The organism is Stenotrophomonas sp. STEN009 (assembly GCF_056760395.1).
Map to the genome: position 1 here is coordinate 1 of NZ_JBRRES010000030.1, position 54,737 is coordinate 54,737.

Genomic DNA, 54,737 nt, shown 5'->3' on the forward strand with positions numbered 1-54,737 from the left:
GCGGTCTCCCTGCTGGGGGGCTGCGCGGTGTGGGCCCCCCCCTCTCCCCCCCCCCCCCCCGCGGGCGGCGGGCCCCCCCCCCCGCTACGGGGGGGGGGGGCAGCGCCCCGCCTTCCCTTACTTCCGCTGCCCCGCGCTTTCGTCACGCACGGCGCGGAACGACTCGTCCTTGCTCCAGTTCGGCCAGCTGCGCGAGTTCGCCAGCTGGTTGCCCAGGGTGTACAGCACCTCCAGGTCGCGGGCGGCGCCGGCGAACACCCAGTCCGGCTGCCACTCGTCGCCCTGCTGGTGGTAGCGCTTGGCGGTGTAGTCCTCCGACGCCTTCCTGCCAGCAGCCACGCCCCCGTCCACCCAGTCCTGTCCGGCCGACCAGGACAGCGCCGGCACGCCGCGCTTGGCGAACGGGAAATGGTCAGAGCGGAAGAACAGGCCCGCTTCCGGCTTCGGATCGGGCGTATAGCGGATGTCCCAGCCCTTGGCCACCTCTTTCAGCTGGTCCAGCAGCTCGAAGCGCGCGGCACCGTAGATGCCGAAGTCGCGCGAGGGGCCGAACGGCGCCATGCCATCCATGTTGATCACCGCCACGGTCTTCTCCAGCGGATACAACGGATGGGTCGCGTAGTACTCCGAACCCAGCAGGCCCTTTTCTTCGGCGGTGACCGCCAGGAACAGCAGCGAGCGCTGCGGCTGCTTGCCCTTGGCGAAGCCACGGGCCAGTTCGATCAGCGAAGCGGTGCCACTGGCATTGTCCAGCGCACCGTTGAAGATGCGGTCGCCGCGGGCATCGGGCTCGCCCACGCCGATGTGGTCCCAGTGGGCGCTGTAGATCACGGTCTCGTCCGGGTGGCTGCTGCCTTCCAGCCGCGCCGCCACGTTGTGCGAGGTGATCACCTCGGTCTTCACCGCATACTTCGCGTCCAGGCTGGCGCCGGTCAGCGTGACCGGCGTGAAGTCGCGCTGCTGCGCCTTCTTCTTCAGTGCCTCGAAATCCTGGCCGGCCGCGCGGAACAGGTCCACGGCCAGGTCGCGCTGGATCCAGCCTTCCAGCAGGGGGTGACTGTCGGCCGGGTTGTCGCGCACCACATCGAACATGGTGTTGGTGTTGGAGCCGGCCACCGTTGCCCAGCCGTACGAGGCCGGTGCGGTCTCATGCACGATCAGCACGCCCAGCGCGCCCTGGCGTGCGCCTTCCTCGTACTTGTAGGGCCAGCGGCCGTACCAGGTCATGCCCTTGCCGTCGAAGTCGCCCTTGCCGGTCTCGAAGTCCGGGTCGTTGATCAGCACGACCGCGATCTTGCCCTTCAGGTCCACGCCCTTGAAGTCGTCCCAGTTGCGCTCCGGGGCCTTCACGCCGTAGCCGAGGAAGACCAGCGGCGCCTTGCTGATGTCCACCGTGCTGGCGCCGTTCATGGCCGCGCGCACGGCGATCTGCTTGCCCTGCTCCAGCGCGATGGTCCTGTCACCCTGATGCAGGGCCAGCTGCGGCGTCCCGACGATGTCGCCCTTGCGCAGCGGCACGGCCTGGGTCCACAGGCGTCTGCCATCCTTCAGGTCGCCGCCCGGCTGCAGCCCGGCGTCTGCAAACTGCTTGCTCAGGTAGGCGATGGTCTTCGCTTCGCCCGCCGTGGCCGGCGAACGGCCCTCATAGGCGTCCGAGGCCAGTTCCTTCACGTCGGCGGAAATCCGCGCGCCATCGAATTTCGGCGTGGCCGCCATCAGCGCGCCCGACACCGACAGGGCCAGCACGCCCAGTGCTACTCGCTTCATTGCTCTCTCCAGCAGGGAAATCCCAGCCGAGTGTACAAAAGGGGCCCGAGGGATTTAAGGCGCTTTTGGCACTGTCGGATGGGCCCGCGCCAGCAGGTGATCGCGTTCGCGCACGTTGTCGGTGAGCGCGGCAGCGGCCTGGAACGCCTGCCGGGCGTCTTCGACCCGACCCAGGTGCTGCAGCACTTCACCACGGACGACCTGCAACGGTGCGTAGTCACGCAGACGGTCGTCGGAGAGCAGCGGCTGCAGATGCGCCCAGGCAGCGAACGCGCCCTCACTGCGCAGGATGGCCACCACCCGGTTCAACGCCACCACAGGCGAAGGCTGGATCTGCAGCAGCCGCGAATACAGCCCGGCGATGCGTGCCCAATCGGTCTGGTCGGCCTGGCGCGCCGTTGCATGGCACTCGGCAATGCAGGCCTGCAGCACGTAGGGATCGTCGCTACCGCCGGCCGACAGCGCGCGCGCCAGCGCCTGCCGCCCGCGTTCGATCTGCAGCCAGTCCCAGCGTGCGCGGTTCTGCTGGTCCAGCAGCACCGGCCGGCCCTGCGCATCCACCCGCGCCGCGGCGCGCGACGCCTGCAGTTCCATCAGTGCCAGCAGTCCCAGCACGGCGGCGGCCGGCATGCGGTGGGCGAGAATGCGCGCCAGGCGAAGCGCCTCCTCGCACAGCGCTGGTCGCATCCAGTCATCGCCGGCACTGGCGGCGTAGCCTTCGTTGAACACCAGGTAGATCGCTTCCAGCACGGAGGCCAGGCGCGCGGGCAACGCTTCGGCACGCGGCACTTCATAGGGCACCTGCTTCTGCGCGAGCGTGCGCTTGGCGCGCAGCACGCGCTGGGCGATGGTCGGTTCCGGCTGCAGGAACGCGCGCGCGATCTCGCTCGTGGTCAGCCCGCCGAGCAGGCGCAGGGTCAGCGCCACGCGCGCGTCCGCGGGCAGTACCGGATGGCACGCCACGAACATCAGGCGCAGCAGATCGTCGCCAAGATCGTCTTCCAGCGCGGTGCTGTCGTCCGGTGCCGGCAGCGCGGCCGGATGCAGTGCCTCGCCCCACTGCGCATGCTGCTGCGCCACCCGCTGGTGCTGGCGCAGTACATCGATGGCCCGGTTGCGCGCAGTGGTCATCAGCCAGGCTCCAGGATTGTCCGGGATGCCCTGCTCCGGCCAACGCTCCAGCGCGGCCAGCCAGGTGTCCTGGGCCAGTTCCTCGGCACGGCCGACATCACCGCCGAGCAGCCGCGCCAGGCGCGCGATCAACACTGGCGATTCCATCCGCCAGAGAGTCTCCAGGCGCTGGGTCAGGGCGGGCTCGTGCATGCGCCGATCACAGCATGCACGCCCCCGCCGCACAAGCACCGACAGTCACGCTTCGACGATGGGCCTGAAGCCGCCCCAGAACATCCGCCGGGTATCGAACGGCATGTCCTTCGGGCCGATGCCGGCCAGGCGCGGATCGGCCATCACCTTCGCGTTGATGCGGTCACGTGCAGCACGCGACCGGAACACCACGAAGGCCACGATCACGGTCTCGCCCGGCTTGGCCTTCACCGCACGCGGGAACGAGGTCGACGTGCCGGGTTCCACGTCGTCGGCCACGCATTCCATGTACTGAAGCGCACCGTGATCCTTCCACACCGCACCGGCCTTGCGGGCAAGGCGGCGGTAGGCCGCGACCTTGTCCTCGGGGCACGGCAGCACATAGGCATCGACGTAAGCCATGAGCGTTCTCCTGTCGTCGGGCGTGGCCGCTCAGCCCGGCTCGCCGTCCATGTGGGCGATTTCCCAGAGATGTCCGTCCAGGTCCTGGAAGCCACGCTGGTACATGAAACCATAGTCGCGCGCCGGCTGCGGTTCAGTGGCACCGGCGGCAAGTGCCTTGTCCACCATCACGTCCACTGCGTTGCGGCTGTCGGCGGACAGGCAGGTGATCACCTCGGTCTGCGCCTGCGCGTCGGCGATCGCCTTGGTGGTGAACTGCTGGAAGAACGGCTTGACCAGCAGCATCACGAAGATGCTGTCGCTGACCACCATGCAGGCCGCGTTCTCATCGGTGAACGCCGGGTTGAAGTGGTAGCCCAGTGCGGCGAAAAAGGCCTTGGACTTGTCCAGATCCTGCACGGGCAGGTTGACGAAGATCATCTGCGGTTGCGGTGTGCTCATTGCTCAGGTTCCCTGGGAAATGGAAAGAAGGCGGGCGATCAGGGCTGCTTCATGCAGTTGACCATCCACGGCTTGCCGTAGCGATCGGTCAACATGCCCCAGCGGTGCGCCCAGAACGTCTCGGCGATCGGCATCTGCACCTGGCCCCCATCGGCCAGCGCGGCGAACACGCGCTCGGCCTCCTCGATGCTGTCGACATCGACATTGATGGTGGTCGAGCCACCGTCGCCGGCACCGGGGCCGTCGGCGGCCATCAGGATGGCACTGCCGATTTCCAGCTGGCTGTGGGCCACGTGGTCAAGGGTGTCGGCCGGCATCTCGTTGCATCCCGGCGAGCCGTCGGAGGGGGGCATGTCGCGGTACTTCATTTCCGAGGTGACCTGGCCACCCAGGGCCTTGGCGTAGAAGGCCATCGCCTCGTGGGCCTGGCCGCTGAAGCCAAGGAAGGGAATCAGTTTCATCGGGGTGCTCCGTTCGGTTGAAGATGTCGAGTGTTCGCGGCGCGGCGGGGCTCAGCCTTCGAGCTGCTCGCGCAGACGCTGTTCCTGCTGCTGTAATTCGGGGGTGAAGGCTTCGCCGAAGTCTTCGGCGGAGATCAGCGGGCGCACCTCGAGCGTGCCACCACTGCCAAAGGGGGCGCGGCTGGCCCATTCCACAGCCTCGTCGAGCGAGCGGACATTCCACAGCCAGAAGCCTGCGATCTGGTCGGCGACGGGCGCGAACGGGCCGCTCTCGACCTGCGGTCCAGCGCCGCCGAAGTGAATGCGGCGGCCACGCGCGGTGGCATGCAGGCCTTCACCGGCCAGCATGATGCCGGCGGCAACCAGCTGTTCGTTGTAGGCGCCCATGGCCGTCAGCTCCTGCTCGCTGGGCAGGCGTCCGGCTTCGGAATCGGCGTTGGCTTTGACGATCACCATGACTTTCATGTGGGTCTCCCGTGGGGCGCAGGTGCGCGCCCTTCACTGTTACAACGAACGAGGGGACGGGGAATCGACAAATTCTGAAAGTTTTTTTTTGGGGGGGGCATCGGGCACCGGTCTCCCGCGCTGCAACATGCCCCGGCGCAAACCTGCGCGATCATGCAGGTCCGCCCCCGCCCCGCCAGGATCGCGCCATGCAGCAGTACCTGCTTCTGATCTACATCGAACCTGCCTTGCTGCAGGCCCTGCCGACCGAGGCGTTCAACACCTTGATGCGCGACTGCCTGGCCCACGCCGACAGGCTGCAGGCCGAAGGCACGCTGCTGCTGGCGCAGAAGCTTCAGCCGGTGGATACCGCGCAGACCCTGCGCGTCCGCGATGGCCACAGCCGGGTGCTGGATGGCCCGTTCGCCGAAACCCGCGAGCTGCTGGCCGGCTTCAATCTCATTGTCGCGCGCGACCGTGACGAGGCGATGCGCATCGCGCGCGAGTTCCCGTGGGCACGGTTCGGCAGCATCGAAGTGCGCCCGCTGGAGGACATGGACGCCGAGCGTGAGCGCTGCGGCGCCCCGCCCGCTATGGCAGCAGCCGTACTCTGACCTCGCGCTTGCCGATGCCCTCGTTGCCGCTGTAGTCGCGCACGCTGGCACGCACGATGTAGTCCCCCGGCGGCAGGGCTGCCGGCTGCCAGCGACCGGTCTCCATCAGGCCATCGCGCACGGTGTTGGTGACCAGGTAGCGGAAACGGGTGACGGCGCTGCCGTGCACCGTGATGCCGCTGTCCGGTGCGTAGGCAACCTTTACGGCGGCATTCTGCGGCGGCATGCGGTTGAACACGATGTTCCAGCGCGGCTGCTCGTAGCCCTGCAGCGGCCGACCGGCCGCATCCAGGATCTGGTAGCCCACCTGGTACGCGCCCAGCCTGCGCCGGGCCAGGTTGTTGTCGACCTGGTCCCAGGCCTCGACCACGATCTGCACGCCCCGTCCCTGCCGCGCGACCATCACGCTGCCGTCGCTCCCCGCCGTCATCGGTTGGTCGTTGGCGTCCAGCAGCGCCACATCGGTAATGCGCGGCGCGAAGTGATCGGCGAAGTTGCGGAACCCCAGCGCGACCGCGTTGGTTTCAAAGCCGCTGGTGCCCACCGCCAGATGCACGTGCGCCTGGCTGTTGATGCTGCCCAGGCGATCGCCCACGTGGATGCGCGTGCCCCGGCGCACGCGGATGCGTTCCAGCGCGCCCTGGTCGTCATACAGCGCCTGCCAGCGCGCGTCGAACGGTTCCCCGCGCGGCGTGCGGCCCACCCGCATGTGGATGTACTTCAGCCGGTCCACCGCCAGCCCTTCGCCCTGCCCGCCCAGGCTCCAGCTGGCCACCGGGCTGCTGATCTTGCCCTCGGCAATGGCCAGCACGGTCTGGCCGACATCGCCGCGCACATCGAAGCCGCCGTGCAGATGGTGCCGGCTCTCACCCCTGAAATTACCCCGCACCTCACCCAGCGTGCCGACCACTTCGTGCCAGCCCTCCTGCGGTGCCAACGGCCAGCGCCCGGCCGTGTCCGGCAGCGCTGCATCAGCGGCGGGTCCAACCAGCGCAGGGGCCGGAAGCTCGCCCACCGGCAGCGGCCGCAGCCGATGCAGCCGGTATCCGGCCGCGTCGGCCACCAGCAGGCTGCCATCCGCATCCAGCGCCAGGCCGCTGGGGCGCGCCAGCCGCGGCAGTCGGTCATTACCGACCAGTGCGATCTGGTGGCCCTGTGCGGTGACCTGTACCACGCGTCCCTCAAGGTCGCCCACGTACAGCACGCCATCATGGGTCGCGGTCAGCGACAGCGGCCCGTTGATGACCCCGCCACTGCCGACCCACGTGCTGACCGTGCCATCGGCACCGACACGACGCACCGCGTTGTTGAACAGATCCGCCACCAGCAGGACCCCGTGCGCGTCGAAGGCCAACGCCACCGGTGTATCGAACCGCGCCTCGCCTCCTGCCGCGTCGATGAAGCCGGGCCGATCGCCCCCGGCGAGGGTGCGCACACTGCCGTCGGTGCCGATCACCCGGATCCGGTCGTTCCAGGTATCGGCCACGTAGATCTGCCCCTGCGCATCCAAGGCGATACCCATCGGCGCATCGAAACGTGCCTGCGCGCCGGGACCGTCGGCGTATCCCTGCTCGCCGCCGGCCACCGTGGTCACCTGGCCATCGACGCCAATGCGGCGGATCGCATGGTTGCCGGTGTCGGCCACGTACAGATTGCCCTGTGCATCGGCGGCGATGCCGGACGGCGTGTGGAAGCGTGCCTGCAGTGCCGGGCCATCGACGCGACCTTCGCCCTGCCCGGCCACGGTCTCGACGCGGCCATCGGGCAGGCGGCGGCGGATGCGGTTGTTGTCGCCGCCATCGGTGAAGTAGACGCTGCCATCGGCCAGCCGCAGCAGCGCGTAGGGATCGGCGAAGCGCGCCTGCGCGGAGGCGCCATCCCGATCGCCCGGATGGCCATCACCGGCCAGCAGTTCGATCTGCGCGGTCCATGCCAGCGGCGTCGGCGCCGGTCCCGCAGGTGTCTCGGGGTGGGGTTCGTCCGGCAGCCAGAAGGTCGCCGCCAATGCACCGGCGGTTGCCACCGCAACCGCCGCCATCCAGTATCGCCGCGCCATCGTGTTCCATCATTCAACGGGGAGCGACGAACTTAGCCAGTAGTTCCACCAATGCCAACCCGCATCGGCCTCAGCCGCACGCTCGGGTGCTGTTGCAGCGCGCACTTTGATTTCGTCAGGCCAGGCATCGCTGTGCTTCAGCGGCCCTACCCTGCGCTCGCACAGCGCAGCCTGGTTGGCCGGCTCCAGCGCGGTGTCGAGCAGCAGCGCGTCCGCGAACAGCTTCCAGTCGCCATCCTGCATGTAGGACGCTACCGCATGGGGATGCGATCTCAGCGCGGGCTGCGGAAACGCGACGGCCCACACCTGCTTTCGCCCGTGCGATTCGCTGCTGCGCAGGTCGCGCCGTACCGCTGCGCAGGAATAGCGGATGTGGGTGGCCATGCAGGTGTTGCCCGCCATCCTGCACGACCCCAGCCGGCGGCCCTTGCCGGTGGCGAAATCGTGCCGGCTCAGGCCCAGGATCAACCGGTCGGGGATCGTGCCGAATGTCTGCTCCAGGCGCGGATGATGGTAGTTGGCCATCGCCGTCGGCGGCTGCGCCGGCACCAGCATGGCCATGCGCAGGTTGCGCAGCGGCGGGAATCCATAGCCATCCAGACCGGCAGCGCGACGGTAGTAAGCGTCCTGCATGCCGCGAAGCGGCGAAGAGCCGTTGCCCAGTGCGTTGTTCATCACGTACGCACCCGAGCTGTGGGTGAACACCCGCAACGGCATGTCCCTGTTGTCCACACCCGCCAGCACCCTGCGCAGCTCCAGCCCCACGTAGGGCCCGTTGAGCTGGGCGGCGCCCCAGATCCGGAACGCATTGCCATGCAGGCCATCCCAGTACACGCGTACGAGTGACAACGTCTGCCCGCTGGCCGCCCCGCGCTCGCGGAAATCACGCTCCACCCGTTCGTACCAGGCGGCTGCCTCGCGGTAGTCGTTGTTGTAGCCGTGCACGAGCAGCACCACCACACGGCCGTCCTCCGCCGCACGATCCAGCTGCTGCGAGGCGCGCGCACGCAGCACCTGCTGGATCTGCTGCCAGGTGTCGGTGAAGGCGGCGTCGGGCGTCACCCCGGTATCGGCAAGCAGGCTGCGCCACGCCGCCGCTGAGGCCGCACCTGGCACCGCCGACTGCTGGTAGAGATGCCGGAGCGTCGCGAACTCCGCCGACGACGGGCGTGCCCCTTCCAGCATCTGCTGCACCGGCACCGCCACGCTGGCTGCGGGGTAGAGACTTCCTTCACGGTCCAGGAACAGCGCGGTTGCGTCCTGTCGTCGTTCGGCATCGCGATACAACACGTTCTTGCTGGCACAGCCATTGCATGCGATCGCGAACAGCAATGCCGCGACCACGCTCCCGATAGGCTTCATGCACATCCCCCTGTGGATTCGATGCTGCAGGCCGGATCGTCCCTCGACGCCCGGGCCGGCGCTCCCCCGCCCACCCGTGCAGCGCCATCCTGCCGCGGCCGAGGGGCGCCCACAATCACCGTCCGACGAGTGGCTACTTTGCCGGCACCTCGATGCGGATGCCCATCGCCTCGCGATAGCGCGTGTACAACGCCATCACCTTGTCCACGTAGGCCAGCGTTTCCGCGTAGGGCGGTACGCCCTTGTAGCGGGTCACCGCGCCGATGCCGGCGTTGTACGCGGCCGCGGCAAGCGTGCGGTCGCCGTTGTAGCGGCGCAGCAGCGCGCGCATGTAGCGCGCGCCACCGTCGATTGACTGCTGTGGCGAGAACGGGTCGCTCACCCCGTACTCCAGTGCGGTCTCGGGCATCAGCTGCATCACGCCCTGGGCGCCCTTGCTGGACACCGCCAGCGCGTCGAAGTTGCTTTCGGCGTGGGCGATGGCACGCAGCCAGGCATCATCAACACCGGTTGCCTTCGCTGCCGCCCTGAACTGCCGCGCGTGCGGTGCCAGCTGCGGCTTGCCGACCCGGCCCAGGCCCTCATGCGCAGGCTCGCCCGGCGGCGTGGTCACGGTGAATTTCAGGAACACCCGCGAGCCCGGCAGATTGCGGGTGGAATAGACCAGCCGGCCGTCCTGCTCACGTTCGTACAGCACGCCGCTGAACACACCCATGTTGCCCCACAGGTTCGGGGTCTGGATGGCGTTGTCGTCGATATCGCGCGCGGTGCAGCGCGAACCGGGTTCCGGCGCGGTGGCCAGGCTGACGGTGTTGCCCTGCACGCAGCGGTACACCGTGCGCGCAGCCGCCGTCCCGGCCCACAGGAGGGACAGCAGCATCAGCGCAGCGAGGACGGGGCGGCGGGTCATGGCGGCCGGATCATCCGGCCGCCCCCGCTAACGATGGGTGAATGCGGTGGCGGCCGCGCCCCTAGCGGGCCATCCGGCCGCGCAGCGCGTAGCCCACGCCCAGCAGCACGAACCACGCCGGGCTGGCGATCAGGGCCTGGCGGGTATCGGCCTGCAGGCTCAACAGGACCAGCACGCCCGCGAAGAACACCAGGCATGCCCAGCACATCGCCACGCCACCGGGCATCTTGAAGATCGAGGCCTCGTGGCGCTGCGGGTAACGGCGGCGGTAGACCATGTAAGCCACCAGGATCAGCGACCAGACGAAGATGAAGAGCACCGTCGCCAGCGTCGTCACCAGGGTGAAGGCGGTCACCAGATTCGGGATCAGGTAGATCAGCAGCGTGCCGCCCAGCAGGCACAGGCAGGAGAACAGCAGCCCGCGGGCCGGCACCGCCGCGCGCGACAGTTTCGACAGGCCGCGCGGCGCGTGGCCTTCTTCCGCCAGGCCATACAGCATGCGGCTGGTGGAGAAGATGCCGCTGTTGGCCGAGGACGTTGCCGAGGTCAGCACCACGAAATTGATCAGGCTGGCGGCGGCAGGGATCCCGGCCAATACGAACAGCTGCACGAACGGGCTCTTGTCCGGCACCACCTGCCGCCACGGCGTCACTGCCATGATCGCCACCAGCGCAAGCACGTAGAAGATGATGATGCGCACCGGGATCGAGTTGATCGCCTTGGGCAGGTTGCGCTCCGGGTCGGCGGTTTCAGCGGCGGTGGTTCCCACCAGCTCGATGCCGACGAAGGCGAACACCGCGATCTGGAAACCGGCGAAGAAGCCGACCAGTCCCATCGGGAACATGCCACCGTCGTTCCACAGGTTGGCCAGCGAGGCGGTGTGCCCGCTGGGCGAGGTGAAGCCCCACGCCACCAGGCCGGCGCCGGTGATGATCAGCGCACAGATCGCCACGATCTTGATCAGCGCGAACCAGAACTCCATCTCACCGAACAGCTTCACTGTCACCAGATTCAGCCCCAGCAGCAACAGCACGCACATCAGTGCCGGAATCCACGCATCCAGGCCGGGGAACCAGAACTGTGCGTACGCAGCGATGGCGATGACATCGGCGATGGCGGTGACGATCCAGCAGAACCAGTAGGTCCATCCACAGAAGAAGCCGGCCCAGGGCCCGAGCAGATCGGTGGAAAAATCGATGAAGGATTTGTACTGCAGGTTGGACAGCAGCAGTTCGCCCATCGCGCGCATGACGAAGAACAGCATCGCGCCGATGATCAGGTAGACGAACACGATGGACGGGCCGGCCAGGCTGATGGTCTTGCCCGATCCCATGAACAGACCGGTGCCGATGGCACCGCCGATGGCAATCAGCTGAAGGTGGCGGTTGGACAGGCTGCGGCGCAGATGCTCGGGGGGCTGGGCAGGGTCGGTCATGGCGCGGAATCGGCGGGCGAAGCGTCCGACGGTAGTCCTCCCGGGCCGGTTGCGCCAGCTGGGGACGGGCTGAATCCGGCAAAGTTGGCCGCTTTCACCACAATGTGACCGAATACCTGATTCGTCCCATTCCGCCCGGCGCGGCGGCATGCTCAGATAGCCGCATCTGCCCAAGGATCGGCCCGACCATGCGCCCTGCCCTGCCTGCCTTGCTGGAGCCCCGGACGTGAGCCGACTGCGGATCATCATCGGGGGAACCGCGCTGGCGCTGCTGGCGGCGGCCATTCCCATCGCCGTCATGGCCTACGCCACGTGGGACCGCGCCGTGAGCGTGGAGCAGCAGCGCCTGCATGACATCGCCGAACGCACCCTGCGGCGTGCGGACCTGTCCTACCAGGAAGCACTGGCCGCACTGAAATCCGCCGAGGCCACCGCACTCCCCGCCTGCAGCCCGGAGCACATCCGGCGCATGCAGACGCTGGTGATGACCACCCCTTCGGCCGATCAGCTGGGCTATTTCGAAGGCGGCAAACTGCGGTGCACCTCATGGGGGCCGTTCCTGTCCGACGTGAACCAGCCCAGGCCGGACCACGTCACCAGCGACGGCGCCGGAATCGCGGTCGATGTGCGTCCCGAGACCAGCGGCCGCCGCAAGGTGCTGTCGATCCTGTATGGCTCCTACGACGTACTGGTCGATCCCCGCCGCTTCGTCGATGTCATCGTTGATCCGAACGTGCGGCTGGCCCTGGCCAGCCCCGACGGCCGCCTGCTGGCCCGGCAGAACGACATGGATCCGGCGCTGCTGCAGAGCCTGCTGCGCGATCCCGGCATTGGTCTGGACCAGAACACGCTGTACGCCACCGCTCGCAATGAAGAATGGCTGGCCATCGCCACCACTCCGCGGACCGCGCTCACCGCCAGCTTCCGCCAGCAGGCGTGGCTGTTCGTGCCGCTGGGCGTGCTGCTGGCCGCCGCCGGTGCCGGCCTGGTGATCTGGTTGTCGCGCCGCCGGCTGTCGCTGCGGGGTGAACTGGCCACCGCCATCCGCCGTCGCGAGCTGTACCTGCATTACCAGCCGATCATCGAACTGGACACCGGCATCTGCGTGGGCGCCGAAGCGCTGGTGCGCTGGCAGCGTCCGGACGGCACCCAGGTGCGTCCGGACCTGTTCATTCCGCTGGCCGAAGAGGCCGGCATGATCGGCGATGTCACCGATCTGGTGATCGAGAACGTGGTGCGCGACCTGCGCGAACTGCTGGTCGGCGATCGCAGCGCGCACGTGGCGATCAACCTGGCGGCCGAAGACATCAGCAGCGGCCGCGCGTTGAAGATGATCGCCAAGCACATGACCGGCAGCGGCATCCTGCCGCAGCAGATCTGGATGGAGGCCACCGAGCGCGGCTTCCTCGACCTGGACCGCGCCCGCACGATGCTGGCCGCGGCACGCCGCGCCGGGCACAGCGTCGCCATCGACGATTTCGGCGTGGGCTATTCCAGCCTGCAGTACCTGGCACAGCTGCCACTGGATGCGCTGAAGATCGACAAGTCCTTCGTCGATGCGATCGGCACCGACAGTGCCACCAGCCCGGTCACCCCGCACATCATCGGCATGGCGCGCGAGCTGGGCCTGTGGGTCGTGGCCGAAGGCGTGGAGACAGAAGCGCAGCTGGCCTATCTGCACGGTCAGAAGGTGCAGTTCGGGCAGGGCTGGCTGTTCTCCCGGCCGCTGCCACGTGACGAATTCGTGGCGTTCCACCACAAGCGGCAGCAGCGCTACGGCGCAGCGCGCGAACAGATGCAGAACCCGCGCAGCGTACCGATCGAACAGGAGCCACTGCCGTAAGCGTTACGCCCAGGCCTTCGGGCGTGCGATCAGCCACGCCGCAGTTGCCGCCAGCAACAGCAGCGGCAGCCAGCCCAGATGGCGCGCGTCGCCGGACTGCAGCACCAGGCCGCCGGCCACGCCGCCGGCCGCAATGGCCAGGTTCCAGCCGGTTACCAGCATCGACTGCGCAAGGTCGGCCGCCGCGCCGGCGCGCCGCGCCAATGCCGTCTGGAACAGGGTCGGCACCGCACCGAACGCCATACCCCACACGATCGTCGCCAGCAGCAGTGCGGTCGCGCTCACCGGCCACAACAGCAGCGCCATGACGGCGGCGATGAAGCCCAGCACCGTGCTCCAGACCAGCGCATGCAGGTGGCGGTCCACACCCCAGCCAGCGATCGCGATACCGACAAGGGCCGCCATGCCGAACGCCAGCAGCAGGCGGTCCAGCCAGGCCCCCGCACCGGCCTGCAAGGCCAGAGGCTCGATGTAGGTGTACAGCACGTTGTGCGCGAGTACGTACAGCGCCATCACCAGCAAGGTGCTGCGCACGCCCGGCATGCGCCATACCGCAGCCAGCGACACACGCCGTCCGGAGCCGGCTGCGGGCAGGGCCGGCAGGGCCCAGCGCGCATAGACCAGCAGCAGCACCGCCAGCACGCTCATCAGGGCGAACGCCCAGCGCCACCCGATCTGCTGGCCCAGCAGGGTACCGGCTGGCACGCCCAGTGACAGGGCCAACGGCGATCCGATCATCGCCACCGCGATGGCGCGTCCCTGCAGCTCAGGCACCACCATGCGCGCGGCGTAACCTGCCACCAGCGACCACAGCAGGCCGCCACTGACGCCGGCCAGGAAGCGCGCCGCCAGAATCAGCGCGTAGCTGCTGCTCAACGCGGTCAGCGTATTGACCAGCACGAAGCCGGCGATCGCGGCCAGCAACAGGGGACGACGCGGCAAACGCTGGGTCAGCGCGGTCATCGGCAGTGCCGCCAGTACCGAACCCAGCGCGTACACGCTGACCAGCTGACCCACCGCCGCATCGCTCACACCCAGGCTGGCGCCCATCGGACGCAGCACCCCGGCCGGCAGTGTTTCCGTCAGCAGGGTGATGAAGGCACCGCCGGCCAGCGCCAGCAGGCCGGCCCAGGGCAGGCGCGAGGCCGCACCCGCGGGTGCGGCCGCATCGATCGCGTGGCCACTCATCGTGCAGCCTCCAGATCGGCGTAGATCGCATCGCGCAGTTCATCCACGAATGCACCGTCCATGCCCTCGTACAGCGTATTGGTCAGCGCCACCACGCTCAGGCCCCGTGCCGGGTCGACGAACCAGCTGTGGCCGTAGGCACCGCCCCAGCGCCAGCTGCCTGGCGCCTGCGGCGTTGCGCCGGCAACCGCATCGCGCAGCACGGCAAATCCCAGGCCGAAGCCCCAGCCTGCCGGCTCCGGCGGCCCCGCCTCACCCACCTGCGGCGTGCCCATCTGCGCCAGCAGCGGGGCCGGCAGCAGCGCAGGCGCCTGCCCGTCGCGCAGCGCCTCGAGCACGGTCATCAGGTCGTCGGCCGTGCCGACCAGGCCCGCGCCGGCCGACGGGTAGCGGCTGGCATCGGTGGCCCGGGCCAGGCTGTACTCGATACCGACCGTTTCCGGGAACACCGGCACGACCTCGCCCTCGCGCAGGCGGTGCGGCAGCGGGTCGTCGCTGACATAGGGCGTGGCCAGGCGGCTCGCGTCGCCAGTTGCGAAGGCGGTGTCGCGCAGGCCGAGCGGCGTCGCCAGCAGGCGCTCGAACAACGCCTGCAGGGTCTCGCCCGTTGCGGCTTCGGCCACCGCCCCGGCCACGTCCACGCCCAGCGAGTACATCCACTGGCTGCCCGGCGGGAACAGCAGGGGCACCTGTGCGATACGCCGCACGTTGTCGGCCAGCGACAGCGGATTGGCATCCATGCCATCACTGACGCCGGCGCGCGCGTAGGGGCCGTGCGCATCGGCTTCCAGGAAGCGGTAGCCCAGGCCGCTGCTGTGACTGAGCAGCTGGCGCAGGCTGATGGCCGGGGTGCTGCCGTCGGCGAGCGCCGGCCGGAAATCGGGCAGCCAGCGCTGCACGGGCGCATCCAGATCAAGCACACCCTCGGCGACCAGGCGCAGGATCACCACCGTCAGCAGAGGCTTGCTCACCGATGCCAGGCGGAACAGATGGTCACGGCGCATCGGTTCCCCGCGTTCACGGTCGGCCAGGCCGGTGGCGCTGGCGTGGCGCAGCACCCCGTGCACACGCACCTGCACGACCGCACCGACCAGCCGATGAGGGTGCACCTGCTGCAGCAGGCGCTGCACCGACGGCAGGGCGGGTTCAGTCACTGGGGAAAGAGCGGCATTCATGGCGGCAGTCCGTGGGAGGAGAGGCCGCCACCTTAGGCAGCCTGGACGCCGGCAAAAAGCCGGTTGCCGCTCCGCGCATCATGGACCGGGGAGTCCGCAATGGGCATGATGCCCGGAACCGGAAGGCCATCATCGCGCGTCAACGCGCTGCATCACGGTGTTGCATTCCCCCCGCCGCTCCCCTGCCTGCCACGCCCATGTCCGTTCTCGACAATCTCGCCAACCTGCAGACCTTCGTGCATGCAGCCGACACCCGCAGCTTCGTCGAAACCGGCCGCCTGCAGGGCATTTCCGCCTCCGCGGCGGGCAAATGCGTGGCGCGGCTGGAACAGGCCCTGGGCGTACGCCTGTTCCACCGCAGTACGCGCAGCATCACCCTCACCGCAGAGGGCCAGCTGTTCCTGGCCCGTTGCCGGCGCATCCTCGACGAGCGCGATGCCGCGCGTACCGAACTGGCGCAACCGCATGCCACGCCCAGTGGCACCCTGCGCATCAGCCTGCCGCTGGTCGGCGACCTCACCCTGCCGCTGATGGCCGAATTCATGGCGGCGTATCCGGACATCCGCCTCGACCTGGACTTCAGTGACCGCCTGGTGGACGTGATCGAAGAAGGCTTCGACGCAGTGCTGCGCGTGGGTGAGCCCAGCGATTCGCGCATGAACGCGCGTCGGATGGGGGTGTTTCCCCGGCGTGTCGTTGCCTCGCCTGCCTATCTGCAGCGGCGTGGTACGCCCCGCACCCCTGCCGACCTGCTGCAGCACACGCTGCTGCACTACCGCTTCCCCAGCAGCGGCAAGCTGGAACCATGGCCGATCCACTGGCCCGAAGGCGAACCCGTGCAGGAACTGCCCGTGCACATGGTCGCCAACACCATCGAAGCCCGCGTGGCCCTGGCCCTGCGCGATGTCGGCCTGGCCTTCGTACCCGTGCATTCAGTGCGCGATACGCTGGCCGACGGGCGCCTGGTTACAGTGCTGGACGAGTACGTGCACTCCTGCGGCACCTTCCACCTGTTGTGGCCCTCGGGGCGCCACGTACTGCCGAAGCTGCGCGTGTTCATCGACTTCGTCGGCGCGCGCCTGGACACCGTGCCGTAGCCACGCCGCGGCGCGACCGTTCAGCCACCGGCGCTATACTGGCCGCTCATTCCTCCTTGAGGCTCGCGACCGATGCGCCATTGATGCCGCCGTCTTCGAACTAGACGGCCCGACGCTTCCCGCCCCTGTGCGCAGGGGAGAACACGGCATCCATGGAGGTCGCATGACCGCACATTTCCTCACGCTCGATCGCGTGTCGTATCGACTGGCCGATGGCCGGTCGCTGTTTTCAGACCTGTCGTTTTCCTTTGAACCGGTCGCCACCGGCCTGGTCGGCGCCAACGGTGCCGGCAAGAGCGTGCTGGCGCGCCTGCTGGCGGGGCAGATCACGCCGGACAGCGGCGACGTGCACCGCAGCGGCAACGTGTTCCTGCTGCCCACGCCCGGCCACCCACCCCGTGGCAGCGTCGGCGAACTGGCCGGCGTCGGCCCGCAGCTGGCCGCACTGGCGCGGATCGAGGCTGGGAGCATCGACGAGGCCGACTTCGCCTGCATTGGCGAGCATTGGGATCTGCGCGAGCGGCTGGCACAGCACTGGCAGGCGCAACAGCTACCGGACGATCTCGATCCTGCGCAGCCGGCGGCCCGCCTCAGCGGTGGCCAGGCGATGCAGGTGGCGCTGTCCGGCGCCTGGGCCAGTGGCGCCGACTGGCTGATTCTGGACGAGCCCAGCAATCACCTCGACGCCCGCCATCGGCAGCAGCTCTACGCGCAGCTGCAGCAGTGGACCGGCGGTCTGCTGGTGATCAGCCACGACCGCGAGCTGCTGTCGCACATGCAGCAGATCGTCGAGCTGGACGCGCACGGCCTGCGTCGCTACGGCGGACCCTGGCAGCACTATGCCGAGGCACGCGCCGCCGAGCGGGACGCAGCGGACGCACAGCTTGACCACGCACGTGCGCAGCACCGGCGGCAGCAACGCAGCGCGCGCGAGCAGCACGAACGCCAACAGCAGCGGCAGGCACGCGGCACACGCGAGGCGAAGCAGGCCAACCAGGCACCGATCCTGCTCGGCCGGCAGAAGCAGCGCGCAGAAGCCAGCCACGGGCGTGCGCAGCAGATCCAGAACGAGCGCCTGCAGGCCAGTGCCGCGCAGCTGCGCGCCGCTTCATCGGCCGTGCAGGCCACACCCGAGCTGGCCCTGTTTGCAGGCGAGGGCGAACGTGGCAGTACGCGCCTGCTGCAGGCGACTGATCTCGTACTGCCGTACGGTTGCAGCCTGCCGTTGCAGCTGGAGATCCGTCGCCGGCAACGCATCGCCGTGATCGGCGATAACGGCAGTGGCAAATCGACCCTGCTGCGTGTGCTGGCCGATCACCTGCCCGCCCGCAGTGGCGCCGTGCAGCGCCTGGCGCCGCTGGCCCTGCTGGACCAGCAGCTGCTGGGGTTGTGCGGTACGCGCAGCATTCTGGACAGCGTGCAGGCCGCCAACCCCGCCGCCGATCCTGGCGAGCTGCGCACGCGCCTGGCGTTGCTGGGGCTGGATGCGCAGCGCATCCAGCGTCCCGCCAGCAGCCTCAGCGACGGCGAACGGGTGAAGGGCGCACTGGCCAGCGTGCTGTATGCCGACCCGGCACCCCAGCTGCTGCTGCTCGACGAGCCCGGCAATGCCCTGGACCTGGGGGCACTGCAGGCGCTGGAACAGCTGCTGGATGCATGGCCGGGTGCGTTGATGATGGTCAGCCACGACCGTCACCTGCTGCAGGCCTTGCGGCCCACGCAGGTACTGCAGGTAACAGCAGACGGTTGGCAATGGCACGACCCACGCCCTTGAACCCCTCCCGTCAGCGCTTCCACACCGGGAACGACTGAGGCAACTGCTGCCACAGCAGCGGGCCGGCGCGGAGCTCCTGGTCATCCAGCAGGCACGCGTCCAGTTCCGCGCGCACCGCGCGTTCATCCATGTGCACGCCGATCACCACCAGCTCCTGCCGACGGTCCCCCCATAGCGGATGCCACAGCCGCGCCATCGCGGCATGCGCGGCGCGATCCGGGAAGTCCTCCACGCCCGGCAGCGGAGCGCTCCAGCAGTTGGCCTGCTGGCGCGCCCAGCCCACATCGCTGTACGGCAGGGGCGTCGGCGGCAGCAGCGGCGTGGTGTCTTCCAGGCCTGCACGTACGCGATCACGCGCGGCGTACCAGAACCCTGCGGCCTGCGTGCGCGTTGCCGCGCCAACCGCGTTCAACTCGCCCACCCAGTCCATGCGGTTGGCCAGCCAGAACCAGCCCTTGCTGCGGATCACGCCGGGCATGCCACTGCGCAACGCGCGCGCGAAACGGGCCGGATGGAACGGCCGCCGTGAACGGTAGACGAAACTGGCAATGCCGTACTCTTCGCTTTCCGGCGTGTGCTCGCCACGCAGCTCCTTCACCCAGCCCGGTGCGCGCTGCGCCCGCTCGAAGTCGAAGCGGCCGGTATCGAGCAGTTCCGTCAGCGGTACATCACCGAAGCTGGACAGCAGCAGCTTCGCATCGCGGTTGAGGCCGCGCAGCACGGCCAGCGTGTCCTGCACCACCTCCTCCTCCACCTGGTCGATCTTGCTGACCACGATCACGTCAGCGAACTCGACCTGCTCGCAGAGCAGGTCGACCACCCCGCGGTCGTCGTCCGGTCCCGCCTGCTGGCCACGCTCGGCCAGGCGCAGGGTCGATCCGAAGTCGGCCAGGAAGGCACTGCCGTCGACCACGGTGACCATCGTGTCCAGCCGGGCGATGTCGCTCAGGCTGAAGCCCTGCTCATCGCGCACCGCGAAGGTCGCGGCCACCGGCATCGGTTCGCCGATACCGGTGGATTCGATCAGCAGGTAGTCGTAGCGGCCGCTGTCAGCCAGCCGCCGCACTTCCTGCAGCAGGTCCTCGCGCAGCGTGCAGCAGATGCAGCCGTTGCTGAATTCCACCAGCGTCTCTTCGGTGCGGCGCAGTTCGGCGCCACCGTCGCGCACCAGCTGCGCATCGATGTTGACCTCGCTCATGTCGTTGACGATGACCGCCACGCGCAGGCCCTCGCGGTTGCGCAGGATCTGGTTGAGCAGGGTGGTCTTGCCGGCCCCCAGAAAGCCGGACAGCACGGTGACGGGCAGGCGGCGGTCGGCGCGGGAAACAGTGTTCATGTCGGAGCGGTCTGGCTGCGGGAAAGAAATGTTACTGTATAACAATTGTTACGCAAGGAACCTCCCCATGAAGTCCCCTTCCCCCGCACTGCTCGATGCCGGAGCCCTCGCCCTGTCGAGCCTGTGCCTGCTGCACTGCCTGGCGCTGCCCCTGCTTGCCGCCGCGTTGCCACTGTTCGGCGCCTGGGCCCAGGCCGAATGGGTGCATCTGCTGTTCGTGGCGATCGCCCTGCCGCTGACCGGCTACGCCCTGTGGCGGGCCGACCGCCGCCATCGCCTGCCCGTCATGGCCTGGACCGCGGCCGGTCTCGGCCTGGGCCTGCTGCTGGCCGGCGCGCTCGAGCTGCCTTCGCATGCCTGGGAAACGCCGCTGACCGTCACCGGCAGCCTGCTGCTGGCCGCCACCCACATCTGGAACGCGCGGCGCCGGCACCGCCACTGCTGAGCATCGCCGACGGCCCGCTCGGCGTTACTTCCCGTAACGCCGCAACAGTTCGACCAGCACCTCGGCCTCCGCCGCCCGCTGCTGCGCGTCTTCAGCCCCGACCACATGCTCCTGCAGGTGCTCGTGCAGCAACTCCATCAACAGGCTGTGGGCCGCACCACGCACCGCCGCAACCTGCACCAGCACGTCCGCACAGTCGCCCGCTTCACCCTCGGGCCTGTCCAGCGCCTGCTCCAATGCCGCCACCTGGCCGCCAATGCGGCGCACCCGGGTCAGCAGCTGTTTTCGATTTCTGTGTACATGTGCCATGGGTGGATCGTATACCCTATGGGGGTATCAACTCCACCCGCCGGTCACTCCATGCATCTGGACACGCTCGCCGCTGCCCGTCGCCACGACCATCGCTTCGACGATGGCAATCCCCTTGCCGAACGCAATACCCGCCGCGCCCTGTGGCTGACCGTCGGCATGATGCTGGTGGAGATCGTCGGCGGCTGGTGGTTCAACTCCATGGCCGTGCTGGCCGACGGCTGGCACATGAGCTCGCACGCACTGGCGCTAGGCCTTTCGGTGTTCGCCTACCGCTGTGCACGGCGCTACGCGCACGACCCGCGGTTCGCCTTCGGCACCTGGAAGATCGAGATCCTGGCGGGCTATACCAGCGCCATTGCCCTGCTGGGTGTCGCCGCGCTGATGGCCGCGCAGTCCGTGCAGCGGCTGTGGGTTCCCGCGCCGATCCATTACGACGAAGCCATCGCCATCGCCGTGTTCGGCCTGGGCGTGAATCTGCTCTGTGCGTGGTGGCTGCACGACAGCCCCGGCCACGCGCATCATGCGCATGGGCACGACCACGCGCATCATCACGGGCATCACCACGATCACGTTCATGCCCCTTCGCATGGCCACGACCTCAATCTGCGCTCGGCCTACCTGCACGTGCTGGCCGACGCGGCCACCTCGGTGCTGGCCATCGTCGCACTGCTCGGCGGCAAGCTGCTGGGCCTCACCTGGCTGGACCCCGTGATGGGTCTGGTCGGCGCCGTGCTGGTCACGGTGTGGGCGGTCGGCCTGCTGCGTGACAGTGGCCGCATCCTGCTCGACGCGCAGATGGACGCACCGGTGGTGGCCGAGGTCCGCGAGGTGATCGAGCAGGGCCCATGGCCGGCACGCCTGGCCGACCTGCACGTCTGGCAAGTGGGCCGGGGCAAGTACGCGGTCAGCGCCAGCGTGGTGACCAGCGACGCCCGCCTTGATGCCGATACCGTGCGCCAGGCGCTGGCGATCCACGAGGAGCTGGTGCACGTGACGGTCGAGATCCATCACAGCCCGTCCTGATAGCGCCGAGCATCGCTCGTCCCGGCTTCAGAGCTTCAGCATCATCCGCAGCAGGTACATCAGCAACGGCAGCGCACTCAGCACCGCGCCCACGATACCGATCCAGGGCCAACGCTCGCCCCGCACCCGCGATGCCACCGCCAGCCCGCATCCCACCAGTGCCGAGCCCAGCACGCCCACCCCAAGGCCCGCGGCGATGCCATTGCCTCCCGCGGCCACCGCCGCCTGTGCCGCAAGCGTGCCTGCAGCCCACCCCACGACCAGGCCCAATCCACTGGCCACTCCGCACCACGGTGCCTTGCCCTGTGCCATTGCACGCGTCCTCTTGCCGAATTTCTGTACGGGCCACGCCCGGCTGCTGCCTACACTAGCCGCACCTGCCTCGTCGGGACATCCCATGCGCGCGCTTCGCCTGCTGCTGCCCGGTGCCCTGCTGCTGTTCACCGCCTGTGGTGGCGATGCACGGCTGCCGTTCTCTTCTGATGCCCTGCAAGGCTGCTTCGCCACCAGCCCGCGCAAGACCGCCGATTTCCGCATCGAGCGCGAAGGCAGCCAGTACTTCGTTTCCTTCAACCGCGATGGCCAATGGCAGCGCGACCCGAACGGGCTGCACAAGGCCACCTCCAGCGAGATCAGCCGCTACTTCCGCGACGATGCGGCTCAGATCGACAGCGCCTTGATCCGCATGGCCGGCGGCTTCGGCCTCTTCCACTTCAACAGCGGCGCCACGCTGAAGGGCAAGGCCAGTGACAGCGACTACATGGCGCTGATGCTGATCGGTGCCGGGCCGGTGTATGCGGTGAAGTGCGATTGATCGAAGTGCAGGGATTCAAGCGGATGAGGAAAGTTTCAAATTCGATCAGGCACAACTTCGGTCACAATCAAGATGCCGGATATTGTTGAGCCTACTGTCTCCGCCACCATGAAACGGAGACTCACACATGAGCAGACGCGCGCTGATCCTATGTTTAGCGACGGCCATGGCTGTACCTGCGTTCGCAGAAACACCCTTGAGTGTCGACAGAACCGAGTTGGACTCCAAGGGCGAGATCATCATCGTTCGTCGTACAACGTGGCCAGACTTCGACGGAGCACACATCCAGGTTGATCAGCATCTCAAGCCAGATGGATTTGGACGCCTGATCTATCGATACAGTGACCAGTCGGAAGCCACCAAGCTCTATCATCAGGCCTTCTGCGCCTCCATGGATATGGAACCGTCTGAGGGGGAAGGGACGATTGAAGGGCCGGCAGCAGGCTGGGTATGCACTCGTGAAAATGCCCCCGGCAGTTGCGTTGGGATCCAACACCGCTCTTTCTATCCTTCATGACAGCTGCGGTACCATGCCCTCCCCCGAACCGCCCGATGCCTGCCGTGCCCCATTACACCGGCCCCCTGCTGACCCGCGACAGCGCCGACACCCTGCGTCGCGCCCACGACAAGGGTGCACCCGAGTGGCAGGGCTCGCTTGACCTGGGGCGCAGCCAGGACAGCGTGGGGCTGGACGCGGAAGGCTTCCATTTCCGCGGCCAGCACTACCCGTGGCCGGGCAAGCTGAAGGACCGCACGCTGTACTACTGGGAGGGCGAAGACTTCGCTCCCATCTCACGCTACAGCGGTTCACTGATCAAACTGGTGCCTACCGAGTGGGGTGCGCCGACCTTCGAGATCGACGGCATCAAGATGCTGCCCACCTCGAAGCTGTCGCCGTTCGAAGACGCGCGCCGCAAGGTCGAGCTGGTTGCACCGGCGGGCAAGGCGCTGCTTGATACCTGTGGTGGGCTCGGCTACTTCGCCGCCTGCGCGCTGGAGGCCTGCGTCGACCAGATCCGCTCGTTCGAGAAGAACGCCGACGTGATGTGGCTGCGCACGCTCAACCCGTGGTCGCCCGATCCCGACTCGGCCGCTGCCGGCGGTCGCCTGCACTTCAGCCAGGGCGACGTCTCGCAGCAGATCGAGCAGATCGCCAGCAACAGCGTCGATGCGATCCTGCATGACCCGCCGCGCTTCGGCATCGCAGGCGAACTGTATTCGCAGGTGTTCTACGACCATCTCGCCCGCGTCCTGCGCAAGGGCGGCCGCCTGTTCCACTACACCGGCGCGCCCAACAAGCTCACCAGCGGCCGCGATGTGCCGCGCGAAGTGGCCAAGCGCCTGGAAAAGGCCGGATTCAAGGCCGAGCTCGCGCTGGACGGCGTGCTGGCGGTCAAGCGCTGAGCGCTACTCCGAATCCACCTTCGCCAGCGTCATCACCCACGCCGGCACCACCGGTTCGCCGGCATAGAAGTCCTTCGGCTTGCCCTCGGCCATCGCCCAGCGATGCAGCCAGCTCGGGCCGTAGCGGCCGTTGTAGCCTTCCGCACCGCGCGCATAGGCGGGGTCACGCATGGCTTCTTCCAGCGTGATGAAGCGGTAGCCGCGCCGCCGGGTGGCCGCCACCAGTTCGGCGAACGTGGCCGCGTTCAGTTCATTGGCATGCATCAGCCAGACCTGCGGCAAGGCATAGCCCAGCAGCGCCTGCGACTGCCGCTCGTAGTAGTCCAGCTTGTTGAGCATGTACGGCACATAGCCCTTGCGCAGCTGCGCCAGCGTAGCCTCGCGGGCTGCGGACGGCGGCTGTTCATTCATCACGTTGGCGTAGGCGAAGGCCCAGACCCATTCGCCGTTGTCCACCGTCACCGGCGCCACGCGGTACCCGTGGTCGCGGAAGAATCCGTCCATTGCCGCGCGGTCCTCGGCCGTCCGGCCCGCACGCAGATACGGATGGCGCATCCACTGTGGCCGCTGGCCGCGCTCGGCCAGCAGTGGCCGCAGCACCTGTTCGCCACGCAGGAAATCCTGCTGGAAGGCAGCCACGCCCTGCGCGTTGAGGTCCATGTGCGAATAGGTGTGGTTGCCCAGCCCATAACCCGCGTCGAGCCAATCGCGCAGCATCTGCACCCGCGCCGGCTGCACCTGGCCATCAACCTCCAGCTTGTTCTCGTTGACGAAGCCCACCACCGGCACATCGGCCTGGCGCAGCTGCGCCATCAACGCCGCATGGCGCGTCTGCAGATCCGCAGGCAGGATGGTGTCCACGCGCGCCCACGGCAGATCATCAATGGTCACCGCGATGCGCCGGTCCACCTCCGCGGCGTGCACCGCCAGCGACAACAGCAGCAACGGCAGGGCACACAGCCACGTACGCATGGACCATCCTTGTGTCGGCAGGAACGCCGACTGTAGCCCAGCGCGCGAGCGCCGTCAGCGCCCCTCTTCCGCAGCCGCGGCCCGCCACAGCGCAACACCGCCCACCATCGCGGCCGTCAGCAGCGCCACCAGCACCAGGGCCAGGTCATCCGGATTGCGCTGCAGCGGCGCGTGCGCGCGGGTGAAAATATGGAAGACCACTTCCTGGGCCTGCTCCAGCGGCATGCGTCCCTGCTGGGTCAGATCGACCAGACACGCCGTCGGAGACAGCCTGACCACGCTGTTCCACGCGTCTTCGTACAGATGCAGGGTCCACGCCGCCAGCGCCATGGCGCTGGCATGCAGAGCCATCAGCCCCAACGCGGTGGTGCGCAGGGGCCGCCGTACCCGGTGCCACCAATGCACGCAGATGGCCATCGCACCCAGCAGTGCGAGCACCATGCCCGCTACCGGCAACCACCGCAGTGGCTGCCAATCATCCAGCGCGCCGGCACGCGCCATCAACACTTCGGCCATCCGCAGTCGCGCCGCGGGGTCCGGGCCACCGCAGGCAGCCGTCACCGGCTCCAGCAACAGATCCACACGGTGATGGAAATGGCCTGCGGCCAGGCCAAGGCCCAGCACGGCGACCACCTGCAGCAGAAGCAACATCAGTCCCGGGGCGCGCGTGCGGCCCTGAGGGAACGGAGTGGATGTCATCGTTACACTCGTGTCGGCGGTCTGTCATCCTAACCAAGCCGATCACGGCTGTCGGCTGGCGGATGCGACAACACGTGTGCTCGGCGGTACGATGTCCACCGAGGAAGAACCGCTGCATGGAGTGCGCTGGATGCTGACGCTGTACCTGCTGGTGCATTACGGCACCGGCCTGTTGATGATCGCAGGGGCGGCCTACGCCGTGTCGCGTGTCATCCAGACCCAGCGCGCCAAGCTGCCACCAGTCACGCAATCCCTGCTGCCTACGGCCACACCACCGCGCCGTCGCGAACGCAAGGCACTACGGCGCCTGCAACGTCGTCATCCGCAGTGGAGCTACCACGTTGCCGCACCGGTTCCCCGCGCGTGGTACTTCATCGGCTGCATACCGATCTTCGCCACGGCAGCGGTATGGGCCGTCGTCATGCCGGACGGCGCACGCTTCCAGGTCATGGTTGAAAGCACCGTCGGCTACCCGGCGAGCATCGCCCAGGTGCGCCTGCCCGCATCCCGGCACGCCGCGCTGTTGCAGGCGTGGCAGCCTGTCATCGCACAGGGCGCACGCACGGTCGAGATGGACTACACCATCGGCCGCCCACCGCTGGCAATCCAGTCGCGCGATGTCCTGCCGGTACAGGTACGGCAGCAGGGTGACCTGCTGCAGGTCGCGTTCGCACAGCCGATGCAGACACACCGGCTGCAGGCCGCACTGACAGCGCGGGGCGCTCTGGCCGCCGGTGCGGTGCAGGTCCACCCACGCACGTTCGCACCTTGGCGCGAACGCGGTTGGACGCCCCTGCTCGCCCCTGCACCAGCGGGCCGCCCAACGCCGCGCTAACCGCGCGGCAGCTTGGCCGCCCACATGTTGTCGACCAGGTTCGGATAGGGTCGCCCGTTCTCCTCCGCGCGCTGCCGCGCCGCCTCCTTCTGTGCAGGCGACAACGGCTGCGACTTCTGGCCCTTCGGGTTGGGCTTCTTCCACGGTGGCGTGCGGGTCTGGCGCATGCGACGAGTGTAGAGGCCGGTTACTGCTTGAGGAAGTTCAGCAGCGCCAGATTGAAGTCGTCGGTGTGGCTGGTGTTGCAGCCATGCGGCGCGTTATGCAGCACCACCAGCTCGCTGCCCCGTATGGCACGCTGGGTGCGCTTGCCCGAGCCCTCCAGTGGCACGGTGGCATCACTGTCGCCGTGCAGCACCAGGGTGGGAACGCTCACCTTCTGCAGGTCGCGACGGAAGTCGGTAGTGGCAAACGCCTTCATGCAACCCAGCGCCGCCGCCTGGTCGGACTGGTGGCACAGCGCAATCGCCGCCTGGCGCTCGGCCTCGGTGACCATCAGCTTGCCGTTGGCGCTGAAGAAATCGCGGGTGAAGCCATCGAAGAAGGCTTCGCGGTCCTGTTCCAGGCCGGCGCGCATCTCGTCCGCCTTGTCCTGGGTCAGCGGGCCCTCCGGGTTATCGTCGGTGCGCAGCAGGTAAGGGGGCACCGCAGCCGCGAACACCACACTGTGCAGGCGCGACTCGCCGTGATTGGCGATGTAGCGCGCCACCTCGCCGCCGCCCATCGAGAAACCGACCAGCGTGACCTCCTTCAGATCGCGTTGCTCGATGATGCCGGCCAGATCGGCCGCCAGCGTGTCGTAGTCATAGCCGTCGGCTGGCTTCTCGGAGCGACCGAAGCCACGCCGGTCATAGCTGATCACGCGGTAGCCCGCATCCCGCAGGATCGGCACCTGATCCTTCCACGCCTCGGCCGAGAGCGGCCAGCCATGGATGAGGATGACCGGGCGGCCCTCGCCGCCGGTGTCTTCGATGTGCAGCCGGATGGGGGAAGCAGGCATGGGAACTCCTGGTGAAAGGATGGCACCAGCCTAGGCAGCGCCGCCTGTGGCGACCGTGAGGGAATCCGCCCGCGCCATGACATGCCCTACACGCCTGGCGCCCGACACCCGCACCCGGAATCCGGGCGTTCGTACCTGGCAGACGGGACTTCGTCGCACCCGTGCGCTGACCGCCCCCGCAGCGTGCCACTGTGCGCCCGACATCCACGGAGACGCGCCATGCTGTTCGCCCTGCCCCTGCTCGCCGCCGGCCTTGCCGCCAGCCCTGCCCCATCCGATACCCTGCGCGAGCAGATCCGCCAGGCCGATACCCAGCTGTTCGCGGTGGCGTTCGAGGCCTGCGATGCCGATCGGGCCGCGGCGATGACCACCGAGGACATGGAGTTCTTCCACGACAAGGACGGCAAATCGGCCAGCAGCCGCGAGGACTTCCGGCGCAGCGTGGCCCGCATGTGCGACAGCGCGCGCGAGGGCGGCTGGCGCCTGCGCCGCGAATTGATGGACCGTTCGCTTCAGGTGTTCCCGCTGCACGACGAGCGTGCATTGGAGATGGGCGACCATCGCTTCTACGAACGCGGCAAGGACGGTGTGGAGCGTTGGGTGGGGCAGGCGCGCTTCGTGCAGGTGTGGCGACGCGTGGACGGCACTTGGCAGGTGGAGCGGGTGATCAGCTATGACCACCGCGGCGTGGATTGAGGTTGGGGGGACATGCAGCGGAGGGCAACTCTGTCCCTCTGCTGCTTTCACAGCCCAAGGTCTTTCGCGTGCTTCACAACATCCACCATGACCCGGCGTTCACCCAGCTGGGCCAGGAACAACAGGTGCTCGGCGGCCTTGACCTTCTGCAGGTGATCCAGGCGGCACGGCCCACCGAGTGCGAGCGCCGGGACAAAGCCATACATTTCGTCGTGAGCCAGGGGGCCGAGCTGTTTCACTGCGCGATCAAAGAGGGGGTCGTCGTTGTCGTCGGCTTGCTCAAGCCCACGTTTGTCCTTGAAGGCCAGCCAGGTTGAAATCAGAAAGTCTCTCCTCCCTTCATTCATCCAGCTGGATTCATCAGATGGAAAGATTGTTGCCCATGGGCAGTTGATGGTCAGGCTACGGCCGGTCCTTTCTCCCCACAGATCCAGTTTGCCGAACGCACTACGGCCGATGACGTGGTAGCGATCAGCTGTATAGAACTCGGTTCCGTAGAGCCAGGCATTGAGGGCTTCCGCGTAGTCATCTGGATCGGTCACCCAGAACAGACCGCGCCCGTAGCCTGCAAAGCCGTACGCCTGCCAGTACTCCAGCAGCTTGTCGGGAACCTTACCCCGGTACTGCTGCAGCTTTGCCGGGGCAGCTGGCCGAGCGTCAACGGCCGGTCCAAAACCCTTATCCGAGTAGAAGTACTCGAATTCCTCATCGACCATCTTGATCATCTGCAGCGCTCCAATCCACCGTTCATCTTTGTGGCACGTCGCTCACCTGCCGGAACCTGCATTGCCGCGGCATCCAGGTCCTGAATGCGTGTGGTCTGCCCCTTCTTAGCATGATTCCATTGACGACCGATGGTGTGGTTGACCTCACCGTCGCCGAAGTCGGCGATGGTGTCCTTGCCACCTGCTACGAGATCGGGATTATGCAGGGCATTCAAGTTTCTCATCGTTTCCTCGGCATACGCATCGGCCAGTCGATCTGCCTCTTTCGCGGAGCCGACTGACGGCATGAGCTCTTTTGCTTTTCTAGCTTTTATCTCGCCTCTGAAGTCCTCTCTTGCCTGTTTGGCAGCCCTTCTATCCCGGTTCTTCGGATCAAACGCCTCACGCGCATTGAGGTAGTCCTCCACGCTCATGTCATTGAGCCCCTGCTCCTGCCCCTTCAACTGCCTGTCCATTTCGGGGTACTTGGACGCCGGAAGCTTCTGGGGGCTGAAGCAGGGTAGCGTTTTACGCGGCATGCGCCTGGGCAGCCGTGTGGTTTCCACGGTGCGGTTGCCATCCGGACGTCGGTTGCTGTCCGCCTGCCTCCGCTTGCGGTGCTTCAGCGCCCGACCCAGATCCTTGAAGGCCTCTTCTACCTCCTCCATCAAGTGCAGGATCTGCTTGCCCACGCGCGCCGTCGTCCTGCCTGCCTTCGCTGCGGCGTAGCCGAACCCACCCGCGCCACCGAGCTGCACCGTGACCGCGGCGAGCAGGATCGAGACCACCACGTCCAAGACGATCTGCGCACCGAAGCGCGACTCGACACGTACCTGCTCATCCGGTGGCAGTGCATTCCACCAGTCGCGCGCGAACGCGGGTAGCTGCTCGGTGATCGCCGGGTCTTCGATCAACAGGTTGAACATCGCCTTGGCCTCGCTGGCGGCGGCCATTACGGTGCCGCCGGCCGCGCGCAGCGTTGCGATGCGCTGGTCCAGCGCGTCGCGGTCGCCCATCAGCAGAAGGCGCGTCCATTCGCATATCTCGCGGTCGGTCGTGTAGATCAACACGGCCATGTCCACGACTGTTTCCACCGTGCCAACGACGTAGTCCCATGCGCCCTGCGCGCTGCCCAGCGCCTGGTTACCCTGCAACAGGCCCCAGCGCTTGAGCGTTCCCGCCTGCTCCCATTGCTGCCATTCGGGCGCGAGATCAGCATGGGTGCGCTGGACGATGGCATCCAGTGCCCGCTTCAGGCGCTGGCGCGCGGCCAGGATAGGCGAGTCGTCATCGTCGCCCTGCTCCGGCTGGAACAGCAGCTGTACCTGTTGCATCGCGCCGACCGTCACCTGCGGGATGCGTGCACGACCATTCTCGTCCAGCGTGCCGGTGTGCACGCTATCGTCGGCCAGTGTCAGCTGGAAGCCAACGCCACGCACCGGCGTGCGATCGAGGTCGCGTAGTGGTAGTGGAGCTCGATGTCCTGCCTGTGCGGCGTGGCCGCTGGGTGGGCTGTCGTGCCGGGCGCCACAAACCCCGCTGGCGCCATCGCGCCCTGCGGCGCGGGTGACGACGTCGCCGCCGACCGCGCGGGGCCACCGCCACTTTGCAGATGCACCGTGCTCTGCCGGGTCGCCAGCAGCCGGCAACCACAGGCCAGCGAATCGCCCTCGCGTGCCAGGGGTTGGCCTTCGTCGAGGAACGTCACATCGCCCGTGACGATGGCAAAGCATCCACCGTGCTTCGGACAACTCGCCCTGTCGCCCACGCGGGCGACGGCCATTCCATTGATGTCGGTGAAGGGTGAGCCCGTCAGCACCTCGCCACCGCCGGTCGTCCTGTCGCCGACGACGATTACTCTCCGTGACATGCATCCTCCGTCGCCTGTTGCTGCGACAGGACGCTAGCAAGCAGTGACGGATGCAACGCGGGATACGCGTCTATTTGCGAATAGTTGCAGGAAACTGGGCTGAAAGAGGTTGATTGCGACGCACATCTTCTTCCGCAATCCTCCACAGCAGTGCCGATTGCGACTCATCGAAAATGGAGTATCAGCCGGCTCTTCTGCTAATGATTCTCACGCGTGAGCCGATGTAGATAGCGAGCCAACTACACGATGATGGCTCGCCTCCTATTCTGATCCGGAGAGAATGTTCAGTGACTGCCGAGCCCGAAAACAAGCCCGTACCTAGTAAGGACGCCGTCTCCCGCCTTTGGCTTCAGCAGCTCTCGCTTGCACTCTCCTGGAGCGAAAGGCATCCGGCAAAGCTCGCCGCAGCCGCCATTGTGCTGCCTAGTCTCAGCCTGACCTATTACCTGCAGGCAGAGCGCATTCCCCTGAGCATTCTTTCGTCCGACGTGATCTCCGGACTGCCCTCGCTTTTGGTCATCATCTCTGCCATCACGGTGGCACTGTTCGCGCTAGCTCTTACGCCGCTGATGGTCATGTTCGAAGGAGCAGTCACCGAAGAGGATGGAAGCATCAGGGTGAGCGCGCTTTCCACCAAACAGAGAGTGCGGAATACCAAGCGCTGGCTGATCGCGTTGATTCTTCCTGGCGCGATTCTCGCTGCCGCGCTCGTGCTTTCGGCCCGATATCCAGGTCATGACAAGTGGGCCATTCCGCTCAGCATCGCGCTTGGAGCCGCGGCGTTCGTAGCGGCGTCCTTCCTGCTTGGCCGAAAGGAGAAGAAGCGTCACTGGTTCGAGCGAGCCTGGTATGCAGCGGCATCCGGCTACGTTCAGATGCTCCTGGCGCTGCTTGTCATACAGCGGGTGGTTACATGGTTTCCCGATATAGAAAGCTTCTGGTTGATGTTCATCCTCCTGTTCGTGTCCATGGTGGCCGTCGGTGCTGCGCAGCTTTGCGCCGTTCTTCTCATTGAAAATATCAGCAAGGACGGCATGATCGCAGCGCGAGCCTTCTATGCGAGCCTGGCCATCATCGTTGCGATATGCGTCGTACCAGTCACCGGGGGTTGGCTGGCCGGCCATGTGGTCTCAAGCAGCGGCTCCGGTGGAATGAAGTGCTTTCGATTGGCCATTACTGGCGACAAATCTGACTTCTCCAAAGTCATTGACTGGAGCGACAGAGGGCAGAAGATTACCAAGCCGTTGAGAATGCGCGCGGCCACGTCCTCCATGTACTACGTAAGGCTGAAGGACGAAGTCGGCGAAATATCAACCATACCAACGGATCGTGTTGCCGGCTTCTTGGAGTGTCCTGCTGTAAACAAGGCCGCGGCAAAAGCTGCCACCCCTGACAGAAGCTGATGCGTCCCTTCATGGCGCACTCCTCCTTGTCTGCACCGATGAGGGCTACGCGACCGACGCGTAGCCCTACCGCACCTTCAACCTGGATGGAAGACTGACGCTACCCGTCTGCGCAGAGCCCACTCAGCGCAGATCGGCTGCGATTGATGCAGAATGCTAGATGCGGCCCGCTTACGACACCAGTTGTCCAGCCCGCCCCCATTTCGATACGAATTGCTAATCGACTGCCCAACATGCATTAATTGCGCCTATCACAACGAGCGCAGGGGGCGTGGTGAGCATCAGGGAAGGATTGCAGGCAGTCATGGCGCTGCAGCCTCAGTACAGTCCAATGCCGACAGAGGCCATGCAGCAGCGCGGTCAGCTCATCAAGCATGATTTGCCTGCATTGCTAAAGGAGGAGGCCGAGCAACTCCGCTCCGCGGCAGGCATTGCGCAGGGCGACTTCCTGCTTGTCGGCCGGGATGGCATCGGCCGAAAGTCGCAGGTCCCATGGATTCGATTCGCCTCTGCCACTCACTCCCCCACGGCTACCGAAGGCTGGTACGTGGTCTGGCTGTTTCGAGAGGATGGCTCTGGCGTCTACCTTGCGCTTTCCCATGCATCCACAGAGAAGGTCGATGGTGACTTTATCAAGCGATCTTCGGATGAAACTCAGCGCCTAACGAAGTGGGCACGGGAGATTCTCGGAGGCAACTTGGTGAGGGATCCGCGCCTGTTGAACACCATGTCATTGGGCAACGGCTCGCTGGCAAAGGCCTACGAGAGCACAACAGCCGTCGCCTACTTCTACTCCAGAGATCAGCTTCCGTCCGACGCGCAGTTGCGTGCGGACATGGTGGCCATGGCAAAGATGCTGAAGGACATTTATCGAGGAGAACCTGCTCAGAAGCGCAGTGGTCAGACGTCCCAAGATGTCATCGGCGTGGTGGAGGCGATAGAGCAAGCGGCATCCGGCCGAAAGATGGCAGGTCAAGGTTTTGGGCTTACGCAACCTGAGCGTCGTGCGGTGGAGCTACGGGCCATGGCTATGGCCATGGATTACTTCAGCGGCCCTGGTGTTGAGGTTGAGGATACTAGTGCCAACGCCCCCTAGGATCTGATGATCCTCAAGAATGGAGAGACGCACTACGTTGAGGTGAAGGGCACCACGGGTGGACTGGGGGATATTGTGCTCACGAGGAATGAGGTTGAGCACCACCTGAAATGTCACCCCAACAATGGGCTCTTTGTGGTTTATGGCATCCAGCTTCAGACGCAGGGGGGCATACCAGTAGGCCTGGGTGGTACGGCCTTCGTCCAAGCACCTTGGAAAATTTCCAGTGAGAAGCTACAGCCGCTTGCGTACCGATATCGCATTGCGTAGCTACTAATAGGTGGCCGCGCCTTCCCAGCGCGGCCACCTCCAGCCGTTACAACTGGATGCGCGCCACGCTCTCGTTCGCGTCCTTGGCATCCTTCTCGCCGTTCTTGATGCTCACGTACAGCACGTTGTTCTTGGCATCCAGCGCCAAGCTGTTCGGGTGGGTCGGCACCGGGTAGGTGGCCACCTTCTGGTAGCTGTCACTGTCGTACGCGGTCACCGTGCCGCCATCGCGGTTGGTTACGTACAGGCGCTTGCGCGGTGCGTCCAGCAGGATGCCCAGCGGGCCGGCGTCGGTCGGGATGCTGGCCAGTTCCTTGCCGGTGGTGCGGTCGAGCACCAGCACGCGCTGTCCCGGGTGCTTGCTGGTGAAGCCCGCGCTGCTCTTGGTCATGTAGCTGCGGATCATCTCCGAGCCCTGGTCGGTCACGAACAGGCGCTTGCCGTCCGGGTGCAGTGCGATGTTCATCGGCTGCTCGGCGCTGATCTTGTGCTGGGCCACCACCTTGTTGGCGTCGGTGCCGACCACTACCAGGTCGGCCAGCAGGTTGCTGGTATACACGCGCTTGTTGGCGGCATCCAACGCCAGGCCCGGCGCCTTGGCGTTGCCGAGGCCCGGAATGGTGTTGATCACTTTCAGCGTGGTGGTATCGACCACGAACAGCACGCTGCCCTCGCTGGAATGGCCGGTGACGTACAGACGGTTGGCCGGGCTGTCGACCACCAGTTCGCGCAGGTCGTGGGTGTAGGCCGCCTTGCCGTCCTTGCCGACCTTCTTCTCCATCAGCTGCACGATGCCGATGGCCTTGTTCTGGGCGGTATCGACCACGGTTACCGAGGTATCGACGGTGTTGCCGACGTACAGGCGGTTGTGGGCGTCATCCCGCACCACGCCGAATGCCTTGCGCTCCAGGGGGATGCGGGTTTCCACGGCCAGCGTGGCCGGGTTCAGGCGCAGCACCTGCGACGGGCCGGCGTCATCGCCGAAGCCACCGGATGAGGCGACGAACACGGCGTTCTGGGTGGGGCTGTACGCCAGTTCGTACAGGCCCTTGGCGATGGCCTGACGCTGCACCGCAGTGGTGGTGCTGGCGGCGGGCGCGTTATCGGCGAAGGCCGCCGGGGCGCCGACGCTGAGCGAAATGGCAAGGGCCAGGGCGGCCGAGCGGAAAGCGGAATGACGGAACATGCGAGCATCCTTGAAAGGGCACGGAAGGGTGTCCTGGCTCGCTGGGCCGTACGGCGACGGCCCGCCCCGGGTGTGTCTGCGCGGGGTGGGCTGGCTGGGTTGCGGGGGAATGGTAGCAGGCTGGGGAGAGGCGTGGCGCCGAGGACGACGGCCCGAAGTGTCGTTTTTGGCTCGCCTTTTCGGCTGCGTGGCGGTGAAGAGGGCCCGATTCCGGCGTGGACGGCGGATTTCGGAAGGCCCTGCGCGATCGGCAGGCGGTTGCGTTCTGTGCGGGCGCACAGGCTGATTACGATCTTTCCTGTCGCAAAAACCTTCCTTGAAGTTCGATTGCGGAGATTGTCGTCGCATACGGCACGCCGGCCATCTGCGACAATAGTTCCGCTCTGTGGAACTGCGTGTTTCCTCCGCAAATTCCAATTGGATTTCAGGGCGCAGGCGTGAGCAGATTGGCGCGCCACCGACAACGGGTGGCCGGGCGTCGAAAACCCGAGATGATGTACGCGTCAGTTGTTTACGCTTGCCAGTCGGCACCTCGTTTGGGGTGCCGGCTGGCAATCCGTCGGCCTTCATGGCGGGCGGTGCGTGGGAGTCTCAGGACTCGCCGGTTCAATGACGCTACATCATCCCGGTTTTCGAGCCACGCACCGTCCCGCCACCTCCAGGGGTGGCGTTGCTGTCTGTCCTGTACGGAGCATTGCCATGAACGAATCGGATTTCCGTTCCCTGCACGCGCAGTACGATCCGGCCAATACCGAGCCCGAGCGCGACGCATCCCCCGATCCCAACGGATTTGTCTCCACCCTGCGTCGCATCGGAAAGGGTGCGGCCGCGGATGGCCAGCCGTGGCCCGAACGGCATTAACTGCCTGGGCGTTGTCTTCAGCTGGCGGATGCGGATTGCGCGCTGGCGGGATTGCGCGTGGTGGCAGAGCTGATGCTGGCTGCGGAGCGCACGCGGCAGAATGGCGCGCCCGAAGAGTACGTGGGGGATCGGGTGATGGAGGGGTTGAAGATGGCTTGTGTGGCATTGACTGCGCAGGTTACTGAAAGGTTGCAGGTGAGGGAGTAGAGCGCGAGGCTTGAACTTAATGCAATAGGCTGCGGGCTGTCGTCGAGCCCCCCATTCCCCCTCCCCCCTGAACTGCAGGACTTCCAATGAAGTCTCTGACATACACCATTGTGTTCGTGGGAGCATTTATAAATGCTGTGCTCGCCAACCTCCGTGTGCCCCAAGGACAGCTGAAGCTAAAGACCTGCCCCAAGGTCGCTGCCGCTGAGTTCACAATAATGCGCAAGGAGACTCTGCATCTGGAAGCTGAAGATGCAGCGTTGGGCGCTGGACACTTTACGATAGATACTTCGAGCTCAGCTATCGTGATGAGCTCGCCTGCTGGTTGATAACTCCTCGCCACGGCTACTCAGAACTGATTGCTGCGGTTGAGGCCTATCGTGAGATTGAAGCGCTTCTGGCGAGCGAGTCTGAACTAGAGAAGGCCAAAGCCTATCGGGAGCTGGCAGCTCGGTATGCACGCTCTGCCAAGGCGTGGGAGTATCGCACGCAGAACATTTCCTGTGTACTGAGTCAGGCTGGCGCTTCTTGGCTCGCCCGGACTTCGCTCGGCGGCAAACGTCGGGGCGAAGATTGAGCAACAGTTGGCCAGATTTCTTGCACTTCCTAGCACGGTGCCTAGATCGGTTGCCGGACCTACAAGGAAATTGTTGAAGTGGCAGGCAATGGCGGCAGAAGTGTCCAGCGGATTCTCCCAACAGACCAGGTAGATGAGCGGCACCGTGTGATGGCGGCTGTCGTTCGGCGCCCGCAGGCAACCGGCCTTTCGAAGGCACTGTTGGACGCGCATGGGGGGGCTGCGCGATGACGGGATGCGATGTCCCGGATGGGCTTGAGGCGGCCCACATTCACGATTTCTAGAAAACACCAGTAACAGTATAAATAGCAGGCCGTTGCTCCGCGCAGACATTCACACCATTTTTGATTTACATCTAATAGCCATCAATCCCGAATCGTTGCTAATTTTCCTGACACCAGCTCTACAAGGAATCAGCTATAGCGACCTCTAGGAAAAACCCAAAGGAACCCTATTCAATTGCGTTCTCGGCCAGCCGGCAGTCTCTCGTGTGGCACTTATCTCATTGCACCCAGCGATGTCCGCGCGTGACGCCCAGGTTGCATCAGGGACGGCTCAATATTATTAAGGCCAGTCATCTCACCGTAGGCTCACACCAAATTTCACCATGCCATGTGGCCAAATAAATTCCATTTCCGAAAAAAGGCAACCCCATAATGGAAACGCACTAGCCATGTCCAACATCAATTGACGAACAATTCACAAACGAGCTCGAATCAGGATTCTCATTTGCCATAACTAAATCCCTCAATATCCAGCCTGAAGTGCTATTCCAAATTTTATACACTTGCTCCAGCCCAGCACCCGAGAAACAAACATCCCCCAATCCTTGAAGACGCCTACACAGCTCAATGTATCCCGGAGAAACGTAATATTCCAAGCCATACAAAGAACGAGCTCCTATACTCCGGGAGCTTTCAATCAACCGCCCAATCAAGTACACCATACATTCGATATTTTCACCCCCCTGCTCGTCCATAGGCAAAGCAAAGTCCGGTGCGCAATTGTACTTGGCATGAACATCTATATGGCAGCAGCTACAGAGGGAGATCCCATTCCCTGGCTCATAGCGGGCATCTTCAAAAAAACACCTTCTCAGTATGTGATGCGCAGATACACGACGCGAAGAGCCGCAAACGACGCAGACGTTGCCGTCCCTGAGCCTAATGAGTCGACTCCAAAGACGATGGCAATGCGAAACACTTCGCTGCTTGCCGAGGGCATTAAGCAAACGTAGTGCAGCCAAGTCGACACCATCACTACGCATGAGTCACCATCTTAGATAAGATTGCGCCTTTTCAGTTCTGCGATCATCAATCTTACTCTGTCACGCATACTCGCTTGATCATTCTGGGATCGCGAAAGCGTGTAGTAGGTTCCATAAATTCCACCACTCCCTCCCCCTCCCGATCCTGCCGCAGCACGCTCAGTTCGCATGGCCTCCAGCACCCGCGCTTCAAAATCTAAAACGAAATCCCTGAAGTTATCAACAACCCCCGGATGGTCACGCAGAACGAGATAGTAAATTGGAATTCTCCCGGACGCTCCAAGCAGCGGATCATTATCCTCAAACGCCTCCGCTAAACGTTCGAGAACCTCAACCACCCGCTCAGCCACCGCTTCATACCGCTCCAGGGCCATTGAATTTTCAACTGACATCTCCTCAAACTGCGGAGGAACAGTTTCTGCCGCAGCAGCTTTAACAAACGAGTCCATGTCCTTCGCCTTTGTATCAGCGGGACCGCCCCGGTACTCAAGCAATAGCAATTTTGCAGCAAGCTGATAATCAGCCATTCGCTTCTTTGTAAAAGAAATTCTATTACGAAAGAACGCATGGTCGACTAACTCTCGAACCAATCCGGGGATAGGGCCAGGTTGAGCATTTCTACGCTCCGCACTGTTCGCGGCCTCACCACTATTCAGTCGCACGAACATTTCAGAGATCTTGTCACGTTCATCAGTGACGATACTCATGACGACCGGCTTAAACGAAAGAATCTTCTTAGCCAGATCAGGATACTCCCTGACGAGCTGGCTAAATTTCATTCCCTTAATGGAAAGAGACGGCTCTAGTTCAAACTTTGTTGACTTATTAAGCGAGATCTCATCCCTAAGAAACGAAAATATAGACCCAAATCGCTGCTTCCCATCAACGACAGCATAGGGTTTATGTGCAGAATTTAGGCTCGAGCGAGCGAGCGTAAAATCCGCCACGTAGAATTTAGGAAGATCATATCCATTGATAATCGAATCAATGAGATGCGCTTGCTTGTAACGAGACCAGAGATTCGAACGCCGCTGAAAATCAGGCTCAAGATCCAGGCGATTCGCCTTCAGCTGCTCAAACCACCATTCAGTCGTTCTGGCCTCATGCTGAGTAACATGAAACATAGTCATGCACCAAATCCGTGAGAACGCTTAATTTCCATTGCAAGCCCCTGAAGGTCTGGATAGGCAACAGAGTCGGTATAACCGACCGAGGTCAGCACAGAAAGCAGCGGATCAATATCGTTGGCTGAGACCTCCAGTTTGACCAGCGAGTCAACCGGAAAGCCTGTGTCGTACAGCTCCTCCATTGGACGGACGTCGTCACTGAAGATCGTGAAATTCCCTCTTTGCGCCATCATCCTTGCCGTATTTGTGGTGCCTGATATTGCAATTGGAAACGGATAGCGACTCATAGGCTGAGACCAATCGATCTCCCTAGGAAGGTAAGACTTGATCTGTTCATCTTCTGTATACGCAGGTCCCTTCTGGTCCCAGCTCAGCTCCTGTAATGCATAGGAGTTCCACTTATAGGGATCAAGGACCCAAACGGCTGCGGACTCTGCGCACGAGCCATCCTCATCACGTTTCACACCCGAGAGCGCGAAATACAGCGCAATAAATGGGTTGCTTGACCAGTCAAGAAGGCGGGTGGGCACCCCGTGATGCTGCATGTAGAAGAGTAGCTGCATCCTATCGGCTGGCTCATCAGAGGCCGCCTGATAGCTGTGAAGAAGGCTCTGACGCTTGAATTCGCGCATCATCTTCGCCTCCAGCTTCATCAGCTCCTTTGGATCTTTAACCTCCTTGTGTCGATAAAGATATGGCTGCAGCTTGTAAGAAGTAGACGAACTATGGCCTCTGTACCAGTTCAGGGCCGATGGAACAGCCGGACTGTTCTTTTTCGTCTTCTTGAGAAGCGTCTCAACATGCCTGGAGAAAACCGACAGACTATTTACAAAATGTACCTTAGGTGCCATCAGAAAGGACCTCTTCCTGGAGGATTCCCTCGCTAATCAGATAACTTTGAAGAGCTTGGGCAACTTGATGAGCAAGAACGGGTGGCACTGCGTTGCCGATGAGCCTCATATTAGAGGTTGCGGCGAATGGAAAACTAAATGTATCTGGAAATGATTGCAGACGAGCTGACTCTCGAACGGTTAGCCGGCGCGGCCGGGAGTAGTGAAACTGCACCCGAGATTTTGCATTTGCACGAACAGTATACCCAGGGCCATCTGCTGGCGTCCGCTCATCCCCCTGCCCATGCCCACGACCAGCCTTCTTCGCCCGAAAAAACTGATCTTGATTTGGCATTTTCCTCATGTGGGGAGCCAAAAGATCCTGCAAGGCCATCCTTGCAGTAATTCGAGTTTCGGACTGCTGTGGCTTTTTCAGACTTCCACTATTGATATCCGATCTTACAAATATCAAAAATATCCTATGCCTTGCCTGAGGAACTCGATACTCTTCCGCGTGAAATTCCCAAACATGTGGAACGTAACCAATCCGCTCGAAATCCGCGCAAATGGTCTGGAGCGCCCGCCCCTCGTCCCTATACATGAGTCCGGCGACATTCTCACCAACTATCAATAGCGGCTGGTGCTTGGATGCATAGTCGACCATGGAAAGATAGAGCCTTCCCCTTTCGGAATCCAATCCTCGCCGGGGACCACATTGTGAAAATTCTTGGCAAGGAAAACCGCCCAGCAATACATCAGCCGAAGGCATACGCTCCATTTGCAGGGACGACAAATCTTCCACATAGGCATGTGGACCAATATTAGATCGGTAGGTTTTCACCGCCTCGGCGTCCGCATCGTACGCCCCCAGTACATCGAAACGATTTCTTCCGAAGAACTCGCCGAGAAATGAGAAGCCGCCCAGGAACCCTAGATCAAGCCCTCCGCACCCTGCAAAGAATGACACCACGGACAGCCTTTGACGCAGGATGCGACCCCCAGCCGATTTCGCATATCCCTGGACCGCACCGTCCGCCATTCTGGAGCCCCGTTTGATCAGAGCACCAGTATGCCTTGGCTACAGAAAGCTCTCAACGCTCAGAACGACAATGACGATTTAAGCAATCTGGCCGCATTGCGTCGACAATACTCCATGCTCGACGCCATCAGATGGACCTGTTGCGCTGCGCCGCAGCTCCATTGCAGGAATGAGAATCGGACGCTAATTGCTGGGACGAGGCAGCCTACCAAGGGCTGCCCTCCCCCAAATGTGTGCGAACTATCAAACCCCAACAGGATTAGCCTTCTCCGGATCAATCTTGTACTGCTTGATCGCCCGGGCCACATCCTTCGCGGTCATCTTCCCCTCCTTCGCCAGCGCCGCAATCGCGGCGTGCGCGATGTAGTACCGGTCAACCTCGAAGAAGCGACGCAGGTTCGCACGCGTATCCGAGCGACCAAAACCATCCGTACCCAGCACCGTGTACGACATCGGCACGAATGCGCGGATCTGGTCCGCATACGCACGCACGTAGTCGGTAGCGGCAATCGCCGGGCCCTGGCGGCCTTCCAGCAGCTCGGTCACGTAGGCCTTGCGCTGCTCGCCTTCCGGGTGCAGGCGGTTGTGGCGCTCCACATCGAAGCCGTCGCGGCGCAGTTCGTTGAAGCTCGGGCAGCTCCAGATATCGGCGGTCACGCCGAAGTCCTTGTCCAGCAGCTCGGCGGCGGCGATGGCTTCGCGCAGGATGGTGCCCGAACCCAGCAGCTGCACGCGCAGTTCGCCCTTCTTCGGCTTGCCGGCGTCGGTCAGCAGGTACATGCCCTTGACGATGCCCTCGGCTGCGCCTTCCGGCATGTCCGGGTGGGCGTAGTTCTCGTTCATCAGGGTCAGGTAGTAGTACTCGTCTACCTGGTCTTCCATCATCGCCTTGGTGCCGTGCTGCAGGATCACCGTCACTTCGTAGCCGAAGGTCGGGTCATAGCTGCGCACGTTCGGGATGCCACCGGCCACCAGATGGCTGAAGCCATCTTCGTGCTGCAGGCCTTCACCGTTCAGCGTGGTGCGGCCGGCGGTGCCACCCAGCAGGAAGCCGCGGGTGCGCATGTCGGCGGCCTGCCAGGCGATGTCGCCCACGCGCTGGAAGCCGAACATCGAGTAGTAGATGTAGAACGGCAGCATCGGCACGTTGCTGACCGAGTAGCTGGTACCGGCGGCCATCCACGAGCTGATCGCGCCCGGCTCGCTGATGCCCTGCTGCAGCACCTGGCCGCTCTGGTCTTCGCGGTAGAACATCAGCTGGTCGGCGTCCACCGGCTTGTACTTCTGGCCGAACGGCGCGTAGATACCGATCTGGCGGAACAGGCCTTCCATGCCGAAGGTGCGGGCTTCGTCGGCCACGATCGGCACGATGTGCGGGCCCAGCTCCTTGTCGCGCAGGGTGATGTTCAGGCTCTGCACGAACGCCATGGTGGTGGAGTAGGTGCGTTCGCCGCTGCTCTTCAGCAGGCGCTCGTAGGTTTCCAGCTTCGGTGCGTTGAAGCTCTTGTCGGCCTTGCGGCGGCGCTGCGGCAGGTAACCACCCAGGGCGGCACGGCGCTCCTGCAGGTACTGCACTTCCGGCGAGTCCGGGCCCGGGTTGTAGAACGGCACCTGGCCGTCCTTGAGCTGCTCGTCGGTCACCGGAATGTTGAAGCGGTCGCGGAAGTGCTTGACGGCTTCGTCGTCCAGCTTCTTGGTCTGGTGGGTCGGGTTCAGCGCTTCACCGGCGCTGCCCATGCCGTAACCCTTCACGGTCTTGGCCAGGATGACGGTCGGCATGCCCTTGGTGTTCACGGCCTGGTGGTAGGCGGCGTACACCTTGTGCGGGTCGTGGCCACCACGGTTGAGGCGCCAGATGTCGTCGTCGGACAGGCCGGCGACCATCGCGGCGGTCTCCGGGTACTTGCCGAAGAAATGCTCGCGGGTGTACGCGCCGCCGAAGGCCTTGCAGTTCTGGTATTCGCCGTCGACGGTTTCCATCATCAGCTTCTTCAGGACGCCGTTGGTGTCCTTGGCCAGCAGGGCATCCCAGTAACCGCCCCACAGCAGCTTGATGACGTTCCAGCCGCCGCCGCGGAACACGCCTTCCAATTCCTGGATGATCTTGCCGTTGCCGCGCACCGGGCCGTCCAGGCGCTGCAGGTTGCAGTTCACCACGAAGATCAGGTTGTCCAGGCCTTCACGGCCGGCCAGGGCGATGGCACCCAGGGTTTCCGGCTCGTCCGACTCGCCGTCGCCGATGAAGCACCACACCTTGCGGTCGGACTTCTCGATCAGGCCACGGTTTTCCAGGTAACGCATGAACTGCGCCTGGTAGATGGCGGCCAGCGGGCCCAGGCCCATGGACACGGTGGGGGTCTGCCAGAAGTCCGGCATCAGCCACGGGTGCGGGTAGGAGGACAGGCCACCGCCGTCCACTTCCATGCGGAACTTGTCCAGCTGCTCTTCGCTGATGCGGCCTTCCAGGAAGGCGCGGGCGTAGATGCCCGGGGCGCTGTGGCCCTGGATGAACAGCAGGTCGCCCGGGTGGTTGTCGCTCGGGGCGCGCCAGAAGTGGTTGAAGCCCACGTCGTACAGGGTGGCGCCGGAGGCGAACGAGGCGATGTGGCCGCCCAGGTCGCCCGGCTTGCGGTTGGCGCGGACCACGGTGGCCATCGCGTTCCAGCGGATGATCGAACGGATGCGCCATTCCAGCTCGGCATTGCCCGGGCTCTTGGCCTCGAACTGCGGCTCGATGGTATTGACGTATTCGGTGGTGGGAGAGAACGGCAGGTAGGCGCCCGAACGACGGGTCAGCTCCACCATGCCTTCCAGCAGCTGATGCGCGCGCTCGGAGCCCTCGACATCAATAACGGCCTTCAACGACTCGATCCACTCCTGGGTTTCCACAGGATTCGGGTCGTTGTTCAGCACCTCGTTCAACCAGTTCATTAGCGCTCCCATAACCGCACGCACGCGCGCGACTGTTGTATAGATATCTAGACCGCAAAGTGTAGCGCACCAAGGGCTTTCGTCACTTGGCTACGCTGGCGTATGGACGCATGCAGCCAGTGTCCGCAAGGCATGTCCCGCCTGTCTTCGGCGGGCCAGCAGGCGCGCTGCAGGCCGCTGCGGCGGGCCTCGGAACGCTTCGGGCACGTCGCGATTGCCCGCCTGGCGCATGTGCAGAACGAAGTGTTACCCAGGGCGATGACCGTTGTAGGGCACGGCCGACCGCGTGTGGGCCTGCGCCGGGGGCACCGCAGCTGAATGACTGATGCGGTGTCGCGCCCGGCTCTGGACCGGGCTGCGCCGGCCGCGCAAGGTGACGGCGAGTGTTGGCACTGCCGCAACGGCCCGCCGTCTGGCTGCCTCGCTCCCTTCCACAGTGGTCCCCGGGGCGCACCGCAAGGGCGCCCTTTCTGTGTACGTGGCCCAAACGCGGCACGGTTGTGGCCGGATCGATGCTTGCCGGCGCCTGCCCTATCGATATATCGTTTCGATACTCGTTACCGATATATCGAAATGAGCCGTTCCCCTTCCCCCAGAACCCGTTCCAGCGAATCGGCCGTGCCCCGCCGCCATGGCCAGCCACGCGTGCTGAGCCGGGGCGACCTGCGCCTGCTGGTGCTGGCCCTGATCGGCGAGCAGCCGCGCCATGGCTACGAGCTGATGCAGTTGATCAGCAACCAGTTCCTGCAGGCCTACACGCCCAGCGCCGGCACCATGTACCCGCTGCTGGCGAGCTTCGAGCAGGCCGGCTGGGTGGCATCGGAGGAAGTGGATGGCCGCCGGGTGTTCCGCATCACCGCCGCCGGCGAGTTCGAGCTGAAGGTGCAGCGCACCCAGGTGCGCCTGGCCCAGCGACGGGCCTTCGATCGCGCCCGCGAGATCACCAAGGCATCGCTGCCGCCGCCGCTGGCCAGCGCCCTGCGTGACTTCAAGCGGGCGCTGGTGCATCACCACGGCCGCTGGGCCGAAGGCGAGGCCGAGCAGGTGGCGGCGCTGCTGTCGCAGGCATCGGCACTGATCAACGGCACCACCGGTAGCGAGCCCACCTCTTCAACGACCCAGCCAGACTGACTCCAGCCAGGTCTCCCCCTACGCCGCGCCCCCTGCGCGACACCTTTACAGGTATTCCCATGACTGAGCATCACAACGCGCGCCTGCGCCTGGATGTGAGATTCCGCGAACTGACGGTGCTGCGCACCGAGGTGGTCACCCCGCACATGCGCCGCGTCGTGCTGGGCGGCGATGATCTGGCCGGCTTCGATTCGCCCGGCGCCGACGACCACATCAAGCTGTTCTTCCCCAACGCCAGCGGCGAAATGGTGCTGCCAGTGCTGACGGCCGAAGGCCGCAGCTACCCGGACGGCAAGCAGCCGTCTCCGGCACGCGACTACACCCCACGCTGGTGGGACCACGACGCCGGCGAACTGGCCATCGACTTCGTGCTGCACGACCAGGGCATTGCCGGGCCGTGGGCTGAACGGGCGCAGCCGGGCGACACGCTGGTGATCGGCGGCCCGCGCGGCTCGTTCGTGGTGGCCGACAGCTACGACGCCTACGTGCTGATTGGCGATGAAACCGCGCTGCCGGCCATTGCCCGCTGGCTGGATGTGCTGCCGGAGGGCGCCGAGGTGCAGGCCTTCATCGAAGTGAGCGATGAAGCCGAGCGACAGGACCTGCCGCAGTACGAGAACGTGCAGATTCACTGGCTGGAGCGCAATGGCTTCCCGGCGGCCAGCAGCACGCTGCTGGAAGACATGCTGACCGACTTCGAGGCACCGGAGGGCGACACGTTCTACTGGATCGCCACCGAATCGCGTCGCGCACGGATGATGCGCAAGTTCATCGAAGGCCATCTGGGCGTGCCGCGCGACTGGATCCGCTCGACCGGCTACTGGAAGGCGCACCCGGACGATACCGACGGCGACTGAGCGCGCCGCGCAGCCCTCAGTCTGCGTGAGCCGGGCATGGCCCGGCTCTGCAGCAGGCAGCCACCGGCATGCGCTCCTGTCGCCATCCGAACCGGTGCGCGGCCCAGATTTCCAGCGCCATCAGCAGCACAACGACCAGCCACGGCAGCAGCAGGCCGAAATACACGCCCGGCATCATGCCGTTGATCTGCGCTTTCACCAGCCGCAACACGCCGCGGGTGTGCAGCAGTTCGTCCACGCGCATCGTCAGCGCTTCGCGCACCACCGTCGGCTCCACGCCCAGTACACCGGCCTTGTCCACCAGGGTGTCTTCCACCAGGCCGCGCAGCACGCCTTCGCGCACCTTGCCGATCACCCAGCCACTGGCGCGTGCCAGTACGCCGTCACCCAGGCGATCCAGTACCGGCAGCGGGTGTTCGCTGAGGTAGGCCGAGGCGACCGCCTCGGCCACATCGCCCACCGTGCCTTCGCTGTGCAGCGCATCGCGCATGCGCGGGTCGTCAAGCGAGTCGGTGAACCCGTGGCTCCACTGGGCCACGAGCGTCTGCAGATGCGGCTGGAAATGGTCCATCTGCTGGAGCAGCGCGCGGTGCGCGCCCGCGGTGAAACCCAGCTGCAGGCCGAAGAAGGCGGTGCCCAGCGGCAGCAGCAGCGCGTAACTGGCCAGCAGCCAGTGATGCCAGCGCCTGCGCCGCTGCAACCAGCCGCGGCGGCGCAGCGCATACCAGCCGGCCAGTCCAACCATGAGGCCCAGCAGCGCGCCCAGCACGCTGCCCACTGCCAGATCGAGCACGCTCAACCCGGCCCAGAATTCGTTCAACCAGTACTGCACGTCCTGCATGGCCTTACCTTCCGTGGATGAAACAGCAGGCGATTGTAGGACCGGGTTCACCCTCGGTGGCTCTTCGGCCCATGCCACGGGGTCAGACCCCTTGTCCCACGGAGCGGCGCATGACGCCGGCAGCGGATCGACCCGGGCAGATGCGACAATCGCGCTCCTTTCCAGTTGCAACGAGGCCCCTGTGGGCAAACTGACCTTGGCCGGCGTCGATGCGCTGCGCTCCCGCTTCAACGACGACGCCGCCTGTGATGGCGCGCTGGCGGCCTTCGCTGATCCGGCCGCCCTGCGTGCACCGCTGCGGGATCTGTTGGACGCCGAACGCCGGTTCCTGCAGGCCGAGTACGAAGTGGCGCAGGTAGCCGATGTGCTGCGCCGCGACCAGAAATACGCGCCGGTGGGCCGGCCGTCGGTGCATATCGTGCAGCTGCGCAAGCAGCAGGCGGCAACCAGGCAGGCCGCGTTGATCGCCCGTCAGGTGGTGGCGCAGGCCGCGCAGACCTTCGTGCGGGTGAGTGGCATGACGGTGAAGGCCAAGCAGAGCCCGAGCGAGGCGTGTGCAGCGTGGCTGGGCGCGCTGCGCTGAGCGCACGTACCCGGTAGCGGCCAACGCGCGTTCCCGGCGCTAAAAAAGAAGGCCCGCTTCACAGCGGGCCTTCTGCCTTCTCACGACGAGTGAGCGGGGTGCATCAAGCGGCCGGCTTCTCGCCGGTAGCTTCGGTGGTGATGCGGATCTTCACTTCATCGCTGACGTTCGGGGCATAGGCGCCCACGCCGAAATCGCTGCGCTTGAGGGTGGTGGTGGCATCGAAGCCGGCGGCCGGAACCTTGGCCATCGGGTGCTCGCCGCCGCCGTTGATGGTGACGTCCAGGGTCACCGGCTTGGTGATGTCCTTGATGGTCAGATCGCCAGTGACGGTCAGCTTGTTGGTGCCGGCCGATTCCACCTTGGTGCTCTTGAAGGTGGCCGCCGGGAACTTGGCAGCGTCGAAGAAGTCGGCGCTCTTCAGGTGCTCGTCGAACTTGGCGGTGAAGCTGTTGAGGCCGCTCAGCGGCAGCTTCACTTCAACGGTGGACTTGGTCACGTCGGCGGCGTCGTACACCAGGGTGCCTTCAGCGTTGCCGAAGTGTGCGCTCGGGTTGGAGAAGCCGAAGTGGCTCCACTGCGCCAGCACGTCGGTGTGGCTCGGGTCGAGCTTGTAGGTGCCCGAGGCGATCTGGATCGCTTCGGCGGCGGGCGCGGCAGCGGCAGCATCGGCAGCCGGGGTGGCGGCCGGCTGTTCGGTGGCGGCCGGAGCGGCAGCATCAGCGGCCGGGGCAGCGGTATCGGCCGGCTTGGAGCAGGCGGCGATGGCCAGGGTCAGGGCCAGCGGCAGCAGCAGTTTACGGGTGGCGCTCATCTGAGGAACTCTCCGGATCGTAGGGTGGGTACAGGGTGCAGCAATGGCCCGCCGCAACCGGCGGGCCCGAAACCGATACAGCGACTTACGCGATGCGCGCCGCTTCGTCGAACGACAGACGCGGCAGGCGCGGGAACAGGCCCGCCGGGTCACCGTACCCCAGGTTGACCAGGAAATTCGACTTGATGCTGGTGCCGGCGAAGAAGGCTTCATCGACCTTGGCCGGGTCGAAGCCGGACATCGGGCCGGCATCCAGGCCCAGCGCGCGCGCGGCCAGGATCAGGTAGGCGCCCTGCAGGCTGCCGTTGCGGATGGCGGCCTCGTGGCGGCCTTCCTGCGGGCCGTCGAACCAGGACTTGGCGTCGGCGTGCGGGAACAGGTACGGCAGCTTCTCGTGGAAATCCAGGTCGAAACCGATGATGACGGTGACCGGTGCGGCCATGGTCTTGTCATGGTTGCCTTCGGACAGCGCGGGGGCCAGCTTGGCCTTGGCTTCGGCCGACTTCACGAACACGAAGCGCGCCGGGCTGGCGTTGGCCGCGGTTGGGCCCCACTTCACCAGCTCGTACAGTTCCTGCAGCAGGCTGTCGTCGACCGGGGTGTCGAGGAAGGCATTCTGGGTGCGGGCGGTGCGGAACAGCTGATCCAGTGCGGCGGCGTCAAGCGCGTGGGACATCGGTGCATCTCCAGGGCGGCGAAGGGGAGTCAGTGCCCGCGGGCAACGCGGGGCGAAACGACCAGCCGCAGTGTAGAGTGTCGCGACTGTTGCAACACCCAGCAGGGCTGAAACGAATTAATGCCAATGGTGAAACGATCGAGCGCACCGTGGACGGTCACCGATGGCCGTGCAGGCAATGTCCGCCAAGCGGTCGCGCTGGCCTCGGCGCTGCGCCAGGGCACCTATCGACCCGTGGTACTACAGCCTCGGGCGCCCTGGCGCTGGGTCACCCCGCGGCGCCTGCCCGGGGATGCCAACGGCTACGGCGATGCGTTCGCGGCACTGGCTGCCGAGCCCCCTGCGCTGGCGATCGGCTGTGGCCGCCAGGCCGCCGGTGCGCTGCGCGTGCTGCGCGCCCGCGGCACGCAGGTGGTGCAGATCCTCGACCCGCGCATCGGCGCCAGGCATTGGGACGTGGTGGTGGTACCCGAGCATGATCGCCTGCGCGGCAGCAATGTGCTGACCTTGATCGGCAGCCTCAACCCGGTCGATGACGACTGGCTGGCCTGGGGACGGGCCGCGTTCGCCGGCTTCAGCACCCTGCCCGGTCCGCGCACTGCACTGCTGGTGGGCGGCCCGACGCCGCTGGCGCCGTGGGACGAAACGGCGATGGTCGGTGTGTTCCGCGCCCTGGCCGCGCAGATCCGCAGCGAAGGCGGCAGCCTGCTGGCCACCACCTCGCGACGCACCCCGCCGGCACTGGCCGAGATCCTGCGCGCGACCTTCGCCGACCTGCCGCACGTGATCTGGGGCGACGGCGGCGACGGGGTGAATCCGTATGGCGGCCTGCTCGGCTGGGCCAACCGGGTGGTGGTATCGCCCGATTCGGTGAACCTGCTCTCTGAAGCCTGCGCCACGCGCATGCCGGTGATGGTGGCGCTGGCGGAGACCGCGCAGGGACGCCTCGCCCGCTTCCAGCAGCAGCTGCACGAGCGCGGGCGATTGCAGAAACGCTGGCTGGACTGGCAGTACGACCGCATCGAACCACTGCGCGAAACCGCGCGCATCGCCGCCGAGGTCAGGGCGCGGCTGGCATTGGGGTAACGCCCCACCGTTGACGGCTGGTGTGTTCCTGAACGGGTGGTTTTGGATTTGCCTTTGGCCGGGCGGATAATGGGCGATTCCCCTTGTCCTCCTGGCTCGCCATGTCCGTGCGTCCTGCCCCCGTTTTTGCCCCGCTGACCCCGCGCGCCCTGGTGCTGGCCGTGCTGGCGATGGGCGCGGTGGTGCTGCTGTCGAACGTGCTGGTGCAGTACCCGATCAACGACTGGCTGACCTGGGGTGCGTTCAGCTATCCCGTCGCGTTCCTGGTGAGCAATCTGATCAACCGCCGCTTCGGCCCGGGACCGGCCCGGCGCGTGGCCTGGATCGGTTTCGCGGTGGCGGTGCTGTTGTCGGTCTGGGTGGCGACGCCGCGCATCGCCATCGCATCGTGCTCGGCCTTCATCGTGGCGCAGCTGCTGGACATCACCGTATTCGACCGCCTGCGCCGGGGCAGCTGGTGGCGTGCGCCGATGGTAGCCACCACCTGCAGCGCGACGGTGGACACCACGATCTTCTGGTCGATCGCCTTTGCCGGTTCCAGCCTGCCGTGGGTGAGCTGGGCGGCAGGCGATCTGGCCGTGAAGCTGGCCATCGGCGTGTGCCTGCTGGCGCCGTTCCGCGCGCTGCTGTGGAAGATGGCGCCGCTGCGCGCGGAAAGCGCGCGGTGATTCCGCCGGGCATGGCCCGGCGCTACCGCTGCGTTTGTTTGGATGACGCCGGCATGGCGCAGCGCGCCTGTTCGGGTAGCGCCGGGCCATGCCCGGCGGCCTCGCCGCCGATCAGCCGAACGGCAGGCCGGCCGCCCGGCAGGCCGCACTGATTGCTGCGCAGGCCGCTTCGATGGCCGGTGTGGTCGGTGCCAGCCGCGGGCGACGGTCCAGCGTGCAGGCCAGGCCCACATCCAGCAGAGTGGCATGCGCAGCGTGCAGTGCCTGCGCGGTGGCGACCGGCAGGAATTCCGCTGCGGCCAATGCATCGATCAACGACGGCGTATCGCGGGGTGACAGCAGCGCCGGTACCTGTGCACTGCGCTCGAGCACACCGGTCTGCAGCAGGAACTCCAGGTCCACCACGCCACCGGCGCCCTGCTTCAGGTCGATGCGCGCGGCATCGCTGCGGTCCAGTTCGGTGCGCATGCGCCCTCGCATCTTCAGCACATCGGCATAGAGGGTGGCGGGGTCGCGTGCACGGCCCAGGGTCTGCGCACGCACCTGCTCGAAGTCGGCCAGCAGGCTGGCATCACCGGCCACGCCGCGCGCACGCACCAGCGCCTGATGCTCCCAGGTCCACGCGCGTTCGCGCTGGTATTCGGTGTAACTGGCCAGGGACGAGACCAGCGAGCCTTTGCCGCCGTCCGGCCGCAGGCGCACGTCGATGTCGTACAGCCGACCGGCGGCGGTGACCGCACCGAGCAGGGCCATCACCTTCTGTGCCAGCCGCGCGTACCAGCGTCCCGGCTCCAGCGCGCGCGCGCCATCGCTGGCCTCCACGCCCGCCGGATGATCGTGCAGGAACACCAGGTCCAGATCGGAACCGAAGCCGAGTTCGAGGCCCCCCAGGCTGCCATAGCCGATGATCGCAAAGCGCCCACCGGGAATGCCGCCGTGCGCGGCCTGCATGTCGGACTCGGCCATGGCCAGCACCGTGACCACCACCGCCTGCGCCAGCTCGGCCAGTTGGCGGGTGCTGTCGACCGCGCCCTGGCGGCCGTCCAGCGTGGCCATCGCCATGCGGAAACTCAGGGCCAGCCGGGTTTCGTTGAGCCAGCGCAACGCGGCTTCCGGGTCTTCGACCGTCAGCGCCTGCTGGCATTCGGCCAGCATGCCGGCCGCATCCGGCATCGGGCCGGACACGCGCACGTCCAGCAGTTCGTCCAGCAGCAACGGATAGGCCGCCAGGCGCTCGGCCAGCAGCGCGCTGCGCGCCAGCACATCCACCAGCCGCGCCAGCGCACTGGGCTGTTCGTCCAGCAGGGCCAGATAACTGGTCCGGCGCAGCACCGCCTGCAGCAGGCCGAGTACGCGCTTCAGTGCGGCATCCGGTTGCGGCGAGCGCGTGGCGGCGTGCAGCAGCGCCGGCAGCACGCGGTCCAGCCGCGCGCGCGCGGCGTCGGACAGCGACTTCACGCCGGTGCTCTGCGCGAAATCGCGCAGCGACTGATCGGCGCCGTTCGCATCGAGGAAACCGGCTTCGGCCAGCAACGGCGCGTCACTGCCACCCGGCAGGCTGCGCCAGTAGTTGGCCAGCGCGTCCGGCGCCGCCTGGCCCTTGCGCGGTGCCAGCAACGCAGCGAACTCGGTGCTGACCCGCTGCTGCTGCACGGCCAGTGCAGCGCGCAGCGCTTCCCAGTCGGGGTAACCCAGGCCCAGGGCGATGCGCTCGCGGTCGATCGCATCGCTGGGCAGCACATGCGTCTGCGCATCGCGCAGCATCTGCAGCCGGTTCTCCAGGCGGCGCAGGAACAGGTAGGCCTGCTCCAGCGATGCGCCGTCTTCGGGCGCGATCTGGCCCGCCGCCACCAGCGCCTGCAGCGCCACCAGCAGGCGACGTTCACGCAGGGCCGGTTCGCGGCCGCCACGGATCAGCTGCAGTGCCTGGCACAGGAATTCGATTTCGCGGATACCACCTGCACCGCGTTTGATGTCTTCATGCAGTTCGCGGCGGGCGACTTCAGCCGTGATCGCAGCCTTCATCTCGCGCAGTCCGTCCAGCGCGGTGAAGTCCAGATAGCGTCGATAGACGAACGGGCGCAGCGTCTGCAGCCACGCCTCACCGGCGGCGATATCACCGGCCACGGCACGTGCCTTCAACCAGGCGTAGCGCTCCCAGTCGCGGCCCTCCCGCTGGAAGTACTGGTCCATCGCAGCGAACGACAGCGCAACGCGGCCGGCACTGCCAAACGGGCGCAGGCGCAGGTCGACGCGGTGGCTGAAGCCATCGACGGTGGTTTCATCCAGCAGCTTGGCCAGGCGCTGGCCGAGCCGCGCGAAGTATTCTTCGGCGGCCAGCGGACGCGGTCCGTCCGATTCACCGCCCTGCGGGTAGGCGTAGACCAGGTCGATGTCGGAGCTGAAGTTGAGTTCGCCACCGCCGAGCTTGCCCAGGCCAAATACGACAAGTTGCTCGACGCGGCCCACGTCATCACGGATCACGCCGTGGCGCTGCGCGAATTCCTGCTGCAGGGCGTCCAGCGCCAGCCGCAGGCAGTCTTCGGCCAGGGCGGTGGCGCCGGCCAGGGTCTGCGCCACGTCATCCAACCCGGCCAGATCGCGCCAGACCAGGCGGGTCGACATCGCCGCACGCCAACGCCGCAGCTGCGCCGGCCATTCACCGGGCTGCACCGGGTCGAGCACCGGCGTCGGCAACGGCGGGCACCCCGGCTGGGCCAGTTGCGACAACAGGCCGGGCTGCCGCACCAGCGTGTCCAGAGCGAAGTCACTGGCGATGGCCAGGTGGGTCAGCAGGGGCCGCAGGTCGGCCGGAATCGGTTCCGGAACCACCTGGGCCAGGCGCGACAGGGCACGATCAACCAGGGGCTGCAGCGCGGCGGGCAGTTCGGCGGGGGCGAAGGTCATGCGTTGATTCTCGCGGCGCCGGGCGCCTTTGCCAACGGCGGGAAGTCGCTGCGCCGCCGTCCATCGCGCGCATTCATCCTGGGCAGCGGGCAATAAAAAAGCCCGCTTGCAGCGAACTGCCAGCGGGCTCTGCTCCCTCCCCCACGTCGGGATGCAGGGCCATCCTGCGGGCTGCGAAAGGACTTTGCACGCTGCACTGCAAAACAGAACCGGCGGGTATGGATAGCCCCGCCCGCGAAAAGCCATTCCACGAAGGTAGCCCCCCCCGTACGCCGGGGGATGGCCGATAATCGAGGCTCCCCCCAGAAACACTGTCGTCATGTCTGTTGATCGCATCGCCAACGCGCGTCTCCGCGACCGCGTGGTCTCCGCCGAGGCCGCAGCCGCGCTGATCCAGCCGGGTGAAACCGTGGCCATGAGCGGGTTTACCGGCTCGGGCTATCCCAAGGCCGTCCCCGTGGAACTGGCGCGCCGCATCGAAGCGGTGCATGCCCAGGGCCAGCCCTTCCAGATCAAGCTGATGACCGGCGCCTCCACCGCGCCGGAGCTGGACGGTGCGCTGGCCAAGGCCGATGGCATCGCCATGCGCATGCCCTTCCAGAGCGACCCGGACGCGCGCAACCGCATCAATGAAGGCAAGCTGGATTACATCGACATCCACCTCAGCCACGTCGCCCAGCACGTCTGGTTCGGCTTCTACGGCGAGATCGACACCGCCGTGGTGGAAGTCTCGGCCATCCGCGAGGACGGCTCGCTGGTGCCGTCCACCTCGGTCGGCAACAACAAGACCTGGCTGGACCTGGCGAAGAAGGTGATCGTCGAGGTCAACGAGTGGCAGCCGGCCGGCGTCGATGGCATGCATGACATCTACTACGGCACCGCACTGCCGCCGCATCGCAAGCCGATTCCACTGGTCAACGCCAACGACCGCATCGGCGATACCGCGCTGCGCTGCGACCCGGACAAGATCGTGGCGGTGGTCCGCACCAACGGCCCGGACCGCAACAGCCCGTTCAGCCCCATCGATGCGACCAGCGAGCAGATCGCCGCGCACCTGATCGACTTCCTCAAGCACGAAGTGAAGCACGGCCGGCTGCCGCCGAACCTGCTGCCGCTGCAGTCTGGCGTGGGCAACATTCCCAATGCGGTGCTGGCAGGCCTGGCCAGGAGTGGTTTCCGTGATCTGGCCGCGTTCACCGAGGTGATCCAGGACGGCATGCTCGACCTGCTGCGCGACGGCGTGCTGAGCTATGCCTCGTGCACGGGCTTCGCGCTGAGCCCGCAGGCCAACGAGACGTTCAAGGAGAACATCGACTTCTACCGCGAGCGCATCATCATGCGCACGCAGGAAATCTCCAACCATCCCGAGCTCGTGCGCCGGCTGGGCTGCATCGGCATGAACGGCATGATCGAGGTGGACCTGTACGGCAACGTCAATTCGACGCACGTGATGGGCACGCGGATCATGAACGGCATCGGCGGCTCTGGTGACTTTGCCCGCAACGGGTTCCTGTCGGCGTTCCTCAGCCCGTCCACGGCGAAGAACGGCACCATCTCGGCGATCGTGCCGATGGCCAGCCACGTCGACCACACCGAACACGACGTCTCGGTGATCGTCACCGAGCAGGGCCTGGCCGATCTGCGCGGCCTGACCCCGCGCAAGCGTGCGCAGGTGCTGATCGACCGCTGCGCGCACCCGGATTTCCGCCCGCAGCTGCAGGACTACTTCGACCGCGCCAGCCGTGAGAGCTATGGCAAGCACACCCCGCACCTGCTGCCGGAAGCGTTGTCCTGGCACCAGCGGTGGCTCGATACGGGCACGATGAAGGGTTGAGGCATAGGGTTCGCCGGGGGGGGGGGCGCGCCGCCCCCGCGGGGGGGCCGGGGGGGGGCGGCGCCCCCCCCCCCCCCCCCCCCCCCAACCCCCCCCCCGCCCCCCCGAAGGTGGGCAGGGGGGCGGGGGGAGGAGGGGAAAAGA

General features: G+C 65.7%; 51 protein-coding genes and 1 pseudogene. 21 read left to right on the forward strand and 31 right to left on the reverse strand.

Annotated elements, in window-relative coordinates; all coding sequences use genetic code 11:
• Window positions 1–117 precede the first annotated feature (117 nt).
• The 6 genes from ACVOMM_RS13970 to ACVOMM_RS13995 are packed head-to-tail and all read right to left on the reverse strand — an operon-like array spanning window position 118 to window position 4,859.
• Window positions 118–1,767 carry a M28 family metallopeptidase gene (locus ACVOMM_RS13970; RefSeq protein WP_460256237.1) on the reverse strand — a complete coding sequence of 550 codons (1,650 nt, stop codon included), beginning with the start codon at window positions 1,765–1,767 and terminating at the stop codon, window positions 118–120.
• Window positions 1,768–1,821: 54 nt separating this feature from the next.
• A complete protein-coding gene (locus ACVOMM_RS13975; protein WP_481526386.1) occupies window positions 1,822–3,090 on the reverse strand; it encodes an RNA polymerase sigma factor in 1,269 nt (422 codons plus the stop codon).
• Between the two features lie 45 nt (window positions 3,091–3,135).
• The gene (locus ACVOMM_RS13980; RefSeq protein WP_053518847.1) at window positions 3,136–3,492 is read right to left on the reverse strand and encodes a DUF1428 domain-containing protein; all 357 of its coding nucleotides are present in this window, start codon (window positions 3,490–3,492) and stop codon (window positions 3,136–3,138) included.
• 30 nt (window positions 3,493–3,522) lie between these two features.
• The gene (locus ACVOMM_RS13985; protein WP_065175394.1) at window positions 3,523–3,933 is read right to left on the reverse strand and encodes a VOC family protein; all 411 of its coding nucleotides are present in this window, start codon (window positions 3,931–3,933) and stop codon (window positions 3,523–3,525) included.
• A 38-nt stretch (window positions 3,934–3,971) separates the two neighbouring features.
• Window positions 3,972–4,394 carry a VOC family protein gene (locus ACVOMM_RS13990; RefSeq protein WP_164151011.1) on the reverse strand — a complete coding sequence of 141 codons (423 nt, stop codon included), beginning with the start codon at window positions 4,392–4,394 and terminating at the stop codon, window positions 3,972–3,974.
• A gap of 51 nt (window positions 4,395–4,445) precedes the next feature.
• Entirely contained in the window at window positions 4,446–4,859 is a 414-nt protein-coding gene (locus ACVOMM_RS13995; RefSeq protein WP_053518842.1) for a YciI family protein, read from the reverse strand.
• Window positions 4,860–5,047: 188 nt separating this feature from the next.
• Between ACVOMM_RS13995 and ACVOMM_RS14000 the strand changes: the two genes are divergently transcribed.
• Window positions 5,048–5,452 carry a YciI family protein gene (locus tag ACVOMM_RS14000; RefSeq protein WP_065175397.1) on the forward strand — a complete coding sequence of 135 codons (405 nt, stop codon included), beginning with the start codon at window positions 5,048–5,050 and terminating at the stop codon, window positions 5,450–5,452.
• Here the strand turns inward: ACVOMM_RS14000 and ACVOMM_RS14005 are convergent.
• The 4 genes from ACVOMM_RS14005 to cycA all read right to left on the reverse strand — a co-directional run bounded on the left by ACVOMM_RS14005 (window position 5,430) and on the right by cycA (window position 11,215).
• Window positions 5,430–7,508 carry a gluconolaconase gene (locus ACVOMM_RS14005; RefSeq protein ID WP_481526387.1) on the reverse strand — a complete coding sequence of 693 codons (2,079 nt, stop codon included), beginning with the start codon at window positions 7,506–7,508 and terminating at the stop codon, window positions 5,430–5,432. The genes ACVOMM_RS14000 and ACVOMM_RS14005 overlap by 23 nt on opposite strands.
• Window positions 7,509–7,517: 9 nt before the next feature.
• Window positions 7,518–8,870, reverse strand: coding sequence for a hypothetical protein (locus tag ACVOMM_RS14010; protein ID WP_481526388.1), 1,353 nt, complete (start codon window positions 8,868–8,870; stop codon window positions 7,518–7,520).
• A gap of 133 nt (window positions 8,871–9,003) precedes the next feature.
• On the reverse strand, window positions 9,004–9,780 hold the full coding sequence (locus ACVOMM_RS14015; protein WP_481526389.1) for a lytic transglycosylase domain-containing protein: 777 nt from the start codon (window positions 9,778–9,780) through the stop codon (window positions 9,004–9,006).
• Window positions 9,781–9,841: 61 nt separating this feature from the next.
• Complete coding sequence (cycA, locus tag ACVOMM_RS14020; protein WP_164151019.1) at window positions 9,842–11,215, reverse strand: D-serine/D-alanine/glycine transporter; 1,374 nt, start codon at window positions 11,213–11,215, stop codon at window positions 9,842–9,844.
• A 226-nt stretch (window positions 11,216–11,441) separates the two neighbouring features.
• Between cycA and ACVOMM_RS14025 the strand changes: the two genes are divergently transcribed.
• Window positions 11,442–13,058: an EAL domain-containing protein gene (locus tag ACVOMM_RS14025; RefSeq protein WP_065182542.1), complete on the forward strand. Its 1,617-nt coding sequence runs from the start codon at window positions 11,442–11,444 to the stop codon at window positions 13,056–13,058.
• A 3-nt stretch (window positions 13,059–13,061) separates the two neighbouring features.
• Here the strand turns inward: ACVOMM_RS14025 and ACVOMM_RS14030 are convergent, their stop codons facing one another.
• Window positions 13,062–14,246, reverse strand: coding sequence for an MFS transporter (locus ACVOMM_RS14030; RefSeq protein ID WP_481526390.1), 1,185 nt, complete (start codon window positions 14,244–14,246; stop codon window positions 13,062–13,064).
• Window positions 14,243–15,421: a serine hydrolase domain-containing protein gene (locus ACVOMM_RS14035; protein WP_180875805.1), complete on the reverse strand. Its 1,179-nt coding sequence runs from the start codon at window positions 15,419–15,421 to the stop codon at window positions 14,243–14,245. The genes ACVOMM_RS14030 and ACVOMM_RS14035 overlap by 4 nt, the downstream gene beginning before the upstream one ends.
• Before the next feature lie 197 nt (window positions 15,422–15,618).
• Here ACVOMM_RS14035 and ACVOMM_RS14040 point away from each other — a divergent pair, with 197 nt between their 5' ends.
• Both ACVOMM_RS14040 and ACVOMM_RS14045 read left to right on the forward strand, forming a co-directional pair.
• Window positions 15,619–16,518, forward strand: a complete 900-nt coding sequence (locus ACVOMM_RS14040; RefSeq protein WP_053518823.1) for a LysR family transcriptional regulator — start codon at window positions 15,619–15,621, stop codon at window positions 16,516–16,518.
• A 163-nt stretch (window positions 16,519–16,681) separates the two neighbouring features.
• The gene (locus ACVOMM_RS14045) at window positions 16,682–18,292 is read left to right on the forward strand and encodes an ATP-binding cassette domain-containing protein (protein ID WP_065182546.1); all 1,611 of its coding nucleotides are present in this window, start codon (window positions 16,682–16,684) and stop codon (window positions 18,290–18,292) included.
• 10 nt (window positions 18,293–18,302) lie between these two features.
• On the opposite strand, the gene ACVOMM_RS14050 is transcribed toward ACVOMM_RS14045, so the two are convergent.
• Window positions 18,303–19,628, reverse strand: coding sequence for a GTP-binding protein (locus ACVOMM_RS14050; protein ID WP_481526391.1), 1,326 nt, complete (start codon window positions 19,626–19,628; stop codon window positions 18,303–18,305).
• Window positions 19,629–19,695: 67 nt separating this feature from the next.
• On the opposite strand from ACVOMM_RS14050, the gene ACVOMM_RS14055 reads away from it, so the two are divergent.
• A complete protein-coding gene (locus ACVOMM_RS14055; RefSeq protein ID WP_164151030.1) occupies window positions 19,696–20,073 on the forward strand; it encodes a MerC domain-containing protein in 378 nt (125 codons plus the stop codon).
• Window positions 20,074–20,097: 24 nt separating this feature from the next.
• On the opposite strand, the gene ACVOMM_RS14060 is transcribed toward ACVOMM_RS14055, so the two are convergent.
• Entirely contained in the window at window positions 20,098–20,382 is a 285-nt protein-coding gene (locus tag ACVOMM_RS14060; protein ID WP_481526392.1) for a metal-sensing transcriptional repressor, read from the reverse strand.
• Between the two features lie 51 nt (window positions 20,383–20,433).
• On the opposite strand from ACVOMM_RS14060, the gene dmeF reads away from it, so the two are divergent.
• The gene (dmeF, locus tag ACVOMM_RS14065; RefSeq protein WP_481526393.1) at window positions 20,434–21,408 is read left to right on the forward strand and encodes a CDF family Co(II)/Ni(II) efflux transporter DmeF; all 975 of its coding nucleotides are present in this window, start codon (window positions 20,434–20,436) and stop codon (window positions 21,406–21,408) included.
• A 27-nt stretch (window positions 21,409–21,435) separates the two neighbouring features.
• Here the strand turns inward: dmeF and ACVOMM_RS14070 are convergent, their stop codons facing one another.
• Window positions 21,436–21,720: a hypothetical protein gene (locus tag ACVOMM_RS14070; protein WP_065175406.1), complete on the reverse strand. Its 285-nt coding sequence runs from the start codon at window positions 21,718–21,720 to the stop codon at window positions 21,436–21,438.
• Window positions 21,721–21,805: 85 nt separating this feature from the next.
• Between ACVOMM_RS14070 and ACVOMM_RS14075 the strand changes: the two genes are divergently transcribed.
• From ACVOMM_RS14075 to ACVOMM_RS14085, 3 genes are all read left to right on the forward strand, one after another.
• Window positions 21,806–22,222, forward strand: coding sequence for a hypothetical protein (locus ACVOMM_RS14075; protein WP_312555001.1), 417 nt, complete (start codon window positions 21,806–21,808; stop codon window positions 22,220–22,222).
• Between the two features lie 127 nt (window positions 22,223–22,349).
• Window positions 22,350–22,739 carry a hypothetical protein gene (locus ACVOMM_RS14080; RefSeq protein WP_481526394.1) on the forward strand — a complete coding sequence of 130 codons (390 nt, stop codon included), beginning with the start codon at window positions 22,350–22,352 and terminating at the stop codon, window positions 22,737–22,739.
• 44 nt (window positions 22,740–22,783) lie between these two features.
• Window positions 22,784–23,626 (forward strand): class I SAM-dependent methyltransferase, encoded by an 843-nt coding sequence (locus ACVOMM_RS14085; RefSeq protein WP_481526410.1) that lies wholly within the window; start codon window positions 22,784–22,786, stop codon window positions 23,624–23,626.
• Window positions 23,627–23,629: 3 nt separating this feature from the next.
• Here the strand turns inward: ACVOMM_RS14085 and ACVOMM_RS14090 are convergent, their stop codons facing one another.
• Window positions 23,630–24,598 carry a polysaccharide deacetylase family protein gene (locus tag ACVOMM_RS14090; protein ID WP_481526395.1) on the reverse strand — a complete coding sequence of 323 codons (969 nt, stop codon included), beginning with the start codon at window positions 24,596–24,598 and terminating at the stop codon, window positions 23,630–23,632.
• Window positions 24,599–24,652: 54 nt separating this feature from the next.
• Entirely contained in the window at window positions 24,653–25,249 is a 597-nt protein-coding gene (locus ACVOMM_RS14095; RefSeq protein WP_481526396.1) for a hypothetical protein, read from the reverse strand.
• A gap of 139 nt (window positions 25,250–25,388) precedes the next feature.
• Here ACVOMM_RS14095 and ACVOMM_RS14100 point away from each other — a divergent pair, with 139 nt between their 5' ends.
• Window positions 25,389–26,132, forward strand: coding sequence for a hypothetical protein (locus ACVOMM_RS14100; protein WP_481526397.1), 744 nt, complete (start codon window positions 25,389–25,391; stop codon window positions 26,130–26,132).
• Here the strand turns inward: ACVOMM_RS14100 and ACVOMM_RS14105 are convergent.
• Together ACVOMM_RS14105 and ACVOMM_RS14110 are read right to left on the reverse strand one after the other, a co-directional pair.
• The gene (locus ACVOMM_RS14105) at window positions 26,129–26,299 is read right to left on the reverse strand and encodes a hypothetical protein (RefSeq protein WP_164972344.1); all 171 of its coding nucleotides are present in this window, start codon (window positions 26,297–26,299) and stop codon (window positions 26,129–26,131) included. The genes ACVOMM_RS14100 and ACVOMM_RS14105 overlap by 4 nt on opposite strands.
• A 20-nt stretch (window positions 26,300–26,319) precedes the next feature.
• Window positions 26,320–27,132, reverse strand: coding sequence for an alpha/beta fold hydrolase (locus ACVOMM_RS14110; protein WP_481526398.1), 813 nt, complete (start codon window positions 27,130–27,132; stop codon window positions 26,320–26,322).
• A 219-nt stretch (window positions 27,133–27,351) separates the two neighbouring features.
• Between ACVOMM_RS14110 and ACVOMM_RS14115 the strand changes: the two genes are divergently transcribed.
• Window positions 27,352–27,828: a nuclear transport factor 2 family protein gene (locus ACVOMM_RS14115; protein ID WP_481526399.1), complete on the forward strand. Its 477-nt coding sequence runs from the start codon at window positions 27,352–27,354 to the stop codon at window positions 27,826–27,828.
• A 47-nt stretch (window positions 27,829–27,875) separates the two neighbouring features.
• Here the strand turns inward: ACVOMM_RS14115 and ACVOMM_RS14120 are convergent, their stop codons facing one another.
• From ACVOMM_RS14120 to ACVOMM_RS14130, 3 genes are read right to left on the reverse strand one after another with little or no spacing between them, the layout of a single operon-like run.
• Window positions 27,876–28,553, reverse strand: a complete 678-nt coding sequence (locus tag ACVOMM_RS14120; protein ID WP_197571270.1) for a GAD-like domain-containing protein — start codon at window positions 28,551–28,553, stop codon at window positions 27,876–27,878.
• Window positions 28,550–29,971: a polymorphic toxin type 15 domain-containing protein gene (locus ACVOMM_RS14125; RefSeq protein WP_481526400.1), complete on the reverse strand. Its 1,422-nt coding sequence runs from the start codon at window positions 29,969–29,971 to the stop codon at window positions 28,550–28,552. Before ACVOMM_RS14125 ends, ACVOMM_RS14120 begins: the two co-directional genes overlap by 4 nt.
• The gene (locus ACVOMM_RS14130) at window positions 29,947–30,402 is read right to left on the reverse strand and encodes a PAAR domain-containing protein (protein ID WP_481526401.1); all 456 of its coding nucleotides are present in this window, start codon (window positions 30,400–30,402) and stop codon (window positions 29,947–29,949) included. Before ACVOMM_RS14130 ends, ACVOMM_RS14125 begins: the two co-directional genes overlap by 25 nt.
• Before the next feature lie 287 nt (window positions 30,403–30,689).
• Between ACVOMM_RS14130 and ACVOMM_RS14135 the strand changes: the two genes are divergently transcribed.
• The 3 genes from ACVOMM_RS14135 to ACVOMM_RS14145 all read left to right on the forward strand — a co-directional run bounded on the left by ACVOMM_RS14135 (window position 30,690) and on the right by ACVOMM_RS14145 (window position 33,171).
• Window positions 30,690–31,805 (forward strand): hypothetical protein, encoded by a 1,116-nt coding sequence (locus ACVOMM_RS14135; protein WP_481526402.1) that lies wholly within the window; start codon window positions 30,690–30,692, stop codon window positions 31,803–31,805.
• Between the two features lie 304 nt (window positions 31,806–32,109).
• The gene (locus ACVOMM_RS14140) at window positions 32,110–32,901 is read left to right on the forward strand and encodes an MrcB family domain-containing protein (protein ID WP_481526403.1); all 792 of its coding nucleotides are present in this window, start codon (window positions 32,110–32,112) and stop codon (window positions 32,899–32,901) included.
• 6 nt (window positions 32,902–32,907) lie between these two features.
• Window positions 32,908–33,171, forward strand: a complete 264-nt coding sequence (locus ACVOMM_RS14145; RefSeq protein WP_481526404.1) for a protein NO VEIN domain-containing protein — start codon at window positions 32,908–32,910, stop codon at window positions 33,169–33,171.
• A 46-nt stretch (window positions 33,172–33,217) separates the two neighbouring features.
• Here the strand turns inward: ACVOMM_RS14145 and ACVOMM_RS14150 are convergent, their stop codons facing one another.
• The gene (locus tag ACVOMM_RS14150) at window positions 33,218–34,357 is read right to left on the reverse strand and encodes a YncE family protein (protein WP_481526405.1); all 1,140 of its coding nucleotides are present in this window, start codon (window positions 34,355–34,357) and stop codon (window positions 33,218–33,220) included.
• Between the two features lie 699 nt (window positions 34,358–35,056).
• On the opposite strand from ACVOMM_RS14150, the pseudogene ACVOMM_RS14155 reads away from it, so the two are divergent.
• Window positions 35,057–35,425: pseudogene (locus tag ACVOMM_RS14155) on the forward strand (hypothetical protein).
• 1,855 nt (window positions 35,426–37,280) lie between these two features.
• Here the strand turns inward: ACVOMM_RS14155 and ACVOMM_RS14160 are convergent.
• The 4 genes from ACVOMM_RS14160 to aceE form a co-directional block, all read right to left on the reverse strand.
• Window positions 37,281–38,399 (reverse strand): DUF262 domain-containing protein, encoded by a 1,119-nt coding sequence (locus tag ACVOMM_RS14160; protein ID WP_481526406.1) that lies wholly within the window; start codon window positions 38,397–38,399, stop codon window positions 37,281–37,283.
• On the reverse strand, window positions 38,396–39,247 hold the full coding sequence (locus ACVOMM_RS14165) for an FRG domain-containing protein (protein WP_481526407.1): 852 nt from the start codon (window positions 39,245–39,247) through the stop codon (window positions 38,396–38,398). Before ACVOMM_RS14165 ends, ACVOMM_RS14160 begins: the two co-directional genes overlap by 4 nt.
• On the reverse strand, window positions 39,237–40,193 hold the full coding sequence (locus tag ACVOMM_RS14170) for a DNA cytosine methyltransferase (protein ID WP_481526408.1): 957 nt from the start codon (window positions 40,191–40,193) through the stop codon (window positions 39,237–39,239). The genes ACVOMM_RS14165 and ACVOMM_RS14170 overlap by 11 nt, the downstream gene beginning before the upstream one ends.
• Before the next feature lie 315 nt (window positions 40,194–40,508).
• Window positions 40,509–43,196, reverse strand: a complete 2,688-nt coding sequence (gene aceE, locus ACVOMM_RS14175) for a pyruvate dehydrogenase (acetyl-transferring), homodimeric type (protein WP_065175416.1) — start codon at window positions 43,194–43,196, stop codon at window positions 40,509–40,511.
• A gap of 573 nt (window positions 43,197–43,769) precedes the next feature.
• On the opposite strand from aceE, the gene ACVOMM_RS14180 reads away from it, so the two are divergent.
• Both ACVOMM_RS14180 and ACVOMM_RS14185 read left to right on the forward strand, forming a co-directional pair.
• Window positions 43,770–44,327 carry a PadR family transcriptional regulator gene (locus ACVOMM_RS14180; RefSeq protein WP_053520111.1) on the forward strand — a complete coding sequence of 186 codons (558 nt, stop codon included), beginning with the start codon at window positions 43,770–43,772 and terminating at the stop codon, window positions 44,325–44,327.
• Between the two features lie 59 nt (window positions 44,328–44,386).
• Entirely contained in the window at window positions 44,387–45,184 is a 798-nt protein-coding gene (locus ACVOMM_RS14185) for a siderophore-interacting protein (protein WP_053520112.1), read from the forward strand.
• Window positions 45,185–45,200: 16 nt separating this feature from the next.
• Here the strand turns inward: ACVOMM_RS14185 and ACVOMM_RS14190 are convergent, their stop codons facing one another.
• Complete coding sequence (locus ACVOMM_RS14190) at window positions 45,201–46,025, reverse strand: hypothetical protein (protein WP_065182555.1); 825 nt, start codon at window positions 46,023–46,025, stop codon at window positions 45,201–45,203.
• A gap of 181 nt (window positions 46,026–46,206) precedes the next feature.
• On the opposite strand from ACVOMM_RS14190, the gene ACVOMM_RS14195 reads away from it, so the two are divergent.
• Window positions 46,207–46,608, forward strand: a complete 402-nt coding sequence (locus tag ACVOMM_RS14195) for a hypothetical protein (RefSeq protein WP_346475270.1) — start codon at window positions 46,207–46,209, stop codon at window positions 46,606–46,608.
• A 103-nt stretch (window positions 46,609–46,711) separates the two neighbouring features.
• On the opposite strand, the gene ACVOMM_RS14200 is transcribed toward ACVOMM_RS14195, so the two are convergent.
• Both ACVOMM_RS14200 and ACVOMM_RS14205 read right to left on the reverse strand, forming a co-directional pair.
• Window positions 46,712–47,422, reverse strand: a complete 711-nt coding sequence (locus ACVOMM_RS14200; protein WP_074902043.1) for a YceI family protein — start codon at window positions 47,420–47,422, stop codon at window positions 46,712–46,714.
• Window positions 47,423–47,507: 85 nt separating this feature from the next.
• Window positions 47,508–48,098, reverse strand: coding sequence for a malonic semialdehyde reductase (locus tag ACVOMM_RS14205; RefSeq protein ID WP_053520115.1), 591 nt, complete (start codon window positions 48,096–48,098; stop codon window positions 47,508–47,510).
• A 126-nt stretch (window positions 48,099–48,224) separates the two neighbouring features.
• Here ACVOMM_RS14205 and ACVOMM_RS14210 point away from each other — a divergent pair, with 126 nt between their 5' ends.
• Together ACVOMM_RS14210 and ACVOMM_RS14215 are read left to right on the forward strand one after the other, a co-directional pair.
• Complete coding sequence (locus tag ACVOMM_RS14210) at window positions 48,225–49,184, forward strand: mitochondrial fission ELM1 family protein (protein WP_460256218.1); 960 nt, start codon at window positions 48,225–48,227, stop codon at window positions 49,182–49,184.
• A 101-nt stretch (window positions 49,185–49,285) separates the two neighbouring features.
• Window positions 49,286–49,852 carry a queuosine precursor transporter gene (locus tag ACVOMM_RS14215; RefSeq protein WP_053520117.1) on the forward strand — a complete coding sequence of 189 codons (567 nt, stop codon included), beginning with the start codon at window positions 49,286–49,288 and terminating at the stop codon, window positions 49,850–49,852.
• A gap of 111 nt (window positions 49,853–49,963) precedes the next feature.
• On the opposite strand, the gene glnE is transcribed toward ACVOMM_RS14215, so the two are convergent.
• On the reverse strand, window positions 49,964–52,759 hold the full coding sequence (gene glnE, locus ACVOMM_RS14220; protein WP_481526409.1) for a bifunctional [glutamate--ammonia ligase]-adenylyl-L-tyrosine phosphorylase/[glutamate--ammonia-ligase] adenylyltransferase: 2,796 nt from the start codon (window positions 52,757–52,759) through the stop codon (window positions 49,964–49,966).
• A 319-nt stretch (window positions 52,760–53,078) separates the two neighbouring features.
• Between glnE and ACVOMM_RS14225 the strand changes: the two genes are divergently transcribed.
• Complete coding sequence (locus ACVOMM_RS14225; RefSeq protein WP_128988074.1) at window positions 53,079–54,593, forward strand: acetyl-CoA hydrolase/transferase family protein; 1,515 nt, start codon at window positions 53,079–53,081, stop codon at window positions 54,591–54,593.
• The last annotated feature ends 144 nt before the right edge of the window (window positions 54,594–54,737 follow it).

Excerpts from the sequence above, each read along its gene's own strand:
- ACVOMM_RS14105 (WP_164972344.1), bottom strand. The coding sequence starts at position 26,299 with ATGCGCCAGACCCGCACGCCACCGTGGAAGAAGCCCAACCCGAAGGGC.
- ACVOMM_RS14045 (WP_065182546.1), top strand. The coding sequence starts at position 16,682 with ATGACCGCACATTTCCTCACGCTCGATCGCGTGTCGTATCGACTGGCC.
- ACVOMM_RS14005 (WP_481526387.1), bottom strand. The coding sequence starts at position 7,508 with ATGGCGCGGCGATACTGGATGGCGGCGGTTGCGGTGGCAACCGCCGGT.
- ACVOMM_RS14165 (WP_481526407.1), bottom strand. The coding sequence starts at position 39,247 with ATGGCACCTAAGGTACATTTTGTAAATAGTCTGTCGGTTTTCTCCAGG.
- ACVOMM_RS14030 (WP_481526390.1), bottom strand. The coding sequence starts at position 14,246 with ATGAGTGGCCACGCGATCGATGCGGCCGCACCCGCGGGTGCGGCCTCG.
- ACVOMM_RS14185 (WP_053520112.1), top strand. The coding sequence starts at position 44,387 with ATGACTGAGCATCACAACGCGCGCCTGCGCCTGGATGTGAGATTCCGC.
- ACVOMM_RS14055 (WP_164151030.1), top strand. The coding sequence starts at position 19,696 with ATGAAGTCCCCTTCCCCCGCACTGCTCGATGCCGGAGCCCTCGCCCTG.
- ACVOMM_RS13970 (WP_460256237.1), bottom strand. The coding sequence starts at position 1,767 with ATGAAGCGAGTAGCACTGGGCGTGCTGGCCCTGTCGGTGTCGGGCGCG.
- ACVOMM_RS13985 (WP_065175394.1), bottom strand. The coding sequence starts at position 3,933 with ATGAGCACACCGCAACCGCAGATGATCTTCGTCAACCTGCCCGTGCAG.
- ACVOMM_RS14090 (WP_481526395.1), bottom strand. The coding sequence starts at position 24,598 with ATGCGTACGTGGCTGTGTGCCCTGCCGTTGCTGCTGTTGTCGCTGGCG.
- ACVOMM_RS14075 (WP_312555001.1), top strand. The coding sequence starts at position 21,806 with ATGCGCGCGCTTCGCCTGCTGCTGCCCGGTGCCCTGCTGCTGTTCACC.
- aceE (WP_065175416.1), bottom strand. The coding sequence starts at position 43,196 with ATGAACTGGTTGAACGAGGTGCTGAACAACGACCCGAATCCTGTGGAA.
- ACVOMM_RS13995 (WP_053518842.1), bottom strand. The coding sequence starts at position 4,859 with ATGAAAGTCATGGTGATCGTCAAAGCCAACGCCGATTCCGAAGCCGGA.
- ACVOMM_RS14120 (WP_197571270.1), bottom strand. The coding sequence starts at position 28,553 with ATGATCAAGATGGTCGATGAGGAATTCGAGTACTTCTACTCGGATAAG.
- ACVOMM_RS14060 (WP_481526392.1), bottom strand. The coding sequence starts at position 20,382 with ATGGCACATGTACACAGAAATCGAAAACAGCTGCTGACCCGGGTGCGC.
- ACVOMM_RS13980 (WP_053518847.1), bottom strand. The coding sequence starts at position 3,492 with ATGGCTTACGTCGATGCCTATGTGCTGCCGTGCCCCGAGGACAAGGTC.
- glnE (WP_481526409.1), bottom strand. The coding sequence starts at position 52,759 with ATGACCTTCGCCCCCGCCGAACTGCCCGCCGCGCTGCAGCCCCTGGTT.
- ACVOMM_RS14115 (WP_481526399.1), top strand. The coding sequence starts at position 27,352 with ATGCTGTTCGCCCTGCCCCTGCTCGCCGCCGGCCTTGCCGCCAGCCCT.
- ACVOMM_RS14070 (WP_065175406.1), bottom strand. The coding sequence starts at position 21,720 with ATGGCACAGGGCAAGGCACCGTGGTGCGGAGTGGCCAGTGGATTGGGC.
- cycA (WP_164151019.1), bottom strand. The coding sequence starts at position 11,215 with ATGACCGACCCTGCCCAGCCCCCCGAGCATCTGCGCCGCAGCCTGTCC.
- ACVOMM_RS14190 (WP_065182555.1), bottom strand. The coding sequence starts at position 46,025 with ATGCAGGACGTGCAGTACTGGTTGAACGAATTCTGGGCCGGGTTGAGC.
- ACVOMM_RS14100 (WP_481526397.1), top strand. The coding sequence starts at position 25,389 with ATGTCCACCGAGGAAGAACCGCTGCATGGAGTGCGCTGGATGCTGACG.
- ACVOMM_RS14140 (WP_481526403.1), top strand. The coding sequence starts at position 32,110 with ATGGCGCTGCAGCCTCAGTACAGTCCAATGCCGACAGAGGCCATGCAG.
- ACVOMM_RS14225 (WP_128988074.1), top strand. The coding sequence starts at position 53,079 with ATGTCTGTTGATCGCATCGCCAACGCGCGTCTCCGCGACCGCGTGGTC.
- ACVOMM_RS14200 (WP_074902043.1), bottom strand. The coding sequence starts at position 47,422 with ATGAGCGCCACCCGTAAACTGCTGCTGCCGCTGGCCCTGACCCTGGCC.
- ACVOMM_RS14205 (WP_053520115.1), bottom strand. The coding sequence starts at position 48,098 with ATGTCCCACGCGCTTGACGCCGCCGCACTGGATCAGCTGTTCCGCACC.
- ACVOMM_RS14015 (WP_481526389.1), bottom strand. The coding sequence starts at position 9,780 with ATGACCCGCCGCCCCGTCCTCGCTGCGCTGATGCTGCTGTCCCTCCTG.
- ACVOMM_RS14095 (WP_481526396.1), bottom strand. The coding sequence starts at position 25,249 with ATGTTGCTTCTGCTGCAGGTGGTCGCCGTGCTGGGCCTTGGCCTGGCC.
- ACVOMM_RS14050 (WP_481526391.1), bottom strand. The coding sequence starts at position 19,628 with ATGAACACTGTTTCCCGCGCCGACCGCCGCCTGCCCGTCACCGTGCTG.
- ACVOMM_RS14035 (WP_180875805.1), bottom strand. The coding sequence starts at position 15,421 with ATGAATGCCGCTCTTTCCCCAGTGACTGAACCCGCCCTGCCGTCGGTG.
- ACVOMM_RS14180 (WP_053520111.1), top strand. The coding sequence starts at position 43,770 with ATGAGCCGTTCCCCTTCCCCCAGAACCCGTTCCAGCGAATCGGCCGTG.
- ACVOMM_RS14010 (WP_481526388.1), bottom strand. The coding sequence starts at position 8,870 with ATGAAGCCTATCGGGAGCGTGGTCGCGGCATTGCTGTTCGCGATCGCA.
- ACVOMM_RS14215 (WP_053520117.1), top strand. The coding sequence starts at position 49,286 with ATGTCCGTGCGTCCTGCCCCCGTTTTTGCCCCGCTGACCCCGCGCGCC.
- ACVOMM_RS14210 (WP_460256218.1), top strand. The coding sequence starts at position 48,225 with ATGGTGAAACGATCGAGCGCACCGTGGACGGTCACCGATGGCCGTGCA.
- ACVOMM_RS13975 (WP_481526386.1), bottom strand. The coding sequence starts at position 3,090 with ATGCACGAGCCCGCCCTGACCCAGCGCCTGGAGACTCTCTGGCGGATG.
- ACVOMM_RS14145 (WP_481526404.1), top strand. The coding sequence starts at position 32,908 with ATGATCCTCAAGAATGGAGAGACGCACTACGTTGAGGTGAAGGGCACC.
- ACVOMM_RS14150 (WP_481526405.1), bottom strand. The coding sequence starts at position 34,357 with ATGTTCCGTCATTCCGCTTTCCGCTCGGCCGCCCTGGCCCTTGCCATT.
- dmeF (WP_481526393.1), top strand. The coding sequence starts at position 20,434 with ATGCATCTGGACACGCTCGCCGCTGCCCGTCGCCACGACCATCGCTTC.
- ACVOMM_RS14160 (WP_481526406.1), bottom strand. The coding sequence starts at position 38,399 with ATGACTATGTTTCATGTTACTCAGCATGAGGCCAGAACGACTGAATGG.
- ACVOMM_RS13990 (WP_164151011.1), bottom strand. The coding sequence starts at position 4,394 with ATGAAACTGATTCCCTTCCTTGGCTTCAGCGGCCAGGCCCACGAGGCG.
- ACVOMM_RS14110 (WP_481526398.1), bottom strand. The coding sequence starts at position 27,132 with ATGCCTGCTTCCCCCATCCGGCTGCACATCGAAGACACCGGCGGCGAG.
- ACVOMM_RS14130 (WP_481526401.1), bottom strand. The coding sequence starts at position 30,402 with ATGTCACGGAGAGTAATCGTCGTCGGCGACAGGACGACCGGCGGTGGC.
- ACVOMM_RS14080 (WP_481526394.1), top strand. The coding sequence starts at position 22,350 with ATGAGCAGACGCGCGCTGATCCTATGTTTAGCGACGGCCATGGCTGTA.
- ACVOMM_RS14000 (WP_065175397.1), top strand. The coding sequence starts at position 5,048 with ATGCAGCAGTACCTGCTTCTGATCTACATCGAACCTGCCTTGCTGCAG.
- ACVOMM_RS14040 (WP_053518823.1), top strand. The coding sequence starts at position 15,619 with ATGTCCGTTCTCGACAATCTCGCCAACCTGCAGACCTTCGTGCATGCA.